This window comes from Streptomyces sp. NPDC054765 (genome assembly GCF_053612065.1).
The window spans coordinates 57,672-113,179 of sequence record NZ_JBSHBP010000020.1 but is presented as its reverse complement, the minus strand read 5'-3'; the positions used below and the strand labels follow the sequence as shown (position 1 = coordinate 113,179).

Sequence of the window (55,508 nt, the reverse complement as noted above, 5' to 3'; positions counted from 1 at the left end):
GACGGCGGCCCGGGGATCGGCGGACGGCAGATCGGGGCCACCGGCCAGCAGCTGTCCGAGCAGCCAGTCGCCGTACACCGCGTACCCGGCCGTCCAGCAGACCCACAGTCCGGCGGTCCGCGGTCCGGCGCCCCGGTGGCGCAGCCGCAGCGGCCCGGACCGGACGCCCAGCCGGACGGCGAGGGCGAGCAGCACCCCGCCTGTGGCACCAACGGCGGTGCGTTCGGCGGGAGTTGCCGCATCGGCCGAGGCGAGGGCGGTGACCGTCGCGACGCAGACGGCGCCGGGCAGCAGCTGCAGCGCCGCACACACGCGCCAAGAGCCCCGGGCGGGAACGGGCGCGGACGGAGGCTCGGGCACCGCCGCCGGGGAGGCCTCCGGTTCGGCGCGCGGCACCCGGGCGTAGAGCTCCTCGGCCAGCGAGAAGACGTCCCGGTGCCGGAACCGTGCGGCCGTACGGTCGGTGACACCGTGCGCCTCCAGGCCGGCGGCGATCTCCAGCGCGTCGACGGCGTGTGCGCACAGCTCCTGATGACGGTGCATCAGATTCCGTACGGGGTCGGCGGGGCCGCGGCGCACGGGCCGGGCGGCGGCCTCCTTGCGGGGCGGTACGGTCCGGGCGCGCCCGTCCTCCCTGGCCGGTACGGCGCGAGTGGCGCCGCCGTCGGGCGCGGTCATCGCCCGTCCCCTCTCCCCCGGGCCGGGGCGCAGCCGCCCCGGCCGGGGCCGGGGCAGGGCAGGCGCCGCCGGGCCGGGCGGCCGTGGCCACCGGGGGCGGTGCGGCGCTTTGCGTACGCCGGGCTGCCGGGGAGGGGGCGGCGGCGGAGAACGTCCCGGCTGCCGCCGTGCGCCACATCCGCCATCCCCGTCACCAGCGCCACACCCACCACGCCCATGGCACACATCACATCGAGCACAGCCCTCACCATTACTCTCTCTCCTTCACTCCGGTCGCGCCCGGCTGGTCGCCGGCCCCTGCCCATCTCACCGGCTGTCCCACGCCTCGGATGCCGGGCGCTCCCCCGGGCTCGGGGGCTCCGTCGCCCGGGACCGGCGGCCCGGCAGCCCGCTCCCCCTCTGGGACGGCCCAACTCGGCGTACGGGCGGCGGGCACGGCGGTCCGGGTGGCGGCGCCGGTCGCGGCCCAGCGGCCGGGGACATGGGACTCGGCGGGGCGGGCGAAGGGCTGCGGGACGCCCTGGCCGTCCCGCCCGCGGCAGGCGACCGGGCGGGCCGGGGCGTGCGAGATCAGCTCCAGGTAGATGCCACGAAATGCCGCGACGTTCTGCTCGACGGTGAACAGCTCCAGCGCCCGCGCCCGAGCCGCCGCGCCCAGCCGGGCCCTGCGGTCCGGGTCGCCGAGCAGCGCGGTGCAGGCCGCGGCGAGGGCGCGGGGGTTGCGCGGCGGGACGACCAGGCCGGTGCCGCCGATGACTTCACAGACCGCGCCGACGTCGGTCGAGACCGTGGCGCGGCCGCAGAACATCGCCTCCACCAGGGAGCGCGGAAAGCCCTCGATGACGCTGGAGAGCACCACCACCGCTCCGGAGGCATAGGCGTCCTCCAGGGCCGGCACATCGGGGCTGCCGATCTCCTCGAAGCTGACCGGACTCTCGCCGACGGTGCGGGCGTCGGCCGCCTCGTCGGGGAAGAGCTGGGCGGCCAGCGCCCGGCAGTGCGCGAGATATCCGGGCGCCTGCGGATCGCGGCCGACCCCGCCGATGATCCGCAGGGTGGCCTCCGGCTCGGCCTTGCGGACCTCGGCGAAGGCGTGCAGCAGCGCGAACAGATCCTTGGCCGGTTCGACGTTGCCGACCCACACCAGCGTCTTGGAGTCGTCCGCCGCGGCGTCCGCGACCGCGGCGAAGGGCGCGGCGTCCATCCCCGGGTGGACCGTGCGCAGCCGGGCCCGGTCGGCACCGCAGTGTTCCTGCCAGCGCCGGGCGTGGGTGTTGCCGGGGGTGATCAGCGCGGCCTGGGTATAGGTCTCGGCGGCCAGCGCGCCCTGGAAAGCGGCGAGCAGCGCGCGCACCGGCGCACTCAACGGCGAGGCGGCGCGCGCGAGACAGTGCTCGCGCAGCCGTACGCCGCCGTACTCGGTGACCAACAGCGGGGTGCCGAAGAAGCATTTGGCCAGCAGTCCGGGGAGGGCGGCCGCGCCTCCCGAGGTGGCGTGGCAGAGGTCCACACCGCCGAGTCCGGGCCCCTCCCGTCCCCCGTACCAGTCCAGGGACAGCGGCCGGAGCGCGAGGGCGAGCCGGGCGGTGACGGCCAGCAGATCGTCGACCTGTGCGCCCTGGGCGGCGGGCAGGGCGCGGCGGCCGTGGCAGGCGGATTCCAGGATGCGTACGGCGTCCTCGGAGCGCAGCAGTGCGGTCAGTCCGCCGCGGTCCCGGGCGAGTTCGGCGAGCCCGTAGAGCCCGGCGGCGAAACGGTCCGCCTGGCCGGCCGCGACGGGTCCGCGGGCACCGTCCGGGACGGCCGGCGGGTCCTTTGCCGGCGCGCCCCCGTGCGCCGCGCCCGTGGCCGGCCCGCCACCGGGAGGCGCGGTGGCGAAGGCGGTCACGAGATCGCCGAAGCGCTCGGCGAAGCGGCGCCGTTCGCGGCGTCCGGGGGTGCGCCCCTTGTGCTCCTCGCCCCGCCGTCCGCGCCCGGCGGGGAAGTCGCCCCACAGGGGGGCGCTGCACACCAGCCGTACGTGCTGCGGAAGCCGGGGCCGGGTGCACGCTTCCTGACGGGGGTCGGTGCTCAGGGCGTAGACCTCGAAGTCATGGCCGGTGAGTCCGCGCACGAGCCGGTCGCACCACGCGTGCGACTCACCGGCCGCATACGGATAGCCACCTTCGGTGAGCAGTCCAATACGCACGGGTGCACCCCCGTCCTCCCATATCGGCGTCGCTGGCGTGCCGGCGGCACGGCCGCCACCTGCGGGAAGAAGGTATGCAAAGGGCCGGTGGCCCGATGGACGGTTGTCCATCGCGCCACCGGAAGGGGTGAAAGCACGTAACTTTCCACCCCTGAGGGCGTTTCGATGCGCTATGTGACTGCTATGCCATGGTCCGAAGCGCCCGCTGAACGAAGATCCGCCTCCCGGCAGGGCGCCGCACCATGAGAGACACCCCGTCCCCGGCCGGGTGCTCGCCGCGCCGGGCGCCCGGTCCGGTCACCGCTGGGTGGGGAACGGCCAGGAGTTGGGCCGGCAGGTCACCCCGTCGGTCGTCAGGAACTTGGTCTGCTGCATCATCACCGGGGCCAGGGCCCCCTGCCGGGAGCAGATCTCGTGGTTGTGCCCGAGGCGGTGGCCGACCTCGTGGTTGATCAGCATCTGGCGGTAGGCGTACATCTTGTCGTGGCCGTAGGTCTGCGCGCCCTGCGCCCAGCGGTACGCATTGATCATGACCCGGTCGGTCGCCGCCGAGTCACACGAGACATTCTCCTCGCCGGTGTCGAGACCGGACTTGGCACACCACGTCGCGGTGGTCCCCGGACTGGCCAGCGTGATCACGAAATCGGCTTGGCCGGACCCCACCCGCTGGAAGGTCCGCTGCCCGCCGTGTGCCCAACTCCGCTCGTCGTTGAGGGTCTTGTGCACCGCCTCGGCGAACAGCGTGCCGTCCAGCGGCAGCCCCTCCTCGACATCGACGCGGTAGCGCAGCACCTTGCCGTGTCCGGGCGCCTTGGCGTCGCCGCCGACGGGCTTGAAGCGGCCGCTGGCCGTCATGTGCGCGTCCAGCGGGAAGACCTGTGTCATCTGCTCTTCATAACTGGCGGGCTTGGCGTCCTGGGTGGGCCTGGCGTGTGACCTGGAGGCCTCGTCACCGGCTCCGTCGGTACGGTCGTTGCCGCTGCGCGTCTGCGGGTCACCGTCGCTCTTGTGCTGTTCGGCGACCTGGCCCGCGATGACCACGGCGAGCACGGTGGTCACCGCCGCGGCCGCCGCGCCGGTGAACGTCCGGCCCTTGCCGCCCTTCTTGCTGCCGTGCCGCGACTCCTCCGCGGATCCGCCGGCCCCGTCCGGGTCCGCCGGACCGCCCGGCCCGGCGCCGTCCGCGCCGGATGCCGCCCGGTCCGGCCCGTCGGCCTCGTGCCGGTCGAAGACCACCGAGCGCCCGGTGAACCGGCCGCCCGGGGGCACCCCGTCCGCGCCGGGCCCGTACGGACCGGCCGCGGGGCCCGCCGTCCGGGGCGCACCGGCCCGGAACACATCGTCGTCCGCGGCGTCCGCGGCACCCGGAGCGTTGGTGAACGACCCGCCGTCGAAGGCATCCACATAGTCGCGCCGCGGGCCCGGACCGCGGCCCGGCGTCGCGACCGGCGGTGCGCCGGGCGCCTCCGTGCGCGGCCGGGGGATCCTCGGCGCGCCCCGGCCGGACGCCACCGCGGACGTCGGCGCACCGGGGAACGCGCCCCAGCCACCGCCCGGTTCACGCTGTTCGGGATGCCCGCCGCGCACCGCGTCGCCCTCGAACGGCTCGCGTCTGCGGCGCCCCGGGCCGGGCCCCGCTCCGGAGGTACCGCCCCCCGAGGGGCTGTTGCCGGGCGGACCGGCGGTCTCCGTACTGTCCGCAGCGGTCTCCGGCCGGCCTCGGCGGCTATGGCGTCCCACGGGGCGTGTCAGCTCCTGCCCGCATCAGCGGTCACATCGGTCACTTCACTGTCGAGCAGCTCGCGGATGGCCCGCGCCACTGTTTCCGGATACTCCATCATCGCCACATGCCCGGCCTCCGGGAGCGTCAGCAGTCGCGAACCGCGGAACGCCGCGGCCGCCCGCCGCGCCATCCGGAAGGAGACCAGGCGGTCGCGCCCACCGTAGACGAGAAGGGTGGGGGCGAGCACTCTCTCTGCCTGACGCCACAAATTATGCTGTCCGCCCAGCGTGTAGGCGTTCACCAGCCCGCGTGCCGAGCGCTCCATCACTTCCCAGAAATAGGGGAGTTCGAGCCGTCGCGCATATTCGTCGACGGCGGCGTTGAACCCTTCCGGGCTGACCCGGCCGGGGTCGCCGTAACAGAGCGCCAGCACCTCGCGGGTACGGCGCTCGGGCGTCCAGTCATGGGTGAGCCGCCCGAAGAGGCCGGCAATACCGGGGACGGCGAGCAGCGCCGTGGGCACCGCCGTCAGCTGTGGGCGCAGCTCGGGCAGCGCCGGGGAGATCAGGGTCAGGGTGCGGACGAGATCGGGGCGCACCGCCGCCACCCGGGTCGAGGCGGCGCCGCCCATGGAGTTGCCGATGAGATGGACGGGGCCGCGCCCGGCCGCGTCGAGGTGGCGGATGACCGCGCGGGCCTGCGCCGAGACGGAGTAATTGCCGTCGTCGGGCGGCGGGGACTGCCCGAAGCCGGGCAGGTCGATCGCCTCGCCGTCCACCCGGCCGGCGAGCAGCGGCATCAGGTCGGACCAGTTCTGCGAGGAGCCGCCGAGGCCGTGGACGTAGAGCGCGGGCTCGCGGTCGCGTCCGGTGCCGCCGCCTCCGGCGCCGTCCGGTGCGGCGTCCGGCCGTGCCGGCTGCCCGACCGGTGCCCGTACGTTCAGCGTCAGGCCCGGCAGGGTCACGGTGCGCACCGCCTCCGCCCCGCCGCGCCGGCCGGGGCCGGCCGGCGGCACCGGGAAGGCGGCGGTCGCGGTGTCCGGCGACTCGGTCGAAGACATGGGGACGATGTTACGAGACGATCACACCCCCGATCGTGTGTCCGCGGTCACACACCGCATCGCGCTGCCGCGGCCACTCTCCTACGCTCGTAGTCGAGGGCAGCCGCCCCGGCCCCTGCTTTCACGCCAGGCACCAGCCGACGAACGAGCACGCAAGAAAGGGAGCCACCATGCGCGTCGACCCGACAGACCCGGAGACTTTCGAGGACGAGAGCGACGCCGCCGAATTCGACGCCGAAGCACCCGAAGCGGACGCCGCCGAGCAGTACGCCGATCTCGCACCCCGTCGCAACGAGCCGCTGGCCGACCTCGACCCGGACGAGGCGAACGAGGCGAACGAGGCAGATCTCGCCGAACAGGCCCGCGTCGTGGAGCTCAACGAAGACGAATACCGATGACCTGGGACGTTATGTCGGCTTCCGACAAGGGGGCCGGGCAGAATTTCTCGGCCCGGACCGCGCACAGCCGGGTTACCCAAAAGTACGATGGCGGGCGCGGTGCACCATCTTGTACGGGCCGCGTACGGAACAACTTCTGGGAGGCAGCGTGAGCGCCATCGAGCAGACCGAGGCGGCGCGCCCGCGGGGCACTCGCCTGCCACGCCGAGCCCGGCGCAACCAGCTTCTGGGCGCTGCCCAGGAAGTCTTTGTCGCACAGGGCTACCACGCGGCCGCGATGGACGACATCGCCGAGCGGGCGGGCGTCAGCAAGCCCGTGCTCTACCAGCACTTCCCGGGCAAGCTGGACCTCTACCTCGCCCTGCTCGACCAGCACTGCGAGGCCCTGCTGCACTCGGTCCGTGCGGCGCTGGCGTCGACGTCCGACAACAAGCAGCGGGTCGCGGCGACGATGGACGCCTACTTCGCGTACGTGGAGGACCCGGGCGGCGCCTTCCGGCTGGTGTTCGAGTCGGACCTCACCAATGAGCCCGCGGTCCGCGAGCGGGTGGACAAGGTGTCGCTGGAGTGCGCCGAGGCGATAAGCGCGGTGATCGCCGAGGACACCGGGCTGTCGCGGGACGAGTCCATGCTGCTCGCGGTGGGCCTGGGCGGCGTCTCCCAGGTGGTGGCGCGCTACTGGCTGTCCTCGGGGAGCAAGGTCCCGCGGGACACCGCGGTGCAGCTGCTGACCTCGCTCACCTGGAAGGGCATCGCCGGCTTCCCCCTGCACGGCAGCGACACGCACTGACCTTGTTCGCTGCGGGCGTGGCCCACGGCGTCCTGCGCATCCCCGTACCGGGCTAATGTGTGCTGCGTACGGCGCGGATCGCCGCGCATCCTCCCCCGGCCGACGCCGGGGGACCCCGGACCGTCGGAGGGACAAAAGCCGTGGAGGTCAAGATCGGCGTGCAGCACGCACCCCGCGAGATCGTTCTTGAGAGCGGGCAGTCCGCGGAAGAGGTCGAGAGCGCGGTGTCCGACGCACTGGCCGGCAAGTCACAGCTGCTCAGCCTGGTGGACGACCACGGTCGCAAGGTCCTGGTCCCGGCGGACCGGCTGGCCTATGTGGAGCTCGGCGAGCCGACCGCCCGCAAGGTCGGTTTCGGCGCGCTCTGAGCGAAGGGCGCCGGATGCGGCGCCCACAGGTGACAAGGGCGGCGGCCCGGAGGCATACACTCCGGACCGCCGCCCTTTTCGCGCCGGTTGCCTGCGCCGGCCGCCCGTTTTCTTCCGCCCGATCCACGCCCCGGTCGCCGCATTTCCGCAGATCAGGCCGTTCGAGTCGGTCCGGCTGGGCTGATCGGGCAGGGGACCTGCGCCGGGAGGGTTGCTGCCGGTGCCCCTTGGGTACGACCGCCTACGACCGATTTGTTCAGCGGATCGGCATCGTCACACGGGAGGGAACAGCATGATCTGGGAAGCGCTCGGCGCCGTGCTCATCGGCTTCGCCATCGCCCTGTCCGCCACGCGTTGGCTGCCCGACCGTTTCCCCGCGCGCACCCTCACGCTCGCGACGGGCCCGGTCGCCGCGCTGCTCGGCGCGCTGCTGACCCGCTCCATCCTGGGCCCCGGCTATCCCGTCCAGGTGATGGTGGCCGCGATCGCCGTGGGGGCGGCGCTGCTGTCGGTCCTGGCGCGCCCGCCGCGCCCGCGTCTTCGGGGGCCGGCCGCGCCGTTGAAGGGGCACCGGACGGCCTGAACCGCCCGGCACGCCCGTCGTACGTCAGGCCGCCAGACCCAGCGCCGCCATCCGCTTGGTGTGCGCCTCGGTGATCCGCGAGAACATCCGGCCCACCTCGGCCAGGTCGAAGCCGTCGGCCACGCCGCCCACCAGCATCGTGGAGAGCGCATCGCGGTCCGCGACGACCCGCTGCGCCTGCGAGAGCGCCTCACCCATCAGCCGGCGCGCCCACAGGGCGAGGCGCCCGCCGACCCGCGGCTCGGCCTCGATGGCCGCGCGCACCTTCTCCACGGCGAACGACGCATGCCCGGTGTCGTCCAGCACGGCCAGCACCAGACCACGGGTGTCGGTGTCCAGCCGGGCTGCGACCTCACGGTAGAAGTCACTGGCGATCGAGTCGCCGACATAGGCCTTGACCAGGCCCTCCAGCCAGTCCGACGGCGCGGTCTGGCGGTGGAACTCGTCCAGCGCGGCGGCAAACGGCTCCATCGCCTCGTTCGGCTCCGCCTCGATCTGCGCGAGCCGCTCCCGCAGCCGCTCGAAGTGGTGGAACTCGGCCGAGGCCATCTTGGCCAGTTCGGCCTTGTCGTCCATCGTCGGCGCGAGCTTGGCGTCCTCCGCCAGGCGCTCGAAGGCGGACAGCTCGCCGTAGGCGAGGGCGCCGAGCAGATCGATCACGGCGGCCCGGTACTGCGGGTCGGCGGATGCCTGCGCCCAGTTCTGGGCGGCGATCCCGGTGTGTTGTTGCGCGTCAGCCGCGGCGTTGTCAGGCGTTCCCATGACCGGCACAATAGCCCGCTCGGCCGCTCGGGGAAGGCCCTGGTCAGCCACTCTCGTTCACCCGTACGAACGGCGACGGGACCAGCTGCCCGGGTGCCGTGCGCCCGTGATGTATTCCTCACTCATACAAGCCTTCGGATGGGCGAGCCATATCCGGGGTACAGTGGTATTTGGACCTGCCGAGTATCGGTGGGTCGTTCCACGAAGCGGATGCCCGGTCGGTGGCCCGATCGGCTCCAAACCGACCGCCCTCTTTTGCGGCGCGTAGCAGACATACGCACAGCAGGAGGGACACCGCTCGCGGCAGGAGTGCCTGAGCGTTGGCAGTGGTCCCGCCCCACCGGCTGTTAGCAGGCCGGCCCCGTACGAACCCGTACGAAGGTGCGGTACGACCCCCTTCGCCGCCTCACGCCGCGTCTCACAGAAGAGGCAAGATTCTGTCTACATTTCGAGACCTTGGGATTTTCCCCGAGACGGCCGAGGCCCTGGAAGCCGTCGGCATCATCTCCCCCTTTCCCATCCAGGAGCTGACGCTCCCCGTTGCCCTCTCCGGCAACGACGTCATCGGCCAGGCCAAGACCGGCACGGGCAAGACCCTGGGCTTCGGCCTGCCGCTCCTGGAGCGCGTCACGGTCCCCGCCGATGTCGAGGCCGGCCGTGCGCAGCCCGAGCAGCTGACCGAGGCGCCGCAGGCCCTGGTCGTGGTGCCTACCCGCGAGCTGTGCCAGCAGGTCACCAATGACCTCCTCACGGCCGGCAAGGTGCGCAATGTCCGGGTGCTGGCGATCTACGGCGGCCGTGCCTACGAGCCGCAGGTCGAGGCACTGAAGAAGGGCGTCGACGTCGTCGTCGGCACGCCCGGCCGGCTGCTCGACCTCGCCGGCCAGCGCAAGCTCAACCTCTCCCAGGTCAAAAGCCTGGTGCTGGACGAGGCCGACGAGATGCTCGACCTGGGCTTCCTGCCCGACGTCGAGAAGATCATCCAGCTGCTGCCGGCCAAGCGCCAGACGATGCTGTTCTCCGCGACCATGCCCGGCCAGGTCATCTCCCTGGCCCGCCGTTACATGTCGCAGCCCACGCACATCCGCGCCACCGCGCCGGACGACGAGGGCCAGACCGTCCGCAACACCACCCAGCACGTCTTCCGGGCCCACTCCATGGACAAGCCGGAGATGGTCGCCCGCATCCTGCAGGCCGAGGGCCGGGGCCTGGCAATGGTGTTCTGCCGTACGAAGCGGACCGCCGCCGATATCGCCGACCAGCTCGCACACCGCGGCTTCGCGTCCGGCGCGGTGCACGGTGACCTCGGCCAGGGCGCCCGCGAGCAGGCCCTGCGCGCCTTCCGCAACGGCAAGGTCGACGTCCTGGTCTGCACCGACGTCGCCGCCCGCGGCATCGACGTCGAGGGTGTGACGCATGTCATCAACTACCAGTCGCCCGAGGACGAGAAGACCTATCTGCACCGCATCGGCCGTACGGGCCGGGCGGGCGCCAAGGGCACCGCGGTCACCCTCGTCGACTGGGACGACATCCCGCGCTGGAAGCTGATCAACAAGGCGCTGGACCTCGCGTTCGACGAGCCGGAGGAGACCTACTCCACCTCGGCGCATCTCTACGCGCAGCTGAACATCCCCCAGGGCACCAAGGGCGTGCTGCCGCGCGCCGAGCGCACCCGGGCCGGGCTGGCCGCGGAAGAGGTCGAGGACCTCGGCGAGACCGGCGGCCGCGGCCGTGGCCCCCGTAAGGGCGGTGTCGTCGAGGAGGAGCGTCCCCAGCGCACCCGCACCCCGCGGCAGCGCCGCCGTACCCGTAGCGGTACGCCGCTGGACGAGTCCGCCGCCGGGGCACCGGCGACCGGGGCACCGGCGACCGGGGCACCGGCGACCGGGGCACCGGCCGCCGCCGAGGGCACCGAGGGTGCGGAGGCCGGCCCGCGTCAGCCGCGTCGGCGCCGCCGTACCCGCGGCAGCCAGACCACGGGCGCAGCGGCCGTGACGGCCCCGGCCGCCGTAACCGCGGGTGCCGCCGCCGAGGTGACCGAGGCGGCCGCCGTGGTGGCCGAGGCTCCGGCCGAGCCCGCCAAGCCGCGCCGCCGCCGTACCCGCCCCGCCCGTCCGGTGGACACCGCGACCTTCCAGACCGTCGAGACCGCCGCAAGCGCGCTCGCCGCGGCACAGGCCGCTGCGGTCACCGAGGTGACCGGTCCCGCCGAGGCGCCGGCCACGCCGCGCCGCCGGACCCGCAGCGCCACCAAGGCCGCCGCGGCGACGGCACCGGCCGCGGTGACGGAAACCGTGACCGACGCCCCGGACACCGTGGTGGAGGCGCCGGCCAAGCCGAAGCGGACCCGCAAGGCCCCCGCCAAGACCGCCGAGGCCGTCGTGGACACGGCCGAGACCTCCGTGGAGGCACCGGCCAAGCCCAAGCGCACCCGCAAGACCGCGGCCACCGCGAAGTCCACGGCGGACGCAGCCGTCGCCGAGGACGCCCCGGCCAAGCCGAAGCGGACCCGCAAGGCCGCCGCCGCGAAGCCTTCCGTGGCCGCGGCGGATGCCGCCGAGGCCAAGCCGGTGCGCCGCCGCACCCGCGCCAAGGCCACCGCCGAGGCGACGCCCGAGAGCTGAGCCTCTCCCCGGCAGCCACCGGGATCCCCGGCTTGATGACCCGGCCCCGCACTTGGCGGGCGCCGGGTCGTCGGCGTCCCGGCGCCCGTTTGCCGCCAGGCCCGGATAACCTCGCCTCATGAGCAGGCCGCCCACCCTCACACTGCCCCCGTGCGCCCGTGCGTACCGACTCGACACCGGGCGCGGCAACTTCGCCGTGCAGGACGCCCGGCCGGATGCCGCGCCGATCGGGACCGCCCTGCTGGTGCCCGGATTCACCGGCAGCAAGGAAGACTTCATCGCCCTGCTCGCGCCGCTCGCCGCGGCCGGGTTCCGGGCGGTCGCGGTGGACGGGCGCGGGCAGCACGAATCTCCCGGGCCGCGCGATGAACGGGCTTATGCACAAAGGGAGTTGGCCCTCGATGTACTGGCCCAGGCACGGGCCCTGCGGGAGCCGGACGGCGGGCCGGTCCATCTGCTGGGCCACTCGCTGGGCGGGCTGGTCACCCGGGCCGCGGTGCTGCTGGATGCGGCCCCGTTCCGTTCGCTCACCGTGCTCAGCTCCGGGCCCGCGGCCATCGAGCCGTCCCAGCAGGCCCGGGTGCGGATGCTGATCGAGGCGCTCGGCACGGCCGGCATGGAGAGCGTCTGGCGGATGATGCGCGAACTGGATCCTCCGGAGGCGGCGGACGCGGCGACGCCGCCGGAGATCGGCGCGTTCTTGCACCGTCGTTGGCTGAACACCGTCCCCGAGCAGCTGATAGCGACCGGCCGTCAGATGCTGGAGGAGCCCGACCGGGTGGCGGAGCTGGCCCGTACGGGGCTTGCCACCCATGTCGTCTCCGGGGCGGTCGACTACGCCTGGCCGGTGCCGTCGATGGATGCGATGGCCGAGCGGCTGTCCGCCCGGCGCACCGTCATCGAGGGCGCCGAGCACTCCCCCAATGCCGAACGGCCGGAGAAGACGGCCGAGGCCCTCGCCGGATTCTGGAGCGGTGTGGGCTGAGCGCCGGCCGCCCGTGGGGACCGGGCGCCGGGCGGCGTATGGGCCGGGCGGGCGGTGTCGCCAGGACAGCGCCGGGCCGTTCGGCGAGCATCGAAGAGGGCGGGCCCTCACCGGCGCCCGGCCGACACCGGCTACGCACGAAGGGCTCGATCATGACCGAGAATCCGGCGACTCCCCCGGCCGGCGCCGCGGACGGCCCCCACGGCATCGCGCTGACCCGGGCCTTCGACGCCCGCCGCGAGCTGGTCTTCGAGGCCTGGACGACGCCCGAGCACTTCGCGTACTGGTTCGGCGGGGAGCTGGAGGTGCCGGTCGACCGGATGACGATGGACGTCCGGCCGGGCGGGGCCTGGAGCCTGGTGATGCACACCCCGGACGGCGGGGCGCTGCCGTTCTCCGGTGTCTACCGCGAGGTCGCCGCCCCGGAGCGGCTGGAGTTCACCCTCAAGGACGCGGCCGCCCCGAGCGGCACCGAGGGGGAGATCGTCCGGGTCACCCTGACCGACCTGGACGACCGTACGGAGATGGCCTTCCGCCAGCTCGGCGGCAATCTCACCTCCGAGCAGTACCGCCAGGCGGAGGCGGGCTGGGAGGGCTTCTTCGACCGCCTCACGGAGCTGCTGGCGAGGGCCTGAGCCGGGCCCGTTGCCTGCTGCCTCCCGGACCGCGGCGGCCAGGGAGCTTCGTGACCGCGGGCCCTGGCACCGGAGCCGGTTTCCATGCCCCCGTCTGCCTCACGGGCGCACGACGGGAAGGTGAGGGCAGACGGGAAGGTGGGGACAGACGGGAAGACGACGACAGACCGAAGGCGAGGACAGACCGGAAGGTGAGGACAGGCCCTAATACTGCCCCTGGACGTGGTCCCAGAAGCCGTCGCGCAGGACCCGCCGCAGATCGGCATGGCTGCGCAGGGAGTGCCGCAGCAGCGCCTCCGCGGCGGTCAGGAGTTCCTGGTCGACGGCGCCGGGCAGATACGGGTGGCCCGGCAGCAGCCCGGCCACCCACTCGCGGCCGCGTTCCGACAGCCACTGCGCGGCGACCTGCGCCCCGACGAACCGGACCTCGTCACGGCTGGGCGCCGGCCCCTCGCCGGCCGTCTGGTCGTGGTATTCGACGCCGACCCGCCGGGTGACGTACGGCTTGCAGAACTCCAGGTCGAAGGTGCGCGCGCTGTCGACCTCCCACAGCAGCGGCTCGGCCTGGTTGCGGCCGCCGGAGGCCTCGATGCCCCACAGGTGCACCCGCGCGCCGTAGCCCTGCGCCGCCTCCACCGCGGAGACCAGGTCCTCGTCCCCGCCGATGAGCACCGCATCGCTGATCGCACGGTGCCGGGCCAGCGACTCCAGGTCCGAGCGGATCAGGGAGTCGACGCCTTTTTGCTGGTTGTTGGCGTTGAGGTTGCCGAGCCTGACCTTCACATCGGGCAGCTCGGCGATCCGCTGCTGCTCCTGGGTGTGGATCCGGCGGCGGGCACCGTCGTACCAGTAGACGCGCAGCAGCCGGCTGTCCGGGAAGATCATCCGGGCCTTGTCGATGAAGGCCTCGATGATCCCCTCGGCGTCGAGGTCGAAGGCCTTGCGGTCCTCCGTGCCGGCGACCAGCCGTCCCGCCGCGGCGTACACATACCCCGCGTCCACGAAGGCCGCATGGGTGGAGGGGGTGGTGGCGACCTCGGCGAGTACCCGGGTGAGCAGCTCGTTGGTGCGCTCGATCCCGGCGGCGAGCGCGGTGAGGTCGGTGGGGCCCGTGGGCCGGACGTCGTTCATACGGGACCCATTCTCCGGGCGGTCACTCCGCGGGCACAACTGCGCTCCGCCCCCGTATTTAGACCGTCGAAATTTTTCTTTAGCGTAGGGAATGATTGCACTGGGCAGGACGTTGTACATGTACAGAGCGCCCGGCAGCGACGCCGGGCAGCTCGTCTGCCCAAGAGTTCTCCGCAGGAGGATCAGACGAAGGGAGAAGCCGTATGCGCTTCGAGATCATGCGCCTGGACGATGTCGACGGCACCGCCGTGGACAGCACCGTCGTGGACGCCGCCTCCGTCAACCGGATCGTGCAGCAGGCCGCCGCCATAGGCCAGCGCATCTACATCCGCCCGGCCGGCACCGCCGCCCGCTGACACCTGTTCCGCCGCCCGACGACGCGACAGCACCGCCGGCCGAGCCCGGCACGGCCGCACCGCACGAGCGCCCCCGTACGAACACTGCAACCTAAGCACGTCGTACGGGGGCGCTGCCGTGTCCCCGGCCGCCTCCCGGGGCCCGGCGGACATCAGGCGCCCTGGATCACCTGGAGCACGCCGTTGATGATCTGCTGCACGGCGAGCGCGGAGAGCATCATGCCCGCCAGCCGGGTCACCAGGACCACTCCGCCGTCCTTGATCACGCGGATGATCACCAGCGAGAACCGCATCACCACATAGAGCACCACATGGATCGCCACGATCGCTGTCCAGACGGAGAGCTGTGCGGCGAAGCCGTGCGCATGCTGCACCGCGAGGATCACCGACACGATCGCGCCGGGCCCGGCCAGCAGCGGCATACCCAGCGGGACCAGCGCCACATTGACGTCCTTGGTCTGGGTCGGCTCCTCCGACTTTCCGGTGAGCAGATCCAGCGCGACCAGCAGGAGCAGCAGTCCGCCCGCGATCATCAGCGCGGGCGTCGAGATGTGCAGCCGCCCCAGGATCTGCCGGCCGAAGAGGCCGAAGACGGCGATGACGCAGAAGGCGACGGCGGCCGCCTGCCAGGCCATCCGGCGCTGCACCTTGGCGGGCCGGCCGGAGGTCAGGGCCAGGAAGATCGGGGTGATACCCGGCGGGTCCATGATCACGAAGAGGGTGACGAAGAGCGTACTGAAGACAGCGATGTCGAACACGGTGAAGGCCTTGCGAGAGGTGGTACGGGACGAGCACGCACGGGCGGCGCACGCGGGCGCGGACCCGTACGAGAAAGGGAGGGAAGAGAGGGAGGAAGGAAGGGGGCGGCCGGCGGGCACCGGGGGGGATCCGCACCGCCCGGACGGCACCGGGCAGATGGCGGTGAAGGGTGCGGGTGACGGGGCGCGGCCGCCGGCCGCGACGGGTCAGCCGCCCGCGCCGGGAACGGGGAAGGCGCCGGTCGCGCGGCGCACGATCTCGCCGTAGATCTCGGGATCGGTGGTGTATTCGCCGAGGCGGCAGGTCTTGCGGCTGCCGTGGTAGTCGCTGGAGCCGGTGGTCAGCAGGCCGAGGTCGGCGGCCAGGCCACGCAGCCGCGCGCGGGTCGGGGCGTCGTGGTCCATGTGGTCGACCTCGATGCCGTCGAGACCGGCCGCGGCGAGTTCGGCGATTGCGCTCTCCGGTACACAGGAGCCCCGCTTGACGGCCAGCGGATGGGCAAAGACGGTGACCCCGCCCGCGGCCTTGACCAGCCGGATCGCATCGAACGGGTCGAACTCGTGCTTCTGCACGTACGCCCGGCCGTCGTTGGCGAGCCACTCGGAGGTGAAGGCGTCCGATACGGAGCCGACCACGCCCAGGTCGACGAGGGCGGTGGCGATGTGCGGCCGTCCCACGGCGCCGTCCCCGGCGATCCGGGCGACCTGCTCCCAGGTGATCGGCACATCGAGTGCCCGCAGCCTGGCGACCATGCCCTGGGCCCGCGGCACCCGGTCGTCCCGGACCAGCTCCCGCTCACGGGCGAGTTCCGGCTCCTCGGGGTCGAAGAGGTAGGCGAGCATGTGCAGGCTCACCCCGTCGATCCGGCAGGACAGTTCGGCACCGGTGACCAGGGTCAGCCCGGCGGGCAGCGCGGCGCGCGCCTCGGCATGCCCGCCGACGGTGTCGTGGTCGGTCAGCGCGACGACGTCCAGACCCGCGGCCGCGGCGCCCCGCACCAGCTCGGCGGGGGTGTCCGTACCGTCGGAGGCCGTGGAGTGGGTGTGCAGATCGATACGCACGACGCGGACTCCAGACTGCTGCGGCACGGCACGGGGCGGGGCCCGGACGGATGGCCGGGCGGGGGACACCGTAGGGGGACGTCAGAAGGATACCGGGCGGCCGGTAGCGCCCGGCACCCGTCGGACGGTGAGCGACGCCACGCCGGCCGCCACACCGGACGCCACCCCGGACGCCGCACGGCACCGGCACCGACACCGACACCCCACGGCAGACGTCTCACGGAACCGGCACCCCACGGCAGACGTCCCGCGGCGCCGACGCCCCACAGCGGACGTCCCGCCGCTCCGCCTCCCGCGCCGGCGACCGGCCCTCAGCTCAGAATCCGCGGCGAGATCGCCCCGCACGGCACCAGATCCACCTCGGCGCCCGCCTCGCGCAGATCCGTCAGCACCAGTTCGTCGTACATCAGCAGCCCCGACTGCTCGGGCCAGGCGATCGCCCAGAGCCACAGCCCGCGCGCCTCGCCCGCGAAGACCGCACGGTCCGGGGGCGCATCGCCGACATGCCACAGCGGGGTGGGGCGGCCGGCGGCGAGCACCTTGGCATCCGGGGGTTTGTCCATGCACATCCCGGGGCCCGGGTCGGGTCCGTCGATTCCGGCGTAGCGCGCGCCGAGTCCGACGCCCAGTTCCTCGGCGATCAGCAGCAGTTCGCCGGGGCCGCCGAGCGGTCCGGGGCCGGTGCAGGCCACCGCGGTCGCGCGGCCGCCGCTGCGGTCGTCGCCGGCACAGGCCACGCCGGTGAACAGCCAGCCGACCGGCAGCGGCCAGGGCATCCATACGGGCACCTGGGCACGGTGCACGACAACGCCGAGCGCCTCGACGCTCGGCGGGACGACCGGCTGGAGTGGATGCACGGTGCCGTGCAGGGCGCACTGCCAGGTGTCGGAGAAGAGACCGGGCGCCCGTACCCGGCCTCCGCACTTCGGACAACTGGGTTCGCCCCTCATAGGGATCCACGGTCCTCCAGCCCCGCCGCCGCGTCAAGGACGATCACCCGACCGATGCGCCCCGAATCACGTACGGCGCCGCGCATTTGACCGCTCACCGCGGCCCGCCGACCGGCCGGGAAAGTAGTTGCGGCTTGCACTCTTTAGCGCGTCTAACTTATTGTGTGTAAACATCAACGATCTCGATCGTCCCCCGGGCTCCGCGCGGACCGGGGACACACAACCGGCAACGGGAAGGGGAACCGCGGCATGAGCGGCACGAAGAGCAGCGGCCACGGCGGCGCGGACGATCCGTTCGAGGAGGGCGGCACCTCCCTCCTCCGCCAGCCGAAGGCCGTATGGGCCACGGCGGGCGCCTCGGTGGTGGCCTTCATGGGCATCGGCCTCGTCGACCCGATCCTCCCCTCGATCGCCAAGGGCCTGCACGCCACCAACAGCCAGGTCTCCCTGCTGTTCACCTCCTACTTCCTGATCACCGCGGTCGCCATGCTGCTCACCGGCTTCGTCTCCAGCCGCATCGGCGGCCGTAAGACACTGCTGGCCGGTCTGGCGCTGGTGGTGGTCTTCGCCGCGCTCTCCGGGATGTCCGGGTCGGTCGGCGAACTCGTCGGCTTCCGGGCCGGCTGGGGCCTGGGCAACGCCCTGTTCGTCTCCACCTCGTTGGCGGTCATCGTGGGCGCCGCGGCCGGGGGAAGCGCGGCGGCGATCCTGCTCTACGAGTCCGCGCTCGGGCTCGGGATGGCCTGCGGCCCGCTGCTCGGCGCAATCCTCGGCGACATGAAGTGGCGCTACCCGTTCTTCGGCACCGCCGTCCTGATGGCCATCGGCTTCGTCGCCATCACGGCCTTCCTCAACGAGCAGCCGAAGCCCGCCCGTAAGACCTCGCTGCTCGACCCGGTAAAGGCGCTCGGCCACGGCGGCCTGGCCTCCGCCGCCGTCTCCGCGTTCTTCTACAACTACGCGTTCTTCACGGTGCTGGCCTTCACCCCGTTCGTGCTGGACATGTCGCCCTACAAGTCGGGGGGCGTCTTCTTCGCCTGGGGTGTGCTGCTCGCGGTGTTCTCGGTGATCGTGGCACCCCGGCTGCAGCACCGCTTCGGCTCGCTGAAGGTGCTGGGCGGCTCACTGCTGCTGCTCGCCGCCGACCTGATCGTGCTGGGCTACGGCGACCACACCACCGCCATCGCCTGCACGGTCGCGTCCGGTGCCTTCATCGGGCTGAACAACACCGTCTTCACGGAACTGGCCCTGGGCGTCTCGGACGCACCGCGCCCGGTGGCGAGCGCCGGCTACAACTTCGTGCGGTGGTTCGCGGCGGCGGCCGCCCCGTTCCTCGCGCCCAAGATCGAGGAGTGGACCGACATCCACATCCCCTTTGTGATCGCGGCCGGCGCGGCAGCGGCCGGCGCCGGCATCGTCGCCGTCCGGCGCCGGGCGCTGACCACCGAGACCGCGGAGCGGGAGCCGCAGCACGCCGCGGAGGACGGGGTCGCGGTCTTCGCCGAATGAGCCGCCGGACCGGGACCGCCACGCCCGCCTGTGCCCGGACGGCCTGCCTTCCGCCTTCCGCCTTCCGCCTTCCGCCTTCCGCCTTCCGCCTTCCGCCTTCCGCCTTCCGCACAAGGAAACTGACGTCCCGTCCGCCTTCGGTCCACCGCGCGGACGGGACGCACCGCATGCGCCACCGCGTGCGGCTCAGTCGAGCGGTACGCCCGTACGCAGTGGGTCCCGCAGATCCGTGCCGTGCTCCAGCCAGCGCTTCTCCAGGGCCTCGGCGCCGTGCACCCGCTTCCAGGCGGCCTCGTTGGGCGTCATCGGCAGCAGCGGCAGAAAGCGGACCGGCTCCATCGGCTCGTCGAGTGCGAGGTCCTCGACGAGACCCCCGGGCGACGCGACCAGCACCGAGGTGAAAGCCGCCCCCGGCCACAGCGGCTCGCCCACGTCCAGCGAGGCGCCGGGGGTCACGATCACCCCCTCGACCTGTGGCGACGCGGCGAGCACGGCGAGCGGCCGGAGCACCTTGTCGCTCTCCGCACGGCCGGCCCGTACGGACAGCAGGAGTTCGGCGCGCGGGCCGCGCAGGGGGTCGGCCAGCACGGCGGTGGGGTCGGCCATGGGCTGCGCGGACATTCCGAGCGTGGCGTAACGCACCACCCCGTCGTCCACGAAGCGGAGGACCTCGATACGGTCGGTGCCGAGGAAGGTGACGGCGGCGCGCGCGTCCGGCTCGCCCAGTGCGGTGCGCAACCGGGCCTCGACCAGCTCAAGAACGTCAGACATGCCGCGAGCATAGATCCGGGCCCTCGTCCGGCCCGCACCGCTCGGTGAGCTTCCCCGCACTGCGTCCGGGGGGGGACCCTCGTCACAGCGTCCCCGTTGTTCGTATGGAACGGGCAAAGCGGCGCCGTATCGCTTCAGGCGGCTGATAGCCTTGCCGTCTGGCTCAGGGAATGACGTCGTCCCCCAACGGGGACCGGCCGGAGGAGGTGGGGCTGCGGTGGATCCGAGTCGACCGTGCAGTACCGATAGTTCTCCTGTCATCCCCCTCGCGCAGCGAATCTCCTGATCCGAGAGCTTCCGTACCCCGCCGCCCAGCGGCGAAACCAGGGAAGCACCTTTGCGCCGGATGTAGATGACGGAAGAGCGCCTTCGACTCTTTGTTCCGTGTTTTCTGCGAACTGCCGTCAGTGTCCCCGCACGGAGCGCCGCCCGCTTTGCGGACGTACAGCCGATGACGCCTTGTACGTCCACCTTCCGGGCAGCGTTGCGCCCCGCGCTCGCAGCTGACGGCCGGCCCGTGAAGGAGCCTGCCATGTCGATGATCCGTGACCTGCGTGCCGCCGTCCGCCCCTCCCGGCGGCGCGACGCACCCCCGTACCACTACGAGAAGTCCGCCCCGGCCTGCGCGAACAGCGCCATCGTCGACTGCGGTGTCTACCGCGAGGGCCGCCGGGTGAGCGAACACGTCACCCCGGCCGAGGCGATGGCCGGGGTCCGGGCCGGGGGCGGCTTCGCCTGGATCGGGCTGCACGAGCCCACCGAGGCCGAATTCGCCGGTATCGCCCAGGAGTTCGGGCTGCACCCGCTCGCCGTCGAGGACGCCGTGCACGCCCATCAGCGGCCCAAGCTGGAGCGCTACGACGAGACCCTGTTCACCGTCTTCAAGACGGTCCACTACGTCGAGCACGCCGAGCTGACCGCCACCAGCGAGGTGGTGGAGACCGGTGAGGTGATGTGCTTCACCGGCCGGGACTTCATCGTGACCGTCCGGCACGGCGGCCAGGGCTCGCTGCGTGCGCTGCGGCACCGGCTGCAGGACGACCCGGAGCTGCTGGCCAAGGGGCCGTCCGCGGTGCTGCACGCCATCGCCGACCAGGTCGTCGACGGCTATATGGCGGTGGCCGGCGCGGTCCAGGACGACATCGACGAGGTGGAGATCGACGTCTTCAGCTCGGGCACCAACGGCAAGGGCTCCCCCAAGGGCGGCGACGCCGGGCGGATCTACCAACTCAAGCGTGAGGTACTGGAGTTCAAGCGCGCGGTGTCGCCGCTGCTGCGGCCGATGCAGCTGCTGAGCGAGCGCCCGATGCGGCTGGTCGACTCCGACATCCAGAAGTACTTCCGGGACGTCGCCGACCACCTGGCACGGGTCAACGAGCAGGTGCTGTCCTTCGACGACCTGCTCAACTCCATCCTGCAGGCCAATCTCGCGCAGGCGGCCGTCGCGCAGAACGAGGACATGCGCAAGATCACGGCATGGGCGGCGATCTTCGCCGTCCCCACGATGATCGCCGGGATCTACGGCATGAACTTCGACTACATGCCCGAACTGCACTGGAAGTTCGGCTATCCGGCCATGATGCTGGTGACGGTCGCCATCTGCTTCGGCATCCACCGCGGGTTCAAGCGCAACGGATGGCTGTGATCCGGGCCCGGTGACGCCGGGCTCCGCCGTATCCCGGCGCCCTGGGCGGCCCCACGGAGCGCCCAGGCCGGGGCCATTAGGCTGGGCCGTATGACGGAGACCGTGTCGCAGGCCCTGCAGGATCGGGCGCTCATCGAAGAGGCCACGAAGAAGTCCGGCCTCATCTGGGTACGGGGAAGCGCCGGCCCGGCCCGAGCGCTGTGGCATCTGTGGCACGACGGAGCCGCCTGCCTCATCGGGGACGGGCCCGGCGAACAGCCGCTGGCCGGCCTCGGGCTCACCGACGGCGCCACGGCGACAGTCACCGTACGCAGCAAGGACAAGGGCGGCCGGCTGATCGCCTGGCAGGCCCGGGTCGTCGAGCCGGCGCCGGGAAGCGAGGCCTGGCAGGCCGCCGTCGACGAGCTGAAGGGCAAGCGCCTCAACGCACCGGACGCGGAGACCCTCACCGAGCGCTGGGCGCGCGAGTGCCGGGTGCTGCGGCTGGAGCCGACCGGGGAGGTCGGGCAGCGCCCCGGACAGATGCCGGACGGCTCGCACGCCGTACCGCCGCCGGCGAGCCCCGCGATCACCCGGCGCCCCGTCCCGGCCGCGCTGCCGAAGCTGCTGCGGCGGGGGCGTAAGGGCTGAGGCACAGGACGCCACGGCCGGGCCCGCCCGTCGGGCCGCACTGCCGGCGAGCCGGCCGGCGGGGCGGCGCCCGGCGAGCTGCCGGGCCGCGGTCGTCGCCGGCTCTCAGCCCTTGCCGGAGATCTGGGTGCCGTAGTCCACAACCTGGCCCTTGGCCGGGGCCGCGAGGTCCACGCGCTTGCCCCAGTCGGCCAGCCGGACCACCCCCGCCCCGCCGGCGCGCTGCAGCCGCAGCGGGTAGGGCGTGCCCTCCAGCGAGACGTCCAGGGTGCCGCCGGAGCCTGCGCCGGCGGCCACCCGGATGGTGCGGACCCCGTCGATGTCGCTGCGGTCACCGGTCGTCAGCTTGCCGTGCAGCCCGAGCAGACCGGCGAGCAGGGTGTCCTTGTCGGTGAAGCCGCTGAAACGCTGGTAGACCGGGTCGCCGGCGGGCACCTTGACGTACTTGCCGTCGAGCTTGCCCGCCGCCCGGCCGGGCGTACCCGACGCACCGCTCTTCTCGCCGGCCCAGAAAGCCGCGTCCGCCTTCAGATAGAGCGCATCGCCGATCCGCAGCAGCTGGAAGGCGGCCGCCTTCGTGGTCAGCGCCCCCTTGGCGCCGTCCTTGGCCAGGCTCATGTCGAGCTGGTAGGTACGGCCCTGGCTGACGACATTGCCGGAGAGGCGCACCGTGTCGGCGCGCCGGGCCGCGGCCCGCGCCTTGGACTCGATCTTCGCGGCGGACAGCTTTCCCACGCCGTTGGTGCCGGCGTCCGGGTCTTCCCCGCCGCAGCCGGTCAGCGCCACGGCCAGTACCGCACAGGCCGCCCCCACAAGCGCGGCCCGTCCCGTACGACGGGTTCCGGCCGGGGGTCGGGGGCCGGCCCCCGGGGGGATTGCGCTCACGTCGGCTCTGCCTCCTGATGCTGGTGACCTCGACAGCAGTACGGCAGCGTACCTGGGCCGCGCACGGTCTTCCGCGGGGTGCGTGGCGGTCACCCTACGGCCTCTTCCCCCGGGGCGGCGCGGGCCGGGGCGCGTTAGCCTGAACCCGAATTGATGCCTTATTTCGGGGCTGAACGGGAGAAAGGGCGGCACTCTGCATGGCGGTGGTGACTCCCCGGGTCTTCGTCTCCCATCTCGCCGGCACCGCCGTCTTCGACCCCAACGGCGACCAGGTCGGCCGGCTGCGGGACCTCGTCGCGCTGCTCCGGGTCGGCGAGCGCCCGCCGCGGATGCTCGGCGTGGTCGTCGAGGTGATCAGCAGGCGCCGGATCTTCGTTCCCATGACGCGGGTGACCGGCGTGGAGTCCGGCCAGATCATCATCACCGGCGTGGTCAATATGCGGCGCTTCGAACAGCGGGCGTCCGAGACGCTGGTGCTCGGCGAGCTGCTCGACCGGCGGGTGCGGCTGGTGGAGACCGGCGAGGAGGTCACGGTCCTCGACATCGGCATCACCCAGCTGCCGGCCCGCCGTGACTGGGAGATCGACAAGGTCTTCGTACGGAAGGGCAAGGGCGGGGCGCTGCGCCGCAAGGGCGAGGCGCTGACCGTGGAGTGGTCGGCGGTGACCGGCTTCTCGCTGGAGGAGCACGGGCAGGGCGCGGAGAGCCTGCTCGCCACCTTCGAACAGCTGCGGCCCGCCGACCTCGCCGGCGTACTGCACCACCTCTCCGCCAAGCGCCGCGCCGAGGTCGCCGCGGCGCTGGACGACGACCGGCTGGCCGACGTCCTGGAGGAGCTGCCGGAGGACGACCAGGTCGAGATCCTCGGCAAGCTCCAGGACGAGCGGGCCGCCGACGTCCTGGAGGCGATGGACCCGGACGACGCCGCCGATCTGCTCTCCGAGCTGCCGGAGGAGGACAAGGAACGGCTGCTGGCGCTGATGCGGCCGGAGGAGGCCGCGGATGTGCGGCGGCTGATGTCGTACGAGGAGCGGACCGCGGGCGGTCTGATGACCACCGAGCCGATCGTGCTGCGCCCGGACGCGACGGTCGCGGACGCGCTGGCGCGGGTGCGCGACCCGGACCTCTCCCCCGCGCTGGCCGCCCAGATCTACGTCTGCCGGCCGCCGGACGAGACGCCCACCGGCAAGTACCTGGGCCTGGTGCACTTCCAACGGCTGCTGCGCGACCCGCCGTTCACCCTCGTCAGCTCGATCGCCGACACCGATCTGCCGGCCCTGCCGCCGGACACCCCGCTGCCGGAGGTGACCAGTTATCTGGCCGCGTACAACATGGTGGCCGCACCGGTCGTGGACGAGAGCGGGGCCCTGCTGGGCGCGGTCACCGTCGACGATGTGCTGGACCATCTGCTGCCGGACGACTGGCGGGAGGACGGGCTGCACGGTCCGGCGGCGGCCGGTCTGACCGGCGACCGGCGCCTGGGGGAGAGTGCGCATGGCCGGTGAGGAGCGGGAGAGCGGTAGGGAGCGGTCGCGGGCGAACGGGGCCTCGGCGGTACGCCGGGGCTCCGGGGACCGGCCGCGGGTCCGCCTCGACCAGCCGCGCGCACCGCGCCGTACGTTCCTGCCGGAGTACGACCCGGAGGCCTTCGGACGGCTTTCGGAGAAGATCGCCCGCTTCCTGGGGACCGGCCGGTTCATCGTCTGGATGACCGTCGCCATCATCCTGTGGGTCATCTGGAACACCACCGTGCCCAGCGGCCTGAGGTTCGATCAGTACCCGTTCATCTTCCTGACGCTGGCGCTGTCCCTCCAGGCGTCGTACGCCGCGCCGCTGATCCTGCTGGCGCAGAACCGCCAGGACGACCGCGACCGGGTCACCCACGAGCAGGACCGCAAGCAGAACGAGCGCTCCATCGCCGATACCGAGTATCTGACCCGGGAGATCGCGGCGCTGCGGCTCGGTCTGGGCGAGGTCGCCACCCGCGACTGGATCCGCTCCGAGATCGAGGACCTGCTGAGGGATCTGGAGCAGCGGCAGCCGGCCGGCGCGGAGAGTGATGAACGCGACCGCTGACGGGCTTTCCGGAGGCACCCTCACGCGCCGTACCATCGGGACATGGCTACCGACATGCCCCAAGGCACCGCTCCGAGCGAGGACGCGGTCCGCGACGCGCTCGCGACGGTGAACGACCCCGAGATCCACCGCCCCATCACCGAACTGGGGATGGTCAAATCGGTGGACATCGCGGCGGACGGCGCGGTGGCGGTCGTGGTCTACCTCACGGTCTCCGGCTGCCCGATGCGCGAAACGATCACCAACAACGTGCGGGACGCCGTCGCGAAGGTCGCGGGTGTCACCGGCGTCGCCGTCGAGCTCGAGGTGATGAGCGACGAGCAGCGCAAGGAGCTGGCGGCGTCGCTGCGCGGCGGCACCGCCGAGCGTGAGGTGCCGTTCGCCCAGCCCGGTTCGCTGACCAGGGTCTACGCCGTCGCCTCCGGAAAGGGCGGCGTCGGCAAGTCGTCGGTGACGGTCAACCTCGCCGCGGCGATGGCGGCCGACGGTCTGAAGGTCGGTGTCGTGGACGCCGACATCTACGGCCACTCGGTGCCCCGGATGCTCGGTGTCGACGGCCGGCCCACCCAGGTCGAGAACATGATCATGCCGCCGTCGGCGAACGGCGTGAAGGTCATCTCGATCGGCATGTTCACCCCGGGCAACGCCCCCGTCGTCTGGCGCGGGCCGATGCTGCACCGCGCGCTGCAGCAGTTCCTCGCCGACGTCTACTGGGGCGACCTGGACGTCCTGCTGCTGGACCTGCCCCCGGGCACCGGCGATATCGCGATCTCGGTGGCCCAGCTGGTCCCGAACGCCGAGATCCTGGTGGTCACCACCCCGCAGCAGGCCGCCGCCGAGGTCGCCGAGCGGGCCGGTTCGATCGCCGTGCAGACCCACCAGAAGATCGTCGGCGTGGTCGAGAACATGTCCGGGCTGCCCTGCCCGCACTGCGACGAGATGGTCGATATCTTCGGCACCGGCGGCGGCGAGCGGGTCGCCGAGGGCCTCACGAAGACGACCGGTACCCAGGTGCCGGTGCTCGGCTCCATCCCGATCGACGTCCGGCTGCGCGAGGGCGGCGACGAGGGCAAGCCGGTCGTGCTGACCGACCCCGACTCCCCCGCCGGCTCGGCGATCCGCACGATCGCCGGCAAGCTGGGCGGCCGGCAGCGGGGTCTGTCGGGTATGTCGCTGGGTATCACCCCGCGCAACAAGTTCTGAGACCGCGGCCGGTCCCGCGAGCGGTTCCCCGACGGGGGTGACCCCGGGGAACCGGCTCCGGGACGGCGTGGAAAGGGGCGGCCCGTTACGGGTCCGCCCCTTTCTGCCGTGCCCGTTCAGCCCTCGTACGCGGCGAGATCCTTGATCACCGAGAAGGCCAGCCCGTACGCGCTCATCCCGCGCCCGTAGGCGCCGATGTGCACGCTCTCGGGGCCGTCGGGGCCCTCGGGGCCCTCGCTCGCCGAGCCGGCCAGCACCCAGCCGTACTCGGACTCGCGGTAGGCGAACGAGGTCGGCACTCCGTCGACCGGCAGTATCAGCTCGCTCCAGCTCCCGCCGCCGAGGTCGTCGGCCAGCTCCCAGGCCAGCATCGTCTGCTGGTCCAGCCAGTCCTGGCGCAGCGTCCGGTCCATCTGGGTCGGCCAGGTCTGCGCGAGCAGGCCCGACCCGGCGAGCCAGGCGGCCGTCGAGACCGAGGTCGCCTCCAGTACGCCGGTGCCGTCGGCGCTGCGCCGTACAGGGCGGCTGGCGACCGTGACCACGACCGCGAACCGCTCGTCCTGCGGCGGTTCCACCTTGATCGTGGGCTCCTCGCCGTGCCCGGTGGCGCCGTGCTCGACGGTGCCGTCCGCGGCCGCGCCGACCTGCATCAGCCAGCGCGGACCGGTGAACGCCTCGTCGAGGCCGTACCACGGGAACGCGGCCAGCAGATAGCCGTCGACCTTCCGGACGGCCTCCGCGGGCACCTGTGCCGCTGTCCGACTCGTCGTCTCCATCTGCGCGGAGCCTCCTTGTTGCCCTGCGTCGTGGGCGGCCCGCCCCCCTCAGGCGACCGAACCCCGGACACCCGGAGCATAGCCATAGGCGTCAACACAGCCGGTCATACCGGTGTGTGTCAGGTGGCGTCGGCGTCGAACGGCGGACGCTCGTCCGGCTGAGGGCTGCCGGTCTTCTTCACCATGTCGGGGCGGCCGGCGGAGGCCGGGGACTCCTTGGAGAGGCTGGGGCCTGAGCCGTTCGAGGGCGTGGCGGAAGAGGCGCTGTCGTGGCCGTGCACAGCGTCGGTGACCTCGGCCATCTCCTTCTTCAGGTCGAAGCCGTCACGGATCTCCTGAAGGTCCTTGAGGCCGTACTCGTCCTTCTCCAGGACGTGCTTGCGGACGAAGTTCTTGGGCTTGAGGTCCTCGAACTCGAAGTCCTTGAAGTCCGGCCCGAGCTCGCTGCGGATGTCTTCCTTGGCACTGTCGGAGAACGCCCGCACCTTGCGGAGGAAGGTCATCACGTCCTGGATGACCTTGGGGAGCTTGTCCGGGCCGAAGATGAGCACCGCAAGGATCACGAGCGCCACCAGCTCGAGGGGTCCTATGTCGAAGAACACCTTGCAGCTCCTTGGGTAATCCGTGGCCTTCGTCGGCCTATGGGCCAGGCCGCGTATCACGGTACCTGGCCCCGTGCGTCGGGCGGGAGTCACCCGTGCCAACACCGTGCAAACGATCAGCCCGTGCTGGAGGACCCCAGGCTGAGCCGTACGGACCGGTCCTTGCCGCCCCTCTGGAGGGTGAGCACCAGCGTGTCGCCGGGCCGGTGGCTGCGGACCTTCACGATCAACTCCTCGCCGCTGTGCACCGGAGCACCGTCCACCCCGGTGATCACATCACCGGCCTTGATCCCGGCCTTGGCGCCGGGGCCGCCCGGGGTGACCGGCTGCTTGCCGCTCTTGCTGCGCCCGCTGACCCGCGCCCCGTCACCGGCGTACTCCATCTCCAAGGTGACGCCGATCACCGGGTGCGTCGCCTTGCCGGTGTTGATCAGCTCCTCGGCCACCCGCCTGGCCTGGTTGATCGGTATGGCGAAGCCCAGCCCTATGCTGCCGCCCTGGCCGCCGCCCTGGCCGCCGCCCTGGCCGCCGCCGTCCAGGCCGCTGCCGCTGTCGGCCGCGCGGATGGCGCTGTTGATGCCGATCACCCGCGCCCTGGCGTCCACCAGCGGGCCGCCGGAGTTGCCCGGATTGATGGGCGCATCGGTCTGCAGCGCGTCCACGTACGAGACCTCGCTGCCGTCGCCCTTCTCGCCGCCCGCGGTGATCGGGCGCTGCTTGGCGCTGATGATCCCGGAGGTGACGGTGTTGGCGAGGTCGAACGGTGCGCCGATCGCCACCACCGGGTCGCCGACCTGCACGGTGTCGGAGTTGCCGAGCGTGAGCGGGCGCAGCCCCGTGACGCCCTCCACCTGGACGACGGCGAGGTCATAGCCGCCGTCCTGGCCGACGACCCTGGCCCTGGCCGTCTGGCCGCCGCTGAACGTCACCGAGATCTCGCCACCGCTGCCGGCCGGCTGGACGACATGGTTGTTGGTGAGGATGTGGCCCTGGTGGTCGAGGACGAAGCCGGTGCCGGTGCCCTGCTCGGCGCTGCCCCGTACATGGATCGTCACCACCCCGGGCAGCGCGGTCCGGGCGATCCCGGCGACGCTGTCGGGCCGGCGGCCCCCCGCGTCACCGGCGGACTGCGGGAGCCTGATGTCGTTGATCCCGCCGTAGCGCTCGACATAGGCACCGACGCCGCCGCCGATGCCGCCCGCGAGCAGTGCGAGCGCCACCGCACCGGCGGTCAGCAGTCCACGCCGACGCCACCGCTCGTGCGGCGGCACGGCACCGGGTCCGCCCGGCAGCGGCGCGCTCCAGGGGTCATACTGCTGCCAGGCTCCGTGCGGGGCGAGGGGCTGTCCGTGAGCGGGGGGCTGTCCCTGGGCGGCGGCCGGTCCGTGAGCTGCAGCCGGTCCGTGGGCGGCGGGCAGGCCGGAGAAGGGCTGGTGCGGCGGCGGGGCGGCACCGGACGCGGCCACGGCTGCCGGGCGGGGGCCGCCGTCGCCGGGGTGGGGGACGAAGGCGCCGTCCTGCGCCGCCCCGTCGGGTCCGGCGCCCGGTCCGGCCATCGGGTCCAGGGGGGTGGTCCACGGGCCGCCGGAGTGCGGGGCAGCGGTCTGCGGGCCGGTGTGCCGGGGGCTCGTGTGCTGCGGGCCGGTGTGCCGGGGCGCGTCGGTCCGGGAGGCGGTGGCCGGGTCGGCAGGGGCCTGCGCGGGCGGCTGTTCACCGCCGGGCGCGAGCGGCGAGCGGTCCGGGAGGCCGGACTTCTCCAGCCCCGGCCGGTGGGTGGCGGCCGGTCCGGCCTCCGGCCGGGCGTGCGCGGCGTCGGCCGGCTGCTGCTCGCCGCCGGGCGCGAGCGGACAGCCGTCCTCGCCGGTCGTCGCCGGCGCACCCGTCGGCCGGGCGGGTGGTGCGGCGGGCGGCGGTGACTGGGGCGGGGCCGGGTGGCCCGCGGCCGGCACCCCGCCCCGCGGGGCGGCCGGGGCACCGTACGGGGGCAACGGCCCGGCAGCGGGCGGGAGCACCGTGCCGTGTGCGGGGGGCGCGACCGGCCGTTGTACGGGCGGCGCGGGCGCCCACGGACCGGGACCGCCGTACGGAGGGGTGCCGTACGGGTCCTCGGCGTGCAAGGGCTGCTGCCGCGGCGCCGCGCTCGCGGTCTCGGCCGGGGCCGGGGCCACGGGCGGCACCGGAGCGGTGGCGGGAGCAGGGGGCGTCGCCGTGGTCGTGGCCGTGGCCGTTTCGTCCGATGCCCCGGCGCTCGGGCCGGGCCGGGCCTCGTCCTGCGCGCCACCGGGCACCCGGCGGAGCGTCACGGTCGAGGGGGCCGGGCGCGCACCGTTCGTCCCGGCGGCCACGGCCCCGGAATCCCCGCGCTTCGTCCCGTCCGCGGCGGCCACCCCCCGCGCCACCGTCAACTCGTCGCCGACGGCGGTCTCTTCGGGTGCCCCGGCGTTCCCGGGCGACTGCGGCGCCGCAGCCGCCCCCGAGGCGTCCCGCGGCTCGGGCGGACGCACGATCCAGTCCTCCGCCCCCTGCGCGTCGGACCCGCCGGACGCCTCGGCCCCGGTCCCGCCCGCCGGACCGTCGGCGGGCGGCATCGCCCGCGGACCGGCCTCGGCGGACGGTCCGGTGCGCGGGGTGCCTCCCGGGCGGCTCCACCACTTCAGCTTCGGCCCGGCGGCCTTACCGTCGTCCATGCTCTCCCCAGAATTCGCCCGCGGTCGTGCGCGGGCCACCACCACCTCGCGGTACGCGCCCGGTCAGGGGTGCGCCGCCCCAGGGCGATTCAACCAGTTCCGCGCGGGGCTGCGCAGGGGACGGTCAGCGCCGGGCGGAGGTTGAGCCAGGGGCGGAAGGGCCTGCCGAGGCCGCGGAACCGATCAGCGGGCGCATGGACTCCAGGGGCGGGAGAGCGGGCGGGTTCTTCCGCACGGGGGCGTTGCCGGTCGCGGCGGCCAGGGGCGCGAGGTGGTACGCCGTGGCCGGGCCGGTCGCGGCTATCAGCGGCGACAGGCCGAAGCGTCCGGCCGCGGCGGGCGAGGCCACCGAGGACTGCGGGGAAGGGGGCGCCGTGGTGGGGCCGTACAGGGTCATGGCGCTGGGGGCCGGGGCCATGGTCGGACCACCGGACGGCCGCCAGGCGCCGGACCGGGAATTCTTGGCGGGAAACTCCTCACCGCGCAGCAGGGAACCGACGTCGGCCGCCGGGCTGGCACTGAGCGGGGTGACAGCCGTGCCGCCACCGTCGACGCGTCCGCCGGGCAGGTCGACCGCCGCCTCCAGCGGAAGGGCGCCACCCAGCGCAAAGGCCGCGAGCGAGACCGCACCGGCCGCCGCGAAGGCGAACCGGCGCCGCTGCGCGGGCCGGTCGGTCTCCTGTACGCGAAAGCCGCGCGCGGGGGGTGGCGTGGGCACCCCTGCCATGGCATGGCCGGAGTGACTGTCGGAGGGGACATAGCGGAACGCGCTGCCGCCACGGGCGAATTCACCACGCCCGAAACTGCCGCTGCCGAGCCGGCTGCCGGGACCGCTCCCGTCGCCACCGGGCAGCTGCTGCAGCCGTGCCAGCAGCCCCTCGGAGGGGGCGGGGGGCGCCGTCTCGGCGAATACGCTTTTCAGCCGACGCTGGGCGTCGGCCTCTGCCTTGCACCGTCCGCATGTCGCAAGGTGCGCGAGCACCCGCTCGCGTGCGTCATGCCCCAACTCGCCGTCGACCAGGGCCGCGAGGCGGTCGCCGAGATGCTGCTCGGCGGGGGACGGACCGCCACTGCCGCTCACGCGATTCCGACCTCCCCCGTGGGCACCACGGCCAGCGACCGCCGTTGCTCGCGCTCTTCGGCACGCGTGGCCGGAGCGCGGTGCTTGAGCGCCTTGCGCAGATGGGAGCGGCCGCGGTGAATCCGGCTGCGGACCGTACCGAGCTTGACACCGAGCGTCGCGGCGATCTCTTCGTACGACAGGCCCTCGATGTCGCACAGGACGACGGCGGCACGGAATTCGGGCGCAAGGGTGTCCAGCGCCTGCTGCACATCGGCGTCGAAGTGGGTGTCGTTGAAGTGCTGCTGCGGGGAGGGTTCGCGGCTGGGGAGCCGCTCTGCGGCATCGTCACCGAGCGCATCGAAACGGATGCGCTGACGGCGGCGGACCATGTCCAGGAAGAGGTTGGTGGTGATCCGGTGCAGCCAGCCCTCGAACGTGCCGGGGGTGTAGGTCGACAGCGAGCGGAAGACGCGGACGAACACCTCCTGGGTGAGATCCTCGGCGTCGTGTTGATTGCCGGTGAGGCGGTAGGCGAGGCGGTAGACCCGTGCACTGTGGGTGCTGACGATCTCCTCCCAGCTGGGCGGAGTCCACGCCTGCGCATCCGCGTCTGCGGCAAAGGTCGCGGTCGTTGCGGAGTCGGCGACGGGAGCCCCTCCCATGCCCTTGGGGCCATGGGGGCGGGAACGGTCAGCAGTGTGTGTCACGGATTTCGGCTCGGCGAACGACCTTTTCAAGCGCCTCAGCACCCCTCGGTCACCCGTCGCAGCCGCACCTCCCCTGGTGGCTCTGGTGGTGTCCAGTAGAGCCCCTACCATATCCACCTCGCCCGTTAGCTCCGGATAAGCAGTTTTGACCTGCATTTGGTCCTGCTTCTGGTCTTGCTCCATGTCTCGCACGGTCTTCACCGGCGCCTCCCCCCGTCATCCCTCTGCCTCTCCTTAACGCCCAGTCCCATCTGCGGGTTCCCGCACGCAGCGGATACAGTCACGGTTGCGTCAACTACGGGGACAGGAGAGGGCCATTACCGGCAACCGGCAGACGAGCTTGGCATTCGCCGAGGCGTACGGCGCCGGGACCATCGACGACAGCGCCGAGGCCGCCCTGCGCTGGTCCCGTGACTGCGCACGGGAAGCCGGCATCCGTACGGTGACCACCGGCACCGGAGCGGCCCTGCGGATGCTCGCGGCCACCGCGGACGCCAAGGCGGTCGCCGAGATCGGCACCGGCACGGGCGTGTCGGGCATCTATCTCCTGCACGGCATGCGGCCCGACGGGGTGCTGACCACCGTGGATCTCGAACCCGAGCGGCAGACCTTCGCCAAGCAGGCGTTCCGCTCGGCCGGCTTCGCCGGGAACCGCGCCCGCTTCATCCCCGGCCGCGCGCTGGACGTCCTGCCCCGTCTCGCGGACGGCGGCTACGACCTCGTGTTCTGCGACGGCGACCTGATGGAGTACCTCGAATATCTCGCTGAATCGTTGCGTCTGCTGCGCCCCGGCGGCCTGGTCTGCTTCGAGGGCGTCTTCGCCGACGACCGTACGGTCGACTCCGCGGTGCAGCCCGCCGAGGTGCTGCGGCTGCGGGAACTGCTGCGGGCCGTCCGGGAGAGCACCACGCTGGTGCCGGCCCTGCTGCCGGTCGGCGACGGACTGCTCTGCGCGGTCAAGCGCGGCTGACAGCCGCCGCCCCGGTCCGGTCCGGGGCCTGAGGCAGGGCCCCGTAGGCAGGAAAACGGCCCCGGCACGTGGCGCGCCTTCTCCTGCGCGCCACGTGCCGGGGCCGGGATAATTCGGCTCGGGATACCGGGGTCAGCCCCGGGAAACCGCCGGTTGCTCCGCCCTTGTCAGACGGTGACCTTGTCCAGGGCCTCACCCAGGGCCTTGGCTTCGTCGGGGGTCAGCTCGACGACGAGCCGCCCGCCGCCTTCGAGCGGAACGCGCATGACGATGCCCCGCCCCTCCTTGGTCACCTCGAGCGGGCCGTCGCCCGTCCGCGGCTTCATCGCCGCCATGCTCGTTCCCCTTCCTGAAACCAGCTCATCTCAGCCGACGGCCCGAATAGGCACGTGTCACCGGCATCGAACACATTGCTTCCAGGCCATTATCCCGCATCGAACGACCCGATGACCAACATCAGGCAGCATCCCTTCGGCAACGCGCTCCCGCAAACCCCCTCAATTCGGTGAGGCGGCTGCAATACTTCTCCGCTCGTCGGCCTCCGGCGCGCCCGCAATCTTTGATGTACGTCACATGCCGGGGCCCGATGATCTCCGGCATCCTGAGCGCTGACTGCCGCTGCCGAGCAGTCCGAGCCGCGACGGAGGGGACTCCCACTATGGCCGACACCGTGCTCTATGACGTGACCGACGGACTCGCGACGATCACTCTCCACCGCCCCGACGCGATGAACGCGATGAATACGGAGGCGAAGGTCCTGCTGCGGGACACCCTGCACGAGGCCGCCGCCGATCCCGCCGTACGCGCCGTTTTGCTGACCGCCACCGGGCGCGCCTTCTGTGTCGGGCAGGACCTCAAGGAGCACATCGGCCTGCTGGCCGAGGACCGGGCCACCGGCTCCGGCGCCACCATGAACACCGTGCGTGAGCACTACAACCCCATCGTGACCGCGCTGACCGAGATGCCCAAGCCCGTGGTCGCGGGCGTCAACGGGGTCGCCGCGGGCGCCGGAGCGGGCTTTGCGCTGGCCGCCGACTACCGCGTCGTCGCCGACTCCGCGTCCTTCAACACCTCCTTCGCGGGCGTCGCGCTGACCGCCGACTCCGGGGTGTCCTGGACGCTGCCCCGGCTGATCGGTCACGGCAGGGCCGCCGATCTGCTGCTTTTCCCGCGCAGCATCAGCGCCCAGGAGGCGTACGAACTCGGCATCGCCAACCAGGTGGTCCCGGCCGACGAACTGGCCGCGACGGCCGCGGCCGTCGCCCGGCGGCTGGCCCAGGGCCCGACCGCCGCGTACGCCGCGATCAAGGAATCGCTGGCCTACGGGGCGGGGCACTCGCTCGCCGAGACGCTCGGCAAGGAGGACGAGCTGCAGGGCCGGGCCGGGGCGTCGGAGGACCACCACATCGCGGTCGAGGCGTTCGTGAAGAAGGAGAAGCCGGTCTTCCTGGGCCGCTGACCCGGGCTCCGCCGCCCCGAAACCTGCGGGCCCGAAACCTGCCGCCCTGAAACCTGCCGGCGCGCTGCCCCGGACCCACCGGCCGGCGGCAACCGCCGCCGGCCGGTCCGGGTCAGCCGGCCGCCGCCTCCACGGCCTGACGGACATGGCAGTCCGCCAGATGGTCGTTGACCAGGCCGCACGCCTGCATCATCGCGTAGGCGGTGGTCGGGCCGACGAAGCGGAAGCCACGCTTTTTGAGGTCCTTGGCGAGCGCCGTCGACTCCGGGGTCACCGGCTGCAGATCGCCGAGCGTGTGTGGCACCGGCCGGCCGGCCCGGTCGGGGGCGTAGGACCAGATGAGGTCGTCGAGCTCGCCGCCGGCCAGCTCGACGGCGACCTTGGCGTTGTTGATCGTCGCGGCGATCTTGGCGCGGTTGCGGATGATGCCCGGGTCGGCGAGCAGCCGCTCGGCGTCCGCGTCCGTGAACCGGGCCACCTTCGCGATCCGGAAGCCGGCGAACGCGGCGCGGAAGCCGGGGCGGCGGCGCAGGATGGTGATCCAGGAGAGCCCGGACTGGAACGCCTCCAGGCTCATCCGCTCGAAGAGGGCGTCGTCGCCGTGGACCGGCAGGCCCCATTCGGTGTCGTGATAGGCGCGGTAGTCGGCCATCCGCGCCGACTCCATCCCCCACGGGCAGCGCGGGAGGCCGTCCGGTTCCGTCACCACGCCGCTCATGTCTGCTCCCCGTCTTCCCGGGTGGTCCCGGACGTCTCGGACGCCTCGGAGGTCCCGGAGGGTTCGGGTTCACCGGGCCCGGCAGCGGGCCGCGTCTCCTGCACCGGCCCGAGCACGGGCGGGCCGTCCTGTATCAGCCCCGGGCCGCCCATGGCGGAGGCATGCGCCCCGGCGAGTGCCGCCTCCAGCTCCGCGATCCGGGCGTCCCGCTCGGCCAGTTCGGCGCCCAGGCGGTCCAGGACGTCGTCGACGTCGTTCATCCGGTAGCCACGGACGGTCACCGGGAGGCGGACGGCCTCCACATCGGCGCGGCCCAGCGGGCGGTCCTCCGGCAGCGGGTCGTACAGCCGGTCCGGCTCGGAATCCCGCAGCCCGCCGCCGTCACCGCCGCCGACGACCACGAGCGTGACCGCGGCCACCACCACGACCATCGCGATCAGCAAGAACCAGAACACGACCAACTCCCCGGACTATGTGCCTGCACTGATCGTGCCATGCGGGTGTGACAGTTAGGGTCGCTCCCGGACCACGGAAAGGGAGTCAGGGAATGCTGCGGCTGGGGAATCGCGAGTTCGGGGTGCACGAGCCAGTGATCATGGCGATCGTGAACCGGACGCCGGACTCGTTCTACGACCAGGGCGCCACATTCCGTGACGAGCCCGCACTGGCCCGCGTGGAACAGGCGGTGGCCGACGGAGCCGCGATCATCGACATCGGCGGCGTCAAGGCCGGCCCCGGCGAGGAGGTCAGCGCCGAGGAGGAGGCCCGCCGCACGGTCGGGTTCGTGGCCGAGGTGCGCAAGCGCTTCCCCGATGTGGTGATCAGCGTCGACACCTGGCGGCACGAGGTCGGCGAGGCGGTCTGCGAGGCCGGCGCCGATCTGCTCAACGACGCCTGGGGCGGCGTCGATCCCAAGCTGGCGGAGGTCGCGGCGCGCCATGACGTGGGCCTGGTGTGCACGCATGCGGGCGGCGCCGAACCGCGTACCCGCCCACACCGGGTGACGTACGACGACGTGATGGCCGACATCCTGCAGGTGACGCTCGGGCTGGCGGAGCGGGCCGTGGAGCTGGGCGTCCGGCGGGACGCGATCATGATCGATCCGGGGCACGACTTCGGGAAGAACACCCGGCACAGCCTGGAGGCGACCCGGCGCCTGGGCGAGATGGCGGATGCCGTTCCCCGGGCTCTCGGCTTCCCCCGGGCAGGGGATACCCCCTTGCCGGTGCTGGTCTCGCTGTCCAACAAGGACTTCGTCGGCGAGACGCTCGACCGGCCGGTCAAGGAACGGGTGCTCGGCACCCTCGCGACCACCGCCGTCTCGGCCTGGCTGGGCGCTCAGGTCTACCGGGTCCACGAGGTCGCCGAGACCCGGCAGGTGCTGGACATGGTGGCCTCGATCGCCGGCCACCGGCCCCCGGCGGTCGCCCGCCGGGGACTGGCCTGAGGGCCGGGACCGGAACCTGCCCAGAGGGCGGACGGCCCCCTGGGTCCCGGCCTCAGATCCCGACCTCCTTGGTGACCAGCGCGATCGCCTCGTCCACGTCGTCGCTGAGGTGGAAGAGCTCCAGATCGTGCATCGACGCCTTGCCCTCGGCGATGAGGGTGTCGCGCAGCCAGTCGACGAGTCCGCTCCAGTAGGCCGTGCCGAACAGCACGATCGGGAAGCGGGTGACCTTGCGGGTCTGGACGAGGGTGAGCGCCTCGAACAGCTCGTCGAGGGTGCCGAGACCGCCGGGGAGCACCACGAACCCCCGGGCGTACTTCACAAAACAGGTCTTGCGGACGAAGAAGTACCGGAAGTCGACGCCGAGGTTCACATAGGCGTTCATGCCCTGCTCGAAGGGCAGCTCGATGCCCAGCCCGACGGAGGTGCCCCCGGCCTCGTTGGCGCCCTTGTTGGCGGCCTCCATGGCGCCGGGGCCACCGCCGGTGATCACCGCGAACCCGGCCTCGACCAGGGCCCGCCCGATCCGTACACCGGCGTCGTACTCCTTGGAGTCACGCGGCGTACGGGCGGAGCCGAAGACGCTGACCGCGGGGCCCAGCTCGGCCAGCGCGCCGAAGCCCTCGACGAACTCCGACTGGATGCGCATCACGCGCCAGGGATCGGTGTGCACCCACTCGGAGGGGCCTTCGGAGTCCAGCAGACGCTGGTCCGTGGTGCCGGTCCGCACCTGGTCCTGGCGGCGCAGTACGGGACCCAGCCGCTGCTCCTCGGGGACCGGTGCTCCCTCGGGACTGGCCATGTCGTGCTCCCTCCGCTGGCAGATCGTTTGCCGTTTCAGCGTAGATCCGTTGACGTGAAGAGCAGGGGAATTCGCCGGGTATGCAGCCGGTCCCGGGCACGGCGGCCGGCGGTCAGGCGGTGAGCCAGGCGCGCAGCCGCTCCTCGCAGTGCAGGATGCGGTCGGTCTCGACCCGTTCGTCCTTTTTGTGCGCCAGCAGCGCGTAGCCGGGGCCGTAGTTGACGGCCGGGACGCCCAGGGCGCTGAAGCGGGAGACATCGGTCCAGCCGAACTTGGGCAGCGCACTGCCGCCGACGGACTCCATGAAGGCCTTGGCCGCCGGGTGGGACAATCCGGGCAGCGCGCCCGGGGAGTGGTCGTCGACGACGAATTCGTCCACCGGGCAGTCCGCGAAGACCTCGCGTACGTGCGCCAGCGCCTCGTCGGGGGTGCGGTCCGGCGCGTAGCGGAAGTTCACAGTGACCGTGCAGGCGTCCGGGATGACGTTGTTGGCGACGCCGCCCTCGATGCGCACGGCGTTGAGGCCCTCGCGGTATTCGAGGCCGTCGATGACCGGGCGGCGCGGTGCGTACGCCGCGAGCTTCGCCAGGATCGGGGAGACCGCATGGATCGCGTTGGCGCCCATCCAGCTGCGGGCGGAGTGGGCGCGCTCCCCGGTGGTGCGCAGCAGGACCCTCAGGGTGCCCTGGCAGCCACCCTCCACCTGGCCGTCGGAGGGCTCCAGGAGGACGGCGAAGTCACCGGCCAGCCAGTCGGGGTGCGCGTCGGCGACATGGCCGAGCCCGTTGAGGTGCGCCGCGACCTCTTCCTGGTCGTAGAAAACGAAGGTCAGGTCGCGGTTGGGCGCCGGGACCGTGGCGGCCATCCGCAGCTGGACGGCGACGCCGGACTTCATGTCGCAGGTGCCGCAGCCCCACAGGACGCCGTCCTCGTCGAGCCGGGAGGGGACGTTGTCCGCGATCGGCACGGTGTCGAGGTGCCCGGCGAGCACCACCCGCTCGTTGCGGCCCAGGTCGGTGCGGGCCACGACGTTGTTGCCGTACCGGTCGACGCGCAGGTGCGGCAGCGCGCGCAGGGCGTGCTCGACGGCGTCGGCGAGGGCCTTCTCGTTGCCGCTCTCGGAGGGGAAGTCGACGAGCTGCGCGGTGAGCGCGGCGGCGTCGAGCGACAGGTCGAGGGCGGGGTGGTCTGCGCGGGGCTCCATGGATCCGACCCTATCGGGCAGCGCTCCAGTACGGTGGGCTCGTGTCCGCCCAGCCCTCAGCCCCCGCTCGCCGCGCCCGCCTGTGGCGTCTCACCGCGGCAGTCTGCGTACTGATAGGGCTGGCCGTCTATCTCGTGGTGCAGTACCTCACCGGCGGCCCCGGGGCGCCGCAGTGCACGGTGCGCGGCGAGGGCGACGCGGACGCCTACCAGCTGTCCCCCGAGCAGGCCGCGAACGCCGCGACGATCTCGGCGGTGGCGTCCTCGCGCGGGCTGCCGGAGCGGGCGGTGACCATCGCGCTGGCGACCGCGATGCAGGAGTCGGGGCTGCGCAACATCAACTTCGGTGACCGGGACTCGGTCGGGCTCTTCCAGCAGCGGCCGTCGCAGGACTGGGGCACCGTGCAGAAGATCATGGACCCCGTCTACTCGGCCGGGGAGTTCTACCGGCATCTGGCGAAGGTGCCCGGCTACTCCCGGCTGCCGCTGACCGTCGCCGCGCAGAGGGTGCAGCACAGCGGCTATCCGCAGGCCTACGCCAAACACGAGGCGGACGCCGCGCAGTTGACCGGGGCGCTCACGGGCCGCGACCAGGGCGCGATGATCTGCACCGAGAGCCGCCCGGTGGGCAGCGGGGCGGGCGGCGCCGCGAAGGTGCGGGAGAAGCTGCTGCGGGAGTTCGGCTCCCGGGTGCTGCCGCGGCAGGGCGCCGCCGGCGACCCCACGGCGGACGACGGGCGCGGCGTGACGATACCGGTGCGGGCGGCCGGCGCGATGGCCGCGGGCGACGCCCCTCGGCGCGGCTGGGAGCTGGCGACCTGGGCCATGGCGCACTCCGCCGAGCTGCACATCGAACAGATCTCTTACGCCGGCCGGACGTGGAGCGCGGCCGATTCGGGGAAGGGCTGGCAGGAGAAGCCGGCCGCTTCCGGGGCCGCGGCACGCGACGTTCGTATCATCACCGGGCAATAGTTCGCCACGTCCCCCGGAAGGGGCAGGGGCAGCAATTCCCTCAAGACGTACGGCAGTTGGCGCGACCGCGTTGAGCTGTTCCGCCAATTCCCTTGCACGCAAAGGACTGTGACGTTTCCGCAGCCCGTCGGGGCGTGCCCATATTGCCCTTCTTTCTCCAGGGCGGATTATGTGACGCGTTACCAACTCTTTACCTGAGTTCACCGCAACCTTCGGGGTTCTGACGCGGTAGTCAGTGCGTCCGCCAGGCGGACATGGCACATCTGTCAGAAGTACGAGTCCTTCTCCGTAAAAGGAGCACCATGTCCCTCCCCGTTACGCGTCGGATCGCCCGAGCCGCCCTGCTCGTTGCAGCGGGTGCCGCTCCCGTGGTCGCTGCGGCCGGTTCCGCGAGCGCCGCGGATCTGCCCGCCAAGACACTCGGCGGGCTGACGGCGCCCCTGGACTCCAAAAACACCAGCGCCACTCTCGACCACACCGCGCACCACGGCGTCGGCCTGGTGAACGAGGCCGGCAGCAAGGCGGCCACGAAGCTCGCCCCGGCGCTCGTCGAGACCGCCGGTCCGGTCGTGAAGAAGGCCATGCCGCTCACCCAGGGCGCAACCGACAAGGCGGAGGCTCTGGTCCGCCCGATCGCCAAGAACGGCGTCTCGACCAGCTCGCTGCCGCTCGACGCGGCCAAGGGCCTGCTCGGGTCGCCGCAGGGCCTGCTCGCGCCGGCTCAGGGCCTGCTCGGCGGTCTGCCGCTCGGCGGCCGCTGACCGGCCGCCGTCCCGTACGACGCGCAGGGCCCGGGGAGTTCGCTCTCCCCGGGCCCTGCGCGCGTTGCGGATGCGGGTGGCTCACTCCGCCAGACGGCGCACCGCGGCGGCCACCCGTTCGTCGGTGGCGGTGAAGGCGATCCGTACGAACCGGTCCCCCGCGGTGCCGTAGAACTCGCCGGGGGCGACGAGGATGCCGCGCTCGGCGAGCTTGCCGACGGTCTCCCAGCAGGGCTCGTCGCGGGTCGCCCAGAGGTAGAGCGCGGCCTCGCTGTGCTCGATGCGGAAGCCCGCGGCCTCGAAGGCGCCACGCAGCGCGGCGCGGCGGCGGGCGTAGCGCTCGCGCTGTTCGGCGACATGGGCGGTGTCGCCCAGCGCCGCGACGGTGGCGGCCTGGACGGGCGCCGCGACCATCATGCCGCCGTGCTTGCGGATCTGCAGAAGCTCGCCGAGGACCGCCGCGTCGCCGACGAGGAAGGCGGAGCGGTAGCCGGCGAGGTTGGAACGCTTGGAGAGGGAGTGGACGGCGACGAGACCGTCGTGGGAGCCGCCGCAGATGTCCGGGTGCAGCACGGAGACCGGGTCGGCCTCCCAGCCCAGCTCCAGGTAGCACTCGTCGCTGAAGACCAGCACGCCGTGCTCACGCGCCCAGGCGACGCTGCGGCGCAGTTCGTCGGCGCTCAGCACCCGGCCGGTCGGGTTGGACGGCGAGTTCAGCCAGAGCAGCTTCACGCCGCTGGGGTCCAGCTCCCAGGGCTCGTCGTAGACGACCGGCTCGGCGCCGGCCAGACGGGCGCCGACCTCGTACGTCGGGTAGGCCAGGCGTGGATAGGCCACCTTGTCCCCGGCGCCCAGGCCCAGCTGGGTCGGCAGCCAGGCCACCAGCTCCTTGGAACCGACGACCGGCAGCACATGGGTGTGCTCCAGGCCGCGGGCGCCGAGGCGGTCGGCCGCCCAGCCGGTGAGCGCGTCCCGCAGCGCGGCCGTTCCCCACACCGTCGGATAGCCGGGGCTGTCGGCCGCGTCGGCCAGTGCCTGCCGGACCAGCGCGGGAACCGGGTCGACCGGGGTGCCCACGGACAGGTCGACGATGCCGTCGGCGTGCGCCGCGGCGGTGGCCTTGTACGGCTCCAGCCGGTCCCAGGGGAAGTCAGGAAGACGGTCGCAGAGCGACTCCCTGGAAGGGTGGTGGTGGGAGACGGGTGGGCGGTCGCGGAGCGACGCGCGGGGGGAGACGGGCCGGGAGGACGATGCAGCGCCCACGGTGCTCTCTTTCTCGGTGGTGCGGGACACCGGCGCACAACGCACCGGTCCCGTACGGCGGGCTGGCCGTACGGGACCGGAGCGGCGCCGTGCGACCTCTCCCGGCTCACGCTGGGAGGTGCCCCCGACGTCATCGGAGGCGAGAGGGAGCGGGCGGGCTGCTCCCTCTTGGGCCTCGCGTCGTTACTGGTTCTGCGGCGGCAGCGCCGCGATGAAGGAGTGGTCGCGCTCGATCAGGCCGAGCTTGCTGGCGCCACCGGGCGAGCCGAGCTCGTCGAAGAACTCCACATTCGCCTTGTAGTAGTCCTTCCACTCCTCCGGGGTGTCGTCCTCGTAGAAGATCGCCTCGACCGGGCAGACCGGCTCACAGGCACCACAGTCGACGCATTCGTCCGGGTGGATGTACAAGGACCGCTTGCCCTCGTAGATGCAGTCGACCGGGCACTCCTCGATGCACGCCTTGTCCTTGACGTCGACACAAGGCTGCGCGATGACGTAGGTCACGCTGTCGTTCCTCCTCGGTAGGGCCGGCGGACCGATTGGCAGTACCGCCGCTGGGCGCGCGGGAGCGCGGCGTCGTCGATGCCCGCCATCTAGTATCTCCGTTCCCGGGCGCGAGACGAACAAGAGGGGCGGTTTGAGCGATGGAATTCCTGGCCGGCGGCCATGCGGAAGTCCGTATCACCCGTGCTGACGTGGGCAAAAGGGTATCCGTCCGGCGCCTGACCGGGGGCGGAACGGGGGAGCAGCCGTTCACGGACGCGGTCGGAGTTCTCACCTCGTGGGATGAAGGTGTGCTGAGCATCACACGGCGCACCGGTGAGTGCGTCAGGATCGAGGAGTCCGCGCTGGTGGCGGCCAAGGTCGTGCCGGCCCTCCGCCCGGCCGGCAGCCCTCCGGGAGCTTCGCGCCCCTCCTCGGGGGAACCGGCCCGCCGGCGGGGGCCGGCGGCCACCGCCGCCGAGCTCCAGCGGGTCGCGGCCCGCGGCTGGCCCGCTCTCGAAACGGAACCCCTCGGGGAATGGACCCTGCGGGCCTCCGGGGGTTTCACCCGCCGCGCCAATTCCGTACTGCCGCTCGGCGACCCCGGGGTCCCTCTGGACACGGCGCTGGAGCGGATCGGCCAGTGGTATGACGCGCGCGGGCTGCCGGCGGTGATCATGGTCGCCACGGGCCGGGCGGACACCGACGAGGAGCTGGCGGCGGCGCTGGCGGAGCGCGGCTGGGCCGACGAGCGGCACACCCGGGTCCGGATCGCGGCACTGGCACCGCTCGCCGACACCGACACGGGCCTCCCCCCGGCCTCCGCCGGGGGTGCCCCCGGCGGCGTCACGTTGTCCCGGGAGCCGGACGCGGGCTGGCTCGCCCGCTACCACCGGACCGGCGACGCCGGCCGCAACCACGACGCCGCCCACCCCGCGCTGAGGGTGCTGACCGGCGGACCCTCGGTGTGGTTCGCGACGGTCCGCGGCGCGGACGGCGGGACGGCGGCGATCGGGCGGCTGGCCGTCGACGGGCGCTGGGCGGGCTTCGCGGCGGTCGAGGTGGCGCCGGCCGCACGGCGTCAGGGGCTGGCCACGCTGGTGATGGCGGCGCTCGCCGAGCGGGCCCTGACGGAGGGGGCTTCGGCCGCGTATCTGCAGGTCGAGGCGGACAACGCGGGCGCGCTCGCGTTCTACGACCGGCTCGGCTTCACCGACCACCACGGCTACCACTACCGGCGTGCCCTGCCGGGCGGCGGCCGGGACTGAAGGGGTATCCCACGCCCATGCCCCACGCACCCGAGCCGGAGCCGCCGGCGGACGAGGGCCGGGCCGCGCGCCGGCAGCAGTTCGCGGAGGCCGCGCGCGCCGAGCGGCCCGATCTGGCGCAGCTGTGTCTGCTGATCGGCGCCGAGGCCGATCCCACGCTGGACGAGGCGGTTCTCGACGAAGCCCAGATCGAGCTGGACCGGCTGGCCGGGCTGCTCCCGTACTCGCCCTCCCGCCGCCCGAGCACCGCCCCGGGCGGCTCCCCCGCGCACGCCCCCTCCGACAGCGGTCCCGGCATCTGGGCCCGCAACCTCGCCGAGCTGCTCGGCAACCGGTACGGCTTCGGCGGGTCACCCGCCGACTACCGGCGGCTGGAGTCCTCGCTGCTGCACGAGGTGCTGCGGCGGCGCCGGGGCCTGCCGATCCTGCTGTCGGTGGTGTGGATGGAGGTGGCGCGGCGGGCCGGCGCCCCCGTGTACGGGGTGGCCCTGCCGGGTCACTTCGTCGTCGGCTTCGGCGATCCCGCCGGTGCGCATGTCCTGGCCGATCCGTTCGCGGGCGGTCGGCTGCTCACCGACGAGGACGCGGGGCTGCTGGTCGCGGGCGCGACCGGGGAGCCGCTGAGCGCGCGGATGACGGCGCCCGCCGATCCGCTGGAGATCGTGCTGCGGGTGCTCAACAACATCCGGGCCTGGGCACAGGCGCGTCCGGAGCACAGCGCGGTGCAGTTGTGGGCGCTGGAGCTGTCGCTGCTGCTGCCGAGCCATCCGGCGCGGCTGCGCCATGAGCGCGCCCATCTGCTGGTCCAGCGCGGGGAGTTCCTCGCCGGAGCGGCCGAGCTGGAGGAGTACGCGCGGGTGGTGGAGGCCGTCGAGCCGGCCGGCGCGAGCGCGATACGGCGTCAGGCCGCCGCGGCGCGCGCGATGCTCAACTGAGCCGCGGCGGGGCTGCGGCGGACGACCAGCACGGTCGCGTCGTCCTTGAGCTCGCCGTCGGTGAAGCTTTCCAGGTCGGCGCGGAGGGTACGGGCCAGCTCGGCGGGGTCCAGGTCCGTCCAGCCGGCCAGCCGCTCGGCCAGCGGGTAGAACTCGCCGTCCTTGCCGCGGGCCTCGGTCACCCCGTCCGTGCACAGCACGAGCCAGTCGTCGGGCTCGGGGTGGACCCGGACGCTGTGGCGGGGCTCGCCGCTGAGCGCGCCCAGGCCGAGCGGCAGTCCGCCCTCGCCCTCCCGGCGCTCGTAGACCTTGCCGTCGCGCACCAGGTAGTACGGGATGTGACCGCAGGACAGCACCCGGCCCTCCGCCAGGCCGACCGGGCCGCGCACCTCCATCAGCAGTGCCGTGACGAAGCGCTCGTCGGTCCCCTGCTCCGCCGAACGGGCGTTGTAGCGGGCCAGCGCCTGTTCCATCCGCTCGGCCACCGACTCCAGGGCGTCCAGATGCTGTGCGGCCTCCCGGAACGACGCCAGCACCTCCAGGCCCGCGCCGATCGCCGGCATGCCTTTGCCCTGCACATCGCCGATCATCAGCCGCAGCCCGTGCGGTGTCTCGATGGCCTCGTAGATGTCACCGCCGACCCGGGCCCCTTCCTGGGCGGAGACGTAGAAGCCGTACGCCTCGACCTCCCCGGCGCTGAGCGGCAGCTCGCGCAGCATCGCCCGCTGCACCGTGTCGGCCACCAGGCGGGTACGGGCGTGCAGCGCCTCCCGCTGTAGACGGGTGCGGCACAGCACCAGGGAGAAGACGGCCACCAGCAACACCCCGAAGATGCTGACGACCCGGCTGGCCGGGGCCCAGTCGGGCACCGTGAAGATGTCGACCGGGGTCAGACACACGACGAAGACGGCGGCCACCAGAAGCGTCACCCTGAACGAGCAGCGCAGCGCGGCGTACAGCGGGGCAATGCCCAGGAAGGCCGAGATGTGCAGCTCCGGGCTGGTCGTCGCGTCGAGGACGGCGACGACGAGGATCGCGAGGATCAGCAGCGTGGGAGCAAGGCGGCTGCTCTCCTTGGGACGGTCGGCAGGCATAACACTTCAAGACTGCGGGACACCGCCCGACACCGCACAGGGGCAAAGGTCCCCGGTGGCGCGCGGCGGGGCCGGCGGTGAACGGGGGCGGCGGTGGGCGCCGGGGCGGGGCCGGCGGCTTCAGGCAGCGGGGCCGGCGGCTTCAGGCAGCGGGGCCGGCGGCTTCAGGCAGCGGGGCCGGCGGCTTCAGGCAGCGGCTAGAGCCAGCCCTTGTCGCGGGCCGTGCGGAAGGCCTCGGCGCGGTTGCGGGCGCCCGTCTTCTGGATGGCGGTGGAGAGATAGTTGCGGACCGTGCCCTGGGACAGATGCAGGGCGTGCGCGATCTCGGCGTTGGTGGAGCCGTCGGCGGCGGTCCGCAGCACTTCCCGCTCGCGCTCGGTCAGCGGGCTGGCGCCATCGGCAAGCGCAGCCGCCGCCAGCACGGGGTCGATGACCCGCTCGCCGCGCAGCACCCGCCGTACCGCGTCCGCGAGCCGGGCCGCCGGGGCGTCCTTGACCAGGAAGGCATCGGCGCCGCATTCCATCGCGCGGCGCAGATAGCCGGGGCGGCCGAAGGTGGTGAGGATGACGACCTTCACGCCGGGCAACTCGTCACGCAGCGCGGCGGCGGCGTCCAGTCCGCTGATACCGGGCATCTCGATGTCCAGGAGCGCGACATCCACGGCGTGGGCCCGCGCGGCCGGGAGCACCTCGTCGCCGCGCGCCGCCTGTGCCACGACCTCCAGGTCGTCCTCCAGCGACAGCAGCGCGGCCAGCGCCTCCCGGACCATCGACTGGTCCTCCGCCAGCAGCACTCTGATCATGCGGGCAAGCTTAGGGCGTTCGGGTGGACCGGGACCGGTTCGGTGACACCTTGGTCCGGTGCCTTGGCGAGGCCTCGGCCCGGATCGGCCAGGTGTCTCCTTGGGTCCGGTGCTCCGGCCGTCCTCTGCCGGGGCAGGGGCGGGTGGAGCCGCCGTGCCGGAGGACAGGATGGCGCGTTTACACCGGGTCGTTGGCCGGTTCGGGGGATGTGGATATCTCCGGGCCGGGGGATATCTCCGGGCCGGGGGATATCTCCGGGCCGGGGGCCGGGGCACTCGTCGGGGCGGCCCGGCCCAGGGGGACGTAGGCACGCAGGGCGAAGCCGCGGCCGCGCGGGGCGGGGCCGGTTTCCAGGCGGCCGCCGGCCAGGGTGAGGCGTTCGCGCAGACCGCTGAGGCCGTTGCCGTCCTGCTGGGCGCGGGGCGGGCCGGCGCCGTCGTCCAGCACCGTCAGGCACAGACAGCGGCGCTCGCCGGCCGCCCGCTCCTCGGAGAGCAGCAGCTCACAGTGGCCGGCGCCGCTGTGGCGTAGAACGTTCGTGGCGGCCTCCCGCAGCGCCCAGGCCAGCGCACCTTCCTCATCGGCCGCGAGCCCGCCGTACTCACCCTCCAGGGCCGGGTCGGCGGTGACGGTGATTCCTGCCGTGCGCAGCGCGGCCCGCACCCCGGCCAGCTCGACGGCGAGCCGGGGTCTGCGGTAGCCGGTGACCGCCTCCCGCACATCGACCAGCGCCTGCCGGCTGACCTGCTCGATGTCGGCGATCTGCCGGGCGGCGTCGGACGGCCGGTCCGGCAGCATCCGCCCGGCCAGCTCGCTCTTGAGCGTGATCAGCGAGAGGGAGTGGCCGAGGAGGTCGTGCAGATCGCGGGCGAGCCGCAGCCGTTCGTCGTTGGCGGCGAGGCGGGCCACCTCCTGGCGGGCGGCGCGCAGCTCCGTGGTCGTACGGATCAGATGCTGCACACCGACCATCATGAAGCCGGTGCCCAGCGCGGGCAGGCCGTAGGCGAAGAGGTAGTAGCCGCGGATCTCCGGATAGCGCGCCCCGACGGCGAGCAGCACCACGGTGACCACCGGGATCGCAAAGCGGGACGTCCGCCAGGGCAGCACCACCGCACAGGCCACGCTGGTGAAGATGAACAGCACCAGCCACGAGAAGTCCAGCGTCCACGAGAGCGCGGTGGACATCGCCAGCATCAGGGCCAGCGCGCCGTACCTCCACCGGCCGGTCAGCGGCCGCCACAGATGGCGGAAGACCAGCATGAAGTAGGCGAGAACGAAGAGCGTGAGCCCCAGGCCACCCCAGACCCGCTCGGTGGTGGAGGCGCCGGCCCGCAGCAGCCCGCTCACCGGGCCGGCCAGATACAGCAGCCAGACGGCGATCCACATCGTCTTGCCGATGGCCTGGCGGCGGGTGCGGGGCTCCTGCCCGATCCTGATGGGGTTGGTGTCCTCCGGCTCGCTCTTCATCTCCTGCGCCTCACGCCTTCCGGGTGTCCTTGCGGTAGAGCCAGGCCGCGCCGGCGGCGAAGACCAGCAGATACCCGGCCAGGATGGCCATGTCCTTGAGATGCGGCGCCTCTCCGGCCTCCACGGCGGTGCCGAGGGCGGTGTACGCATGCGTGGGGATCCACTCGGCGATGTTCTGCACCCACTGCGGCAGGATCGTCAGCGGCATCCACAGGCCGCCGAGGAATGCCAGCCCGAAGTAGAACAGCATAGCGATGGGGCGGACCGCGTCACCGCTGGCCAGATAGCCGATGGCGACGCCCAGGGCGGCGAAGACGAAGCTGCCGAGCCAGGTGCCGGCAGCAATGGTGATCCACTGCCAGGCTTCGAGCCGGACGCCCTTGACCACGGCGGCGACGAGCATGACCAGCAGGATCGACGGCAGGCTGACGGTCGCGGCGGCGGCCATCTTGGCGGCGACATAGCCGCGTCCGGGCAGGGACGTCAGCCTCAGCTGCCGCACCCAGCCCTTCTCCCGCTCCTTGGCGATGCGCTCGCTGTTGCCCAGCAGCACGGCGGTCATGGCACCGAAGGCGGCCATGGACACCATGAAATAGAGCCCCATGTCGAGCTTCATCCCGGGGATCGGCTTGCTGTCCGCGCCGCCGGCAATGATCAGATACAGCGCCGGCGGGTAGATCACCGAGAAGAACATGAACTTCTTGTTGCGCAGTGCGCGGATGATCTCCAGCTTGATCAGGGTGGTCATCGGGCCGCCTCCTCGGCGGTGGCGGAGGTCGCGTCGGAAGCGGTGGTCAGGGCGATGAAGGCCTGCTCCAGGCCGAGGCCGGAGACTTCGAGATGATGTGGGTAGCAGCCGAGGCCGTAGAGGGCGTGGACGGTGGCGTCGGCGTCGTGCGACTGGATGCGGACCGTGCGGCCGGAGACCTCCAGGGAGGTCAGGGACGGCAGGCCGTGCAGCGCCTCGCGGTCGATCGGCTCGTCGAGCTCGAAGGTGACCCGGCGGGCGCCGGCCCTGGCCTTGATCTCGGCGGCCGTGCCGTCGGCCAGCACCCGGCCGCGGTGCAGCACGATCACCCGGTCGGCGATCTCGTCGGCCTCTTCGAGGTAGTGGGTCGCGAAGAGGACCGTACGGCCCTCCTGGGCCTGCCGGCGCATCGCTGCCCAGAAGGTCTGCCGGGCGGAGACGTCCATGCCGGTGGTCGGCTCGTCCAGCACGATCAGGTCGCCCGCGCCGGCGGTGGCGAGGGCGAAGCGCACCCGCTGCTCCTGGCCGCCGGAGAGCTTGTCGACCAGGCGGTCGGCGATGTCGGTGATCTGGGCGGCGGCCAGGATCTGGTCGACCGGATAGCCGCGCGGATGCAGATCGCGCGCGAGCTTGACCAGTTCCCTGACCTTGACGCCGTCCATCAGGCCGCCGCTTTGCAGCATCGCGCCGACCCTGCCCTGGCCGATGGCGCGCTGCGGGGTCGTGCCGAAGAGGGTCACGCTGCCGGAGTCGGCGCTGCGCAGCCCGAGGAGGAGATCGAGGGTCGAGGACTTGCCCGCGCCGTTCGGGCCGAGAAGGGCGACGGTCTCTCCCGGGGACAGCTCCAGATTCAGGTCGGCCACCGCGCGCACGGCGCCGTAGCTCTTGCTGACCTGCCGGAAGCTGACCACGGGTGCCCGGTCCGCCGTCTGCGCGGCGGCGGCAGTGCTGGTCGCTGTGGTCGTCATGTTCTTCAGCTTCCGGCATCCGCACCGCACGCGGCAGTGTCGGGTGTATGCACTGTGCCATGACATCTGTCATGGGTGAGGCCCCCTAAGGGGCTTCTCGGGGTGAGCCGGGAAACGCCCTGCGGGGGCCTCTTACCTGCGGTTTCGCGCCGGGTGGCGGTCAGTTGCCGTTCGTGGCGATGGTCTGGATCCGCTCGGCCGGGGTGGTGCCGAGCAGGGCCTTGCCGACCGCGCTCGCCACCTCCTCCACGCTGACCGGGTGCTTGGAGCCGTCGCCCTTGGTCACCATGACGCCGTTGAAGGTGTCGCCGTAGAGCGCCTTGAGAGCCGGCCGGTCGTAGTACGGCACCAGGCCGCCGTCGACGATCTTGAAGGACAGGAACTTCGGAATCGACTTCTGCGGGCTGAAGGCGATCGTGTGCGCCGCGTCCGTACGGACCGTCACCATGCCGGACATCGCGGGCTTGGCGAACTGCTCCAGCGCCTTGTCCACCGCGGCCTTGCCGACCTGCGGCTGCTGGACGCTCGCGGACAGCACCACCGGTGCGTCGGTGCCGGTCATGGCGCGGTTGCGGTAGGCGTCGGTGACCTTCTTCTTGGACGCCGTCACATCGATCGCCTTGTGGGGCACGCCGTAGTGCGGCACCGCCTTGCCGTTCTCGAAGGTGATCCCGCCGTCCTTGGCGGCGCCCGACGCCCCCGCGGCGTTCTCCAGCGCGATCTGCAGCTTCTCGTCGTCGACGATCACCGCCGGTTCCGCGGGGCGGGTGCCGCCGAACAGCGAACCGATGACGGAGACGGGGTTGTAGTCCCGGCCGGCCGCCTTGCGGACCGTCGCCTGCGGGTCGATGTCCAGTCCGGCCCTGTCGGGTGCGAGGGTCTCGGCCTTGCCGTCGACGGAGAGCTTGAGCGGTGTGGCACGGCGGCCCTTGAGCGCCGCCTCCAGCTTCTTGACGGCGTCTTCCTTGGTGGTGCCGCCGATGTCCACACCCAGCGCGGTGGTGCCGTTGGGCACGTCCGCGTGGTCGAGCAGCAGACCCGCGCCGTAGGCGACACCGGCCAGGACCACGACGGCGACGCCCACCAGGACGAGCTTGTTGCGGCCCTTCTTGGGCGGGTTGATCGGCTCGGGGATCTTGGGCCGGGGCTTCGGGGCGGCCTGGTCACCGTCATCGCCCGGGGCTGCCGCGAACGGCGACGGGGACGACGGCCCCTCGGCCCCGGGAACCTTCGGGATGCCGCTGACCAGCGTGTCGCCGGACACCCGGCCGCGGCCGCCGGAGCCACCGCCCTGGGCACCCTTCGCGCCGCGCTTGCCCTTGGGGCCGCCGGGCGCCGTGCCCTTCGGACCGCCGGGCAGTCCGCCCCGGACGCCGCCGTCCGCACCGGGGCCGCTGCCCGGCCCGGCGAGCGGCGCCGGCGGCTGGGGGGTGAGCTCCGCGGTGTCGTCGCTGATCTGAGGCGTGCCACCGGCGCCGGGGTCGCTGAAGCCGGGCGGGAGGTTGAGCGCGGAATTGCCGCGCGCCGGCCCGGTCGTGGGGCCGCTCGGACCGCCCGCGGGGGCGTCGAACGGGGTGTGGCCGCCGGCCGGCCCGCCGGGGGCGTCGAACGGCGAAGCGCCGGCGGCGGCCGCACCGTCGAACGGCGAACCGGCGCCCGGCCGGCTCTCGTCGTACGGCGAACCGGCGCCCCGCTGACCGCTGTCGAACGGCGAGCCGCCGCTCTGCCGGGCGCCACTGCTCTGCCGGGCGCCGCCCTCGAACGGCGAGACACCGTCCTGCGGGGCCGGGTTGTCGGAGAAGTACGGCAGGTCGGGGCGCTGTGGCGGCTTGGCGCCGGCGGGGGCGCGCGGCGGGGTGGCCCCGCCCGGAGCCGGCGGCACGGCGTGGGACCCGGTGGAGGACTGACCGCCGGACCCGCTCTGCGGCTTGCGCGGCGCGAACCAGTCACTGGTCTTCTCGGGCCGGCCGCCCGCGGGAGCCTCGTCGGCCGGAGCCTCGGGCCGGGGGGTGTGCGCCGTGCGCTCCGCGTTCCGCTCGCTGCCGCGGGCAGGGCGGGGCGCGCCCCGGGAACCGGCGGAACCGCCGGATGCAGCCGATCCGTTCATGCCGGGCTCCTCACCGACGGGCTTGCGCACGACGACCGGCGGGATGGGGCGCGACCCCGGAATGTTGATCTTGATCCGCGTCGTCAGTGTGGTCTCGGTTTTGGGCTCCTCCGGCTGCGCCGCGGCACCGGGCGCCGGCGCCTCGCCGGCATCTCCCCTGGGCGAGCCGTACGGCGGCGTCCCTGATGGGTACGCGGCTCCGCCACGGCCCTGAGGGCCGGAGGACGAACTGTCAGATTCACGACTCAAAGCAGGTTCTCCCGGTTGGCTCCGCCGCTCGTCAGAGATGATCCCCGGCCACAGGCCGGGGGGTGCCCCCAGGGCGGCGCGACGGCGCGCACCACCATACTGTCCGCCGGGGGCGGGCACCCGGGGAGCGTACGAACACCGCCGCCACGGGCGAACCCCCGGTACCCGGTCCGTTCACCCGGACCCGCGCGGCATCCGTCCCGTTATCGACCACGTCATCCGCCAACTCGGCCGTACCGGACGCCCGTAGCGCGCACCTGGGCCGCGGTGGCGCAGATCACACCGACCAGAATCCCGCCCAGCAGGAAGATGTACGAGCCGAGCCCCGCGCCGAAAAGAAAGTCGCCCTCCGGCCGGATATTGCTGAGCAGCACGAACACCGTCACCAGCCAGGCCGCGCCGGGCATCAGCACTCCCGCCGAGGTGCCGGTCGCCCGGACACCGCCGTAGAAGAGGCCGCCGACACCGGCCAGCGCCAGCATCAACCCGCCGGGGAACCAGGCCGCTTGTACCAGCGTTCCGGCGAACGCGACCAGCACACCGGTGACCAGAAGCAGGACATATATGCCCACTCGTCCCGGCGTCAGCGGCGCGGCCGCCGCGACACCGGCCCGCGACGCCACGGGAGCACCGGACCGCGCACCGGACGTGCCGCCCGACCCCGCCCTGGACCGCCGCCCCTCACCGGACGCCGCGGCTCCCTTGCCGCCGGATGCCGCGCCGCGCTTACCGGAGGCGCTACCGCCGTTTCCCTCGGCGGCGCTCCCGCCGCCCTTCGCCGTGCTCATTCCGCCGCCTCCTCAATCCGGGCACTCTCCTCCATACTCACCATTTCGCCAATACCTGCGAAAAGGTCGTCCTCGCGTGCACCCTTCACGGCGCCCGAGACACCGCGCACCAGCCGATAGTGCTCCGTGCCGAACAGCGGCTGGCCCAAGTCGTTGGAGAGCGCGAAGAACGGCCCGTCGACCGCGATCTGGGTGCAGTGCGCCCGCATCGCCGCGGTCTTCGCGGCCCGGTACGCCCGATCGCCGGTGAGGGACGCCGTGACCTCGGAGTCCGGCACCACCCCCGGCACATCGTCGGCGGTGGCGACTCCGGGGAAGCGGTGACCGGCCGCGCGCAGCCGCGCGAAGCCCTCCTCGACCACCGACCGGGGGTTGCAGTTCCAGTAAATCTTCCCGATCGCATAGGCGCTGCCCAGCTCGGGCCGGAAATCCGCCTGCGCGGCCAGCTCGGCACCGCGCATGGCCACCCGGTGGGCCTGGATGTGATCGGGGTGGCCGTATCCGCCGTTCGGGTCATAGGTGACCAGGACCTGTGGCCTGACCTCCCGGATCACGGCCACCAGATGGGCTGCCGCCTCGTCGAGCGGAGCCTGCCAGAAGGCGTCCGGCCGCTCGTTCTGCCCGGCACCCATCATCCCGGAGTCCCGGTAGCGGCCCGGCCCGCCGAGGAAGCGGTGGTCCGTGACACCCAGGGCCTCCATCGCGGCGGCCAGCTCGCCGGCGCGGTACGGGCCGAGAGCGTCGTCGCGGTCCGGCGCGAGAGCGGCGAGCTCGGGCGGGATGACCTCGCCCTCCTCGCCGAGTGTGCAGGTCACCAGGGTGACCAGCGCGCCTTCGGCCGCGTACTTGGCCATGGTCACGCCATTGTTGATCGACTCGTCGTCCGGGTGCGCATGCACCAGCAGCAGCCGGCGGGCGAAGGCCGGGCGCGCAGCGCTTCCCTCGGAGGGGGACGGCCGGAGACGGGCGGGCTGATCGGTCATACGGACAGCCTACGAGCCGCCCGCCCCGCATCCGGCAGGCGATCCCGGCCGCCACCCGTACGCCCGGCCACAGGGCAGGCGTACGGCGGACGGGACAGGCCGGGGAGGGGTCAGAGCTTGATGTTCCCCAGCATGCCGGCGACATTCGTCGTCAGCTGCTTGATCGTCGGAGCGATGGACGAGCTGGCCAGATAGAAGCCCAGCAACATGCACACAAAGGCATGCACAGCCTTCAATCCGGACTTCTTGACAAGCAAGAAGACGATGATCGCCAGCAGCACCACCGCCGAAATCGAGAGTGCCACGGCGGCTCACCTCCAAGTACTCACGGTCCGAACAGAGTTGATGGTGCACGGTCCGCCTTCACGAACCCGCGCACCGGGGTATGCCAAGGGCTCTTTACCCCGTACCCGCTACGCGCAATGGATCATAACTTTCCGTCCTAGCGCATAAGTCGGAGCACGGAAGCAGAGCGGGGGCGCACACGATCTTCACGAGCGCGACCGCGATGAACCCGTCCCCCTTCAGGGCCTGCCGGCAAAGTCCCGTCCGCCCCGCGGGCGAACGACGCGACGTGAGCGCAGGCCCTAGGCTCGGGCCCATGACCGGACAGCCTTCGTTCCCGCGGCAGTACGCCCGTACGCAGCGCTTCACTCTGGGCGCGCCACGCGGCTACGCCCTCTCCCCCGACGGCACCCGTGTCGTCTTCCTCCGTTCCCGTTCGGGCACCGATCGCAGCCAGCATCTGTGGGTGCTCGACCTGGAAGCGGGACGGGAGTTCACGGCCGCCGACCCGCAGGCCCTGCTGGCCGGCGCGGAGGAGGACCTTCCGCCGCAGGAGCGGGCCCGGCGCGAGCGCAGCCGGGAGAGCTCGGCGGGCATCGTCGGCTATGCGACGGACTCCGCCGTGGAGTTGGCGGCGTTCACGCTCTCCGGCCGGCTGTTCGTCTCCGAACTACGGGCCGGCACCACCCGTGAACTGCCGGTCCAGGGGCCGGTCATGGACCCCCGCCCGTCGCCGGACGGCCGGCAGGTGGCCTTTGTGGCGGACGGCCGGCTGCGGGTGGTCGCGGTGGACGGCACCACGACCGCGGACGGGGGCGACGGCGGCCCTGCGGGCGCCGGGCCGGCGGACCGGGTGCTGGCCGAGCCCGACGGGCCCGAGGTGACCTGGGGTCTCGCGGAGTTCATCGCGGCCGAGGAGATGGGCCGCTACCGGGGCTTTTGGTGGTCCCCCGACAGCGATGCGGTACTCGCCGCGCGGGTCGACGAGGCGCCGGTGCAGCGCTGGTGGATCTCCGACCCCGCCCACCCGGACCGGGAGCCCGCCCGCGTCGCCTACCCGGCGGCGGGCACCCCCAATGCCGAGGTCACCCTGGCGCTGTTCGGCCTGGACGGCTCGCGCACGGACCTCACCTGGGACACCGAGCGCTACCCGTATCTCGCGCGCGTCCACTGGTCGGCGGCCGGGCCGCCGCTGCTGCTCGTCCAGGCCCGTGACCAGCGCGACCAGCGCTATCTGGCCGTCGACACCGCGACCGGAACGACCCGGACGGTGCACGAGGAAGAGGACGAGGCATGGGTCGAGCCGTTCCCCGGGGCGCCGGCCTGGACGCCGGACGGCCGGCTGGTGCGGATCTCCGACGAGGGCGGCGCGCGCAAGCTGTTCGTCGGTGACCGCCCGCTGACCGGGGCGCCGCTGCATGTGCGGGCCGTTCTGGACATCGGCGAGGACGATGTGCTCTTCTCCGCGAGCGGCACCGAGATGCACGACATCGGCGTCTACCGCGCCTGGTTCCGCGGCAGCGGCGACCAGGGCGGCTGGGAGCGGGTGGGCGAGCGCCCGTATCCGACGGTGTCCTCCGCGGTGCGCGGCGGCGCGGTGACCGTGCTGTCGCAGACGTCGCTGGAGCGGCCCGGCACCCAGGTGGACGTGGTGCGGCTGGATCCCGACGGCGGGGAGAAGACCCTCGCCACGATCGGTTCCTGCGCCGAGGAGCCGGTACTGACCGCCCGCCCCCGTCTCGTACTGGCCGGGGAACGCGAGATTCCGTGCGCGGTGCTGCTGCCCGGCGGATATACGGAGGGCGACGGTCCGCTGCCGGTGCTGATGGACCCGTACGGCGGTCCGCACGGCCAGCGGGTAGTCGCCGCGCACCACGCCCATCTGACCTCCCAGTGGTTCGCCGACCAGGGGTTCGCGGTGATCGTCGCGGACGGCCGGGGCACCCCGGGCCGCTCCCCCGCATGGGAGAAGGCGGTCTCCCGCCATATCGGTGCATACGCGCTGGACGACCAGGTCCATGCCCTCCAGGCGCTGGCCGGATCCTTTCCCCTCGACATGGAGCGGGTGGCGATCCGCGGCTGGTCCTTCGGCGGCTATCTCGCCGGGCTCGCGGCGCTGCGCCGCCCCG

Annotated in this window: 55 protein-coding genes (2 of these 55 cut by a window edge); 22 read left to right on the top strand and 33 right to left on the bottom strand. The window is 72.7% G+C overall.

Going from position 1 to position 55,508, the window contains the following annotated elements:
- The 5 genes from ACWGJY_RS15800 to ACWGJY_RS15780 form a co-directional block, all read right to left on the bottom strand.
- Positions 1-678: the 5' portion of a hypothetical protein gene (locus ACWGJY_RS15800; protein ID WP_453261365.1), read on the bottom strand. Its footprint begins 555 nt before the window's first position; the window shows 678 of its 1,233 coding nt (coding positions 1-678); it begins with the start codon at positions 676-678; its stop codon lies off the left edge, out of view.
- Positions 675-929, bottom strand: coding sequence for a hypothetical protein (locus ACWGJY_RS15795; RefSeq protein ID WP_453261364.1), 255 nt, complete (start codon positions 927-929; stop codon positions 675-677). The genes ACWGJY_RS15800 and ACWGJY_RS15795 overlap by 4 nt, the downstream gene beginning before the upstream one ends.
- On the bottom strand, positions 929-2,866 hold the full coding sequence (locus ACWGJY_RS15790; protein ID WP_453261363.1) for a DUF3492 domain-containing protein: 1,938 nt from the start codon (positions 2,864-2,866) through the stop codon (positions 929-931). The genes ACWGJY_RS15795 and ACWGJY_RS15790 overlap by 1 nt, the downstream gene beginning before the upstream one ends.
- Before the next feature lie 297 nt (positions 2,867-3,163).
- Positions 3,164-4,453 (bottom strand): DUF3152 domain-containing protein, encoded by a 1,290-nt coding sequence (locus tag ACWGJY_RS15785; protein ID WP_453261376.1) that lies wholly within the window; start codon positions 4,451-4,453, stop codon positions 3,164-3,166.
- Positions 4,454-4,614: 161 nt separating this feature from the next.
- Positions 4,615-5,649, bottom strand: a complete 1,035-nt coding sequence (locus ACWGJY_RS15780) for an alpha/beta fold hydrolase (RefSeq protein ID WP_453261362.1) — start codon at positions 5,647-5,649, stop codon at positions 4,615-4,617.
- Positions 5,650-5,819: 170 nt separating this feature from the next.
- Between ACWGJY_RS15780 and ACWGJY_RS15775 the strand changes: the two genes are divergently transcribed.
- From ACWGJY_RS15775 to ACWGJY_RS15760, 4 genes are all read left to right on the top strand, one after another.
- Positions 5,820-6,047, top strand: coding sequence for a hypothetical protein (locus ACWGJY_RS15775; RefSeq protein ID WP_453261361.1), 228 nt, complete (start codon positions 5,820-5,822; stop codon positions 6,045-6,047).
- A 148-nt stretch (positions 6,048-6,195) separates the two neighbouring features.
- Positions 6,196-6,837 carry a TetR/AcrR family transcriptional regulator gene (locus tag ACWGJY_RS15770; RefSeq protein ID WP_453261360.1) on the top strand — a complete coding sequence of 214 codons (642 nt, stop codon included), beginning with the start codon at positions 6,196-6,198 and terminating at the stop codon, positions 6,835-6,837.
- Between the two features lie 140 nt (positions 6,838-6,977).
- Entirely contained in the window at positions 6,978-7,205 is a 228-nt protein-coding gene (locus ACWGJY_RS15765; protein WP_030088973.1) for a DUF3107 domain-containing protein, read from the top strand.
- A 292-nt stretch (positions 7,206-7,497) separates the two neighbouring features.
- Positions 7,498-7,788 (top strand): hypothetical protein, encoded by a 291-nt coding sequence (locus ACWGJY_RS15760; RefSeq protein WP_453261359.1) that lies wholly within the window; start codon positions 7,498-7,500, stop codon positions 7,786-7,788.
- Between the two features lie 24 nt (positions 7,789-7,812).
- On the opposite strand, the gene ACWGJY_RS15755 is transcribed toward ACWGJY_RS15760, so the two are convergent.
- A complete protein-coding gene (locus ACWGJY_RS15755) occupies positions 7,813-8,550 on the bottom strand; it encodes a ferritin-like fold-containing protein (protein WP_453261358.1) in 738 nt (245 codons plus the stop codon).
- 326 nt (positions 8,551-8,876) lie between these two features.
- Between ACWGJY_RS15755 and ACWGJY_RS15750 the strand changes: the two genes are divergently transcribed.
- From ACWGJY_RS15750 to ACWGJY_RS15740, 3 genes are all read left to right on the top strand, one after another.
- Positions 8,877-11,174, top strand: coding sequence for a DEAD/DEAH box helicase (locus tag ACWGJY_RS15750; RefSeq protein WP_453261375.1), 2,298 nt, complete (start codon positions 8,877-8,879; stop codon positions 11,172-11,174).
- 118 nt (positions 11,175-11,292) lie between these two features.
- Positions 11,293-12,159 (top strand): alpha/beta fold hydrolase, encoded by an 867-nt coding sequence (locus tag ACWGJY_RS15745; RefSeq protein ID WP_453261357.1) that lies wholly within the window; start codon positions 11,293-11,295, stop codon positions 12,157-12,159.
- A 152-nt stretch (positions 12,160-12,311) separates the two neighbouring features.
- Entirely contained in the window at positions 12,312-12,794 is a 483-nt protein-coding gene (locus tag ACWGJY_RS15740; protein ID WP_453261356.1) for an SRPBCC family protein, read from the top strand.
- A 204-nt stretch (positions 12,795-12,998) separates the two neighbouring features.
- On the opposite strand, the gene ACWGJY_RS15735 is transcribed toward ACWGJY_RS15740, so the two are convergent.
- Positions 12,999-13,925 carry an NYN domain-containing protein gene (locus ACWGJY_RS15735; RefSeq protein WP_453261355.1) on the bottom strand — a complete coding sequence of 309 codons (927 nt, stop codon included), beginning with the start codon at positions 13,923-13,925 and terminating at the stop codon, positions 12,999-13,001.
- A 203-nt stretch (positions 13,926-14,128) separates the two neighbouring features.
- On the opposite strand from ACWGJY_RS15735, the gene ACWGJY_RS15730 reads away from it, so the two are divergent.
- Positions 14,129-14,281 carry a hypothetical protein gene (locus ACWGJY_RS15730; RefSeq protein ID WP_453261354.1) on the top strand — a complete coding sequence of 51 codons (153 nt, stop codon included), beginning with the start codon at positions 14,129-14,131 and terminating at the stop codon, positions 14,279-14,281.
- 152 nt (positions 14,282-14,433) lie between these two features.
- Here the strand turns inward: ACWGJY_RS15730 and ACWGJY_RS15725 are convergent, their stop codons facing one another.
- From ACWGJY_RS15725 to ACWGJY_RS15715, 3 genes are all read right to left on the bottom strand, one after another.
- Positions 14,434-15,039, bottom strand: coding sequence for a MarC family protein (locus tag ACWGJY_RS15725; protein ID WP_453261353.1), 606 nt, complete (start codon positions 15,037-15,039; stop codon positions 14,434-14,436).
- A 207-nt stretch (positions 15,040-15,246) separates the two neighbouring features.
- Positions 15,247-16,101 (bottom strand): PHP domain-containing protein, encoded by an 855-nt coding sequence (locus ACWGJY_RS15720; protein ID WP_453261352.1) that lies wholly within the window; start codon positions 16,099-16,101, stop codon positions 15,247-15,249.
- 311 nt (positions 16,102-16,412) lie between these two features.
- Entirely contained in the window at positions 16,413-17,051 is a 639-nt protein-coding gene (locus tag ACWGJY_RS15715; protein WP_453261351.1) for a DUF6758 family protein, read from the bottom strand.
- Between the two features lie 249 nt (positions 17,052-17,300).
- On the opposite strand from ACWGJY_RS15715, the gene ACWGJY_RS15710 reads away from it, so the two are divergent.
- Entirely contained in the window at positions 17,301-18,560 is a 1,260-nt protein-coding gene (locus ACWGJY_RS15710) for an MFS transporter (protein ID WP_453261350.1), read from the top strand.
- A gap of 186 nt (positions 18,561-18,746) precedes the next feature.
- Here the strand turns inward: ACWGJY_RS15710 and ACWGJY_RS15705 are convergent, their stop codons facing one another.
- Positions 18,747-19,331 carry a suppressor of fused domain protein gene (locus ACWGJY_RS15705; RefSeq protein ID WP_453261349.1) on the bottom strand — a complete coding sequence of 195 codons (585 nt, stop codon included), beginning with the start codon at positions 19,329-19,331 and terminating at the stop codon, positions 18,747-18,749.
- Positions 19,332-19,863: 532 nt separating this feature from the next.
- Between ACWGJY_RS15705 and ACWGJY_RS15700 the strand changes: the two genes are divergently transcribed.
- Both ACWGJY_RS15700 and ACWGJY_RS15695 read left to right on the top strand, forming a co-directional pair.
- A complete protein-coding gene (locus ACWGJY_RS15700; protein ID WP_453261348.1) occupies positions 19,864-20,976 on the top strand; it encodes a magnesium and cobalt transport protein CorA in 1,113 nt (370 codons plus the stop codon).
- A gap of 90 nt (positions 20,977-21,066) precedes the next feature.
- On the top strand, positions 21,067-21,606 hold the full coding sequence (locus tag ACWGJY_RS15695) for a hypothetical protein (protein ID WP_453261347.1): 540 nt from the start codon (positions 21,067-21,069) through the stop codon (positions 21,604-21,606).
- 105 nt (positions 21,607-21,711) lie between these two features.
- On the opposite strand, the gene ACWGJY_RS15690 is transcribed toward ACWGJY_RS15695, so the two are convergent.
- Positions 21,712-22,491 (bottom strand): hypothetical protein, encoded by a 780-nt coding sequence (locus ACWGJY_RS15690; protein WP_453261346.1) that lies wholly within the window; start codon positions 22,489-22,491, stop codon positions 21,712-21,714.
- 197 nt (positions 22,492-22,688) lie between these two features.
- Between ACWGJY_RS15690 and ACWGJY_RS15685 the strand changes: the two genes are divergently transcribed.
- Genes ACWGJY_RS15685 through ACWGJY_RS15675 form a run of 3 tightly spaced genes read left to right on the top strand, consistent with a single transcriptional unit; the run spans position 22,689 to position 25,770 of the window.
- Positions 22,689-23,996 (top strand): magnesium transporter MgtE N-terminal domain-containing protein, encoded by a 1,308-nt coding sequence (locus ACWGJY_RS15685; protein WP_453261345.1) that lies wholly within the window; start codon positions 22,689-22,691, stop codon positions 23,994-23,996.
- Positions 23,986-24,567 carry a DUF1003 domain-containing protein gene (locus ACWGJY_RS15680; protein ID WP_453261344.1) on the top strand — a complete coding sequence of 194 codons (582 nt, stop codon included), beginning with the start codon at positions 23,986-23,988 and terminating at the stop codon, positions 24,565-24,567. Before ACWGJY_RS15685 ends, ACWGJY_RS15680 begins: the two co-directional genes overlap by 11 nt.
- A gap of 42 nt (positions 24,568-24,609) precedes the next feature.
- Positions 24,610-25,770 carry an Mrp/NBP35 family ATP-binding protein gene (locus ACWGJY_RS15675; RefSeq protein ID WP_453261343.1) on the top strand — a complete coding sequence of 387 codons (1,161 nt, stop codon included), beginning with the start codon at positions 24,610-24,612 and terminating at the stop codon, positions 25,768-25,770.
- Between the two features lie 116 nt (positions 25,771-25,886).
- On the opposite strand, the gene ACWGJY_RS15670 is transcribed toward ACWGJY_RS15675, so the two are convergent.
- The 5 genes from ACWGJY_RS15670 to sigE all read right to left on the bottom strand — a co-directional run bounded on the left by ACWGJY_RS15670 (position 25,887) and on the right by sigE (position 31,605).
- Entirely contained in the window at positions 25,887-26,546 is a 660-nt protein-coding gene (locus tag ACWGJY_RS15670; RefSeq protein WP_453261342.1) for a hypothetical protein, read from the bottom strand.
- A gap of 119 nt (positions 26,547-26,665) precedes the next feature.
- Positions 26,666-27,148: a sec-independent translocase gene (locus tag ACWGJY_RS15665; protein ID WP_453261341.1), complete on the bottom strand. Its 483-nt coding sequence runs from the start codon at positions 27,146-27,148 to the stop codon at positions 26,666-26,668.
- 116 nt (positions 27,149-27,264) lie between these two features.
- The gene (locus ACWGJY_RS15660; RefSeq protein ID WP_453261374.1) at positions 27,265-29,265 is read right to left on the bottom strand and encodes a trypsin-like peptidase domain-containing protein; all 2,001 of its coding nucleotides are present in this window, start codon (positions 29,263-29,265) and stop codon (positions 27,265-27,267) included.
- A 694-nt stretch (positions 29,266-29,959) separates the two neighbouring features.
- Entirely contained in the window at positions 29,960-30,916 is a 957-nt protein-coding gene (locus ACWGJY_RS15655) for a zf-HC2 domain-containing protein (RefSeq protein ID WP_453261340.1), read from the bottom strand.
- Positions 30,913-31,605, bottom strand: coding sequence for an RNA polymerase sigma factor SigE (gene sigE / locus ACWGJY_RS15650; protein WP_453261339.1), 693 nt, complete (start codon positions 31,603-31,605; stop codon positions 30,913-30,915). The genes ACWGJY_RS15655 and sigE overlap by 4 nt, the downstream gene beginning before the upstream one ends.
- A 373-nt stretch (positions 31,606-31,978) precedes the next feature.
- On the opposite strand from sigE, the gene ACWGJY_RS15645 reads away from it, so the two are divergent.
- Entirely contained in the window at positions 31,979-32,575 is a 597-nt protein-coding gene (locus ACWGJY_RS15645) for an O-methyltransferase (protein WP_453261373.1), read from the top strand.
- Between the two features lie 167 nt (positions 32,576-32,742).
- On the opposite strand, the gene ACWGJY_RS15640 is transcribed toward ACWGJY_RS15645, so the two are convergent.
- On the bottom strand, positions 32,743-32,910 hold the full coding sequence (locus tag ACWGJY_RS15640) for a DUF3117 domain-containing protein (protein ID WP_006603288.1): 168 nt from the start codon (positions 32,908-32,910) through the stop codon (positions 32,743-32,745).
- 323 nt (positions 32,911-33,233) lie between these two features.
- Between ACWGJY_RS15640 and chcB the strand changes: the two genes are divergently transcribed.
- Positions 33,234-34,034 carry a 2-cyclohexenylcarbonyl CoA isomerase gene (chcB, locus tag ACWGJY_RS15635; protein WP_453261338.1) on the top strand — a complete coding sequence of 267 codons (801 nt, stop codon included), beginning with the start codon at positions 33,234-33,236 and terminating at the stop codon, positions 34,032-34,034.
- Between the two features lie 112 nt (positions 34,035-34,146).
- Here the strand turns inward: chcB and ACWGJY_RS15630 are convergent, their stop codons facing one another.
- On the bottom strand, positions 34,147-34,752 hold the full coding sequence (locus ACWGJY_RS15630) for a DNA-3-methyladenine glycosylase I (RefSeq protein WP_453261337.1): 606 nt from the start codon (positions 34,750-34,752) through the stop codon (positions 34,147-34,149).
- The gene (locus tag ACWGJY_RS15625) at positions 34,749-35,207 is read right to left on the bottom strand and encodes a DivIVA domain-containing protein (protein WP_453261336.1); all 459 of its coding nucleotides are present in this window, start codon (positions 35,205-35,207) and stop codon (positions 34,749-34,751) included. Before ACWGJY_RS15625 ends, ACWGJY_RS15630 begins: the two co-directional genes overlap by 4 nt.
- A 92-nt stretch (positions 35,208-35,299) precedes the next feature.
- On the opposite strand from ACWGJY_RS15625, the gene folP reads away from it, so the two are divergent.
- The gene (gene folP, locus ACWGJY_RS15620) at positions 35,300-36,199 is read left to right on the top strand and encodes a dihydropteroate synthase (protein ID WP_453261335.1); all 900 of its coding nucleotides are present in this window, start codon (positions 35,300-35,302) and stop codon (positions 36,197-36,199) included.
- A gap of 52 nt (positions 36,200-36,251) precedes the next feature.
- On the opposite strand, the gene ACWGJY_RS15615 is transcribed toward folP, so the two are convergent.
- Both ACWGJY_RS15615 and dapE read right to left on the bottom strand, forming a co-directional pair.
- On the bottom strand, positions 36,252-37,001 hold the full coding sequence (locus tag ACWGJY_RS15615) for an LOG family protein (RefSeq protein WP_453261334.1): 750 nt from the start codon (positions 36,999-37,001) through the stop codon (positions 36,252-36,254).
- A 112-nt stretch (positions 37,002-37,113) separates the two neighbouring features.
- Positions 37,114-38,205, bottom strand: coding sequence for a succinyl-diaminopimelate desuccinylase (gene dapE, locus ACWGJY_RS15610; protein ID WP_453261333.1), 1,092 nt, complete (start codon positions 38,203-38,205; stop codon positions 37,114-37,116).
- 41 nt (positions 38,206-38,246) lie between these two features.
- Between dapE and ACWGJY_RS15605 the strand changes: the two genes are divergently transcribed.
- Together ACWGJY_RS15605 and ACWGJY_RS15600 are read left to right on the top strand one after the other, a co-directional pair.
- On the top strand, positions 38,247-39,176 hold the full coding sequence (locus ACWGJY_RS15605; protein WP_453261332.1) for a heavy metal transporter: 930 nt from the start codon (positions 38,247-38,249) through the stop codon (positions 39,174-39,176).
- Positions 39,177-39,478: 302 nt separating this feature from the next.
- A complete protein-coding gene (locus tag ACWGJY_RS15600) occupies positions 39,479-39,937 on the top strand; it encodes an ATP-binding protein (protein ID WP_453261331.1) in 459 nt (152 codons plus the stop codon).
- Positions 39,938-40,018: 81 nt separating this feature from the next.
- Here ACWGJY_RS15600 and dapC read toward each other — a convergent pair whose 3' ends face one another.
- Together dapC and fdxA are read right to left on the bottom strand one after the other, a co-directional pair.
- The gene (dapC, locus tag ACWGJY_RS15595; RefSeq protein ID WP_453261330.1) at positions 40,019-41,200 is read right to left on the bottom strand and encodes a succinyldiaminopimelate transaminase; all 1,182 of its coding nucleotides are present in this window, start codon (positions 41,198-41,200) and stop codon (positions 40,019-40,021) included.
- A gap of 183 nt (positions 41,201-41,383) precedes the next feature.
- The gene (gene fdxA, locus ACWGJY_RS15590; RefSeq protein ID WP_030020287.1) at positions 41,384-41,704 is read right to left on the bottom strand and encodes a ferredoxin; all 321 of its coding nucleotides are present in this window, start codon (positions 41,702-41,704) and stop codon (positions 41,384-41,386) included.
- Positions 41,705-41,844: 140 nt separating this feature from the next.
- Between fdxA and ACWGJY_RS15585 the strand changes: the two genes are divergently transcribed.
- Positions 41,845-42,951 carry a GNAT family N-acetyltransferase gene (locus ACWGJY_RS15585; protein ID WP_453261329.1) on the top strand — a complete coding sequence of 369 codons (1,107 nt, stop codon included), beginning with the start codon at positions 41,845-41,847 and terminating at the stop codon, positions 42,949-42,951.
- Between the two features lie 17 nt (positions 42,952-42,968).
- The gene (locus ACWGJY_RS15580; RefSeq protein ID WP_453261328.1) at positions 42,969-43,886 is read left to right on the top strand and encodes a transglutaminase family protein; all 918 of its coding nucleotides are present in this window, start codon (positions 42,969-42,971) and stop codon (positions 43,884-43,886) included.
- On the opposite strand, the gene ACWGJY_RS15575 is transcribed toward ACWGJY_RS15580, so the two are convergent.
- From ACWGJY_RS15575 to ACWGJY_RS15535, 9 genes are all read right to left on the bottom strand, one after another.
- On the bottom strand, positions 43,853-44,980 hold the full coding sequence (locus ACWGJY_RS15575) for a PP2C family protein-serine/threonine phosphatase (RefSeq protein ID WP_453261327.1): 1,128 nt from the start codon (positions 44,978-44,980) through the stop codon (positions 43,853-43,855). The two genes, ACWGJY_RS15580 and ACWGJY_RS15575, sit on opposite strands and share 34 nt — an antisense overlap.
- A 197-nt stretch (positions 44,981-45,177) precedes the next feature.
- On the bottom strand, positions 45,178-45,783 hold the full coding sequence (locus tag ACWGJY_RS15570) for a response regulator (protein WP_453261326.1): 606 nt from the start codon (positions 45,781-45,783) through the stop codon (positions 45,178-45,180).
- A 178-nt stretch (positions 45,784-45,961) separates the two neighbouring features.
- The gene (locus ACWGJY_RS15565; RefSeq protein ID WP_453261325.1) at positions 45,962-47,251 is read right to left on the bottom strand and encodes a sensor histidine kinase; all 1,290 of its coding nucleotides are present in this window, start codon (positions 47,249-47,251) and stop codon (positions 45,962-45,964) included.
- Positions 47,252-47,261: 10 nt separating this feature from the next.
- Positions 47,262-47,999, bottom strand: a complete 738-nt coding sequence (locus ACWGJY_RS15560; protein WP_453261324.1) for an ABC transporter permease — start codon at positions 47,997-47,999, stop codon at positions 47,262-47,264.
- Positions 47,996-48,967, bottom strand: coding sequence for an ABC transporter ATP-binding protein (locus ACWGJY_RS15555; protein ID WP_453261323.1), 972 nt, complete (start codon positions 48,965-48,967; stop codon positions 47,996-47,998). Before ACWGJY_RS15555 ends, ACWGJY_RS15560 begins: the two co-directional genes overlap by 4 nt.
- 160 nt (positions 48,968-49,127) lie before the next feature.
- Positions 49,128-51,323, bottom strand: coding sequence for a hypothetical protein (locus ACWGJY_RS15550; protein ID WP_453261322.1), 2,196 nt, complete (start codon positions 51,321-51,323; stop codon positions 49,128-49,130).
- 215 nt (positions 51,324-51,538) lie between these two features.
- On the bottom strand, positions 51,539-52,111 hold the full coding sequence (locus ACWGJY_RS15545) for a DUF6113 family protein (protein WP_453261321.1): 573 nt from the start codon (positions 52,109-52,111) through the stop codon (positions 51,539-51,541).
- Positions 52,108-53,094, bottom strand: a complete 987-nt coding sequence (mshB, locus tag ACWGJY_RS15540) for an N-acetyl-1-D-myo-inositol-2-amino-2-deoxy-alpha-D-glucopyranoside deacetylase (protein ID WP_453261320.1) — start codon at positions 53,092-53,094, stop codon at positions 52,108-52,110. Before mshB ends, ACWGJY_RS15545 begins: the two co-directional genes overlap by 4 nt.
- A 110-nt stretch (positions 53,095-53,204) precedes the next feature.
- Entirely contained in the window at positions 53,205-53,399 is a 195-nt protein-coding gene (locus ACWGJY_RS15535; RefSeq protein ID WP_453261319.1) for a hypothetical protein, read from the bottom strand.
- Positions 53,400-53,695: 296 nt separating this feature from the next.
- On the opposite strand from ACWGJY_RS15535, the gene ACWGJY_RS15530 reads away from it, so the two are divergent.
- Positions 53,696-55,508 carry the 5' portion of a prolyl oligopeptidase family serine peptidase gene (locus tag ACWGJY_RS15530; RefSeq protein ID WP_453261318.1) on the top strand. 377 nt of this gene lie beyond the right edge of the window, so only the first 1,813 of its 2,190 coding nucleotides appear in the window; it begins with the start codon at positions 53,696-53,698; its stop codon lies off the right edge, out of view.

Coding starts and splice junctions, on each gene's coding strand:
- ACWGJY_RS15795 (WP_453261364.1), bottom strand. CDS start 929: ATGGTGAGGGCTGTGCTCGATGTGATGTGTGCCATGGGCGTGGTGGGT.
- ACWGJY_RS15780 (WP_453261362.1), bottom strand. CDS start 5,649: ATGTCTTCGACCGAGTCGCCGGACACCGCGACCGCCGCCTTCCCGGTG.
- ACWGJY_RS15775 (WP_453261361.1), top strand. CDS start 5,820: ATGCGCGTCGACCCGACAGACCCGGAGACTTTCGAGGACGAGAGCGAC.
- ACWGJY_RS15760 (WP_453261359.1), top strand. CDS start 7,498: ATGATCTGGGAAGCGCTCGGCGCCGTGCTCATCGGCTTCGCCATCGCC.
- ACWGJY_RS15755 (WP_453261358.1), bottom strand. CDS start 8,550: ATGGGAACGCCTGACAACGCCGCGGCTGACGCGCAACAACACACCGGG.
- ACWGJY_RS15745 (WP_453261357.1), top strand. CDS start 11,293: ATGAGCAGGCCGCCCACCCTCACACTGCCCCCGTGCGCCCGTGCGTAC.
- ACWGJY_RS15740 (WP_453261356.1), top strand. CDS start 12,312: ATGACCGAGAATCCGGCGACTCCCCCGGCCGGCGCCGCGGACGGCCCC.
- ACWGJY_RS15735 (WP_453261355.1), bottom strand. CDS start 13,925: ATGAACGACGTCCGGCCCACGGGCCCCACCGACCTCACCGCGCTCGCC.
- ACWGJY_RS15730 (WP_453261354.1), top strand. CDS start 14,129: ATGCGCTTCGAGATCATGCGCCTGGACGATGTCGACGGCACCGCCGTG.
- ACWGJY_RS15715 (WP_453261351.1), bottom strand. CDS start 17,051: ATGAGGGGCGAACCCAGTTGTCCGAAGTGCGGAGGCCGGGTACGGGCG.
- ACWGJY_RS15710 (WP_453261350.1), top strand. CDS start 17,301: ATGAGCGGCACGAAGAGCAGCGGCCACGGCGGCGCGGACGATCCGTTC.
- ACWGJY_RS15705 (WP_453261349.1), bottom strand. CDS start 19,331: ATGTCTGACGTTCTTGAGCTGGTCGAGGCCCGGTTGCGCACCGCACTG.
- ACWGJY_RS15700 (WP_453261348.1), top strand. CDS start 19,864: ATGTCGATGATCCGTGACCTGCGTGCCGCCGTCCGCCCCTCCCGGCGG.
- ACWGJY_RS15695 (WP_453261347.1), top strand. CDS start 21,067: ATGACGGAGACCGTGTCGCAGGCCCTGCAGGATCGGGCGCTCATCGAA.
- ACWGJY_RS15685 (WP_453261345.1), top strand. CDS start 22,689: ATGGCGGTGGTGACTCCCCGGGTCTTCGTCTCCCATCTCGCCGGCACC.
- ACWGJY_RS15680 (WP_453261344.1), top strand. CDS start 23,986: ATGGCCGGTGAGGAGCGGGAGAGCGGTAGGGAGCGGTCGCGGGCGAAC.
- ACWGJY_RS15675 (WP_453261343.1), top strand. CDS start 24,610: ATGGCTACCGACATGCCCCAAGGCACCGCTCCGAGCGAGGACGCGGTC.
- ACWGJY_RS15670 (WP_453261342.1), bottom strand. CDS start 26,546: ATGGAGACGACGAGTCGGACAGCGGCACAGGTGCCCGCGGAGGCCGTC.
- ACWGJY_RS15640 (WP_006603288.1), bottom strand. CDS start 32,910: ATGGCGGCGATGAAGCCGCGGACGGGCGACGGCCCGCTCGAGGTGACC.
- chcB (WP_453261338.1), top strand. CDS start 33,234: ATGGCCGACACCGTGCTCTATGACGTGACCGACGGACTCGCGACGATC.
- ACWGJY_RS15630 (WP_453261337.1), bottom strand. CDS start 34,752: ATGAGCGGCGTGGTGACGGAACCGGACGGCCTCCCGCGCTGCCCGTGG.
- folP (WP_453261335.1), top strand. CDS start 35,300: ATGCTGCGGCTGGGGAATCGCGAGTTCGGGGTGCACGAGCCAGTGATC.
- ACWGJY_RS15615 (WP_453261334.1), bottom strand. CDS start 37,001: ATGGCCAGTCCCGAGGGAGCACCGGTCCCCGAGGAGCAGCGGCTGGGT.
- dapE (WP_453261333.1), bottom strand. CDS start 38,205: ATGGAGCCCCGCGCAGACCACCCCGCCCTCGACCTGTCGCTCGACGCC.
- ACWGJY_RS15600 (WP_453261331.1), top strand. CDS start 39,479: ATGTCCCTCCCCGTTACGCGTCGGATCGCCCGAGCCGCCCTGCTCGTT.
- ACWGJY_RS15585 (WP_453261329.1), top strand. CDS start 41,845: ATGGAATTCCTGGCCGGCGGCCATGCGGAAGTCCGTATCACCCGTGCT.
- ACWGJY_RS15580 (WP_453261328.1), top strand. CDS start 42,969: ATGCCCCACGCACCCGAGCCGGAGCCGCCGGCGGACGAGGGCCGGGCC.
- ACWGJY_RS15575 (WP_453261327.1), bottom strand. CDS start 44,980: ATGCCTGCCGACCGTCCCAAGGAGAGCAGCCGCCTTGCTCCCACGCTG.
- ACWGJY_RS15570 (WP_453261326.1), bottom strand. CDS start 45,783: ATGATCAGAGTGCTGCTGGCGGAGGACCAGTCGATGGTCCGGGAGGCG.
- ACWGJY_RS15565 (WP_453261325.1), bottom strand. CDS start 47,251: ATGAAGAGCGAGCCGGAGGACACCAACCCCATCAGGATCGGGCAGGAG.
- ACWGJY_RS15560 (WP_453261324.1), bottom strand. CDS start 47,999: ATGACCACCCTGATCAAGCTGGAGATCATCCGCGCACTGCGCAACAAG.
- ACWGJY_RS15555 (WP_453261323.1), bottom strand. CDS start 48,967: ATGACGACCACAGCGACCAGCACTGCCGCCGCCGCGCAGACGGCGGAC.
- ACWGJY_RS15545 (WP_453261321.1), bottom strand. CDS start 52,111: ATGAGCACGGCGAAGGGCGGCGGGAGCGCCGCCGAGGGAAACGGCGGT.
- mshB (WP_453261320.1), bottom strand. CDS start 53,094: ATGACCGATCAGCCCGCCCGTCTCCGGCCGTCCCCCTCCGAGGGAAGC.